We start from the raw sequence: 55844 nt of genomic DNA on the forward strand, positions 1-55844 counted from the left end.
GCGCCGGGTCACACGCTTGAAAAGCGCGCTTAACAGGATTTGTTTCAAAAGCGCGCGACAGAAATTCGAATGTTAGGGGCCCGTTAGGTTTTTCCGATGAGTTTGAGGGCGCACCACTCAGGTGGCGCGGGATCACAATGTACCATTCCCGCAATCGTCAGAAAGACGTCAGAGATGCCGGAACCGGCAAATGTAACCGGCGCAAAAGCGCCTTTTGACATCAAGGACTCAAACTCATGTCAAGCATCCTGACGAACAACGGCGCCATGGTGGCGCTGCAAACCCTGAAATCAATCAACTCCAACCTTGCAGACACTCAGAACGCGATTTCGACCGGCAAGACTGTTGCCAATGCAAAAGACAACTCGGCCGTTTGGGCAATCTCCAAGGTGATGGAAGCCGACGTGAAAGGCTTCAAAGGCATTTCAGACAGTCTCAACCTGGGCCAGTCAACCGTTGCAGTTGCACGACAAGCAGCTGAAACAGTCACCGATTTGCTGACGGACATCAAAGGCAAGATCGTCGCTGCACAAGAAGAAAACGTCGACAGCGCCAAGATTCAAACGGACATTGACGCGCTTCGTGATCAAATTAGTGCGGTCGTTGGCGCGGCTCAGTTCAACGGGCTGAACCTGCTGGAAAACACAGACTCCGAAGTTGAGTCCAGCCAAGTCAATGTTCTCGCCTCTCTTGATCGTTCCGCGACCGGTGTTGCGGCCTCGAACATCAGTGTGATCAAGCAGGATCTTGGCCGCGCCGAGGCAGCAGCAGGCACAACCGGTCTGGAAGTTGGCGCCAGCGCGACCGTGGCTGATGGGACTTCCGCCACATTCGCAACGCTCGATGGCTTGGGTGCGGATGATACGATCCTCGCAGGTGCATCTTATGTGGTATCAGCCGCCGGCATGACGGAGACAACCAGCGGTGATGCCGTCGATTTCGGGGGTGACGTGGTCTACGTTGCGCGGGACGGCGACACGCTTGCGGACGTGACCCGAGGGCTCGTGGATCGTATGAATGTCGCAGCGGAAGACGCTGATCTGGGCGTGTCATTCGCAGTGGACGGAACCAACGCTGGTCAGATCAACATCACCAATGATGCCGGCCTTTCGATCGACATTGATTCCGCTCAGGTGAACCAGGCCGATATTGCCGATCTCGATACCTATGAGACAGAGGCAGACGGAACCGTCGGCGGCGGTCTGGAGTTGCTCAATGATATTGACATCACGTCGGCTGACGGCGCTGATGCTGCGCTTGTTGCAATTGAATCGCTGATCCAGACGTCAATCGATTCGGCGGCCGCATTTGGCTCTGCGCAAGGCCGGATTGAGACTCAGGCAGACTTTGTCTCTGGCCTCACAGACGCACTGAAGTCAGGGATCGGAACACTGGTCGATGCCGATATGGAAGAAGCGTCGGCCCGTCTACAGGCATTGCAGGTTCAACAGCAGCTTGGCGTTCAGGCTCTGTCCATCGCCAATCAGGCGCCGCAGTCCCTGCTGTCACTCTTCCGCTAATCGTCAGAGGCGAGGGCCTGACCGGCCCTCGCCTTTTTGAACTCTTTCCAGACCAAAGGCTCTGAAGTGAACATTCAAACGCTTGCAAAACGCGCGTACAGCCAATCCAGCGCTCCGACCCGAAATGCCCGCGCTGTCGAGTTTCAGCTCCTCGCACGCATATCACACAGGATCAAAGCATCGGCGATTGCCGGCCCCACCGCTTTTCCAAAGCTGGTTGCTGCTCTGTCAGATAACCGAAAACTCTGGACTGCTCTTGCCGTGGACGTTGCTGATGCAGACAACGACCTGCCGCAGGATCTCCGGGCGCGGATTTTTTATCTTGCTGAATTCGTTCAAGTGCATACCGGCAAGGTTTTGAACCGGTCAGCAGGCGTGCGTCCTCTGCTTGAGGTCAATGCAGCCGTACTACGTGGGTTGTCAGGTCAGGGACCAAAGTCATGAGTGGGCTTGTTCTGAAACTTGGCCCGCGTGAACGTGTTCTGATCAATGGTGCCGTTATTGAAAACGGTGACCGCAGAGGGCGCATTTCAATCATTACGCCAAACGCCAATATCCTCAGACTTCGCGACGCGATTCATCCGTCTGATGCGCAAACGCCGGTCCGGCGGGTCTGCTACACGACGCAGTTGATGCTGACAGGTGATCTGTCAGTTGATATAGCTCGCCAGCAGGTTCTTCGCCGCATTGAGGAATTGAGCCGCGTCCTGATCGACGCCGACAGTCGGACCTTGCTGGCGCAAGCAACCGAAGCTTTGCTTTCCGATCAGTTTTACAAATGTCTGAAAGCGTTGCGCGCCCTCATTCCACGAGAGGATCGGCTGCTGGCCGCTGTTGATAAATGAGCTTTCAGCCCGTTCTCATTGGATCTGGCCTCGTTGGCTGGCAGTTCCTCAAGACGACATCTGACACGCAAAAAGCCACCTTCGAAAACTCTGTCAGCATCGTCCGCGAGACAGATTACTTTGAACAAAACATTCAGAGCATAACCACCGCCGAGGAACTGGTTGCAGATCGAAGATTGCTGAGCGTCGCACTGACCGCCTTTGGGCTTCAGGACGATCTGGATAATCGGTTCTTCATCCAGACAATACTGGAAGAAGGAACAACCGCGCCCGATGCGCTGGCGAATCGTCTTGCCGATGATCGATATACTGCGCTGTCAGCCGCTTTTGGATTTGACGGGATCGTCGGACCGAATACTCAAAGAAGTGGATTTTCAGCAGAAATAGTCTCGAAATATCAAGCGCAGCAATTCGAAGTTGCGATCGGCAACCAAGACGAAACGCTACGGTTAGCTCTGAACTTTGAACGCAGCCTGCCAGAGGTCGCACAAAGCAGCGGAAGCGATGATGCGCAGTGGTTTCGGATCATGGGCACCCCGCCATTGCGTACTGTTTTTGAAACAGCGCTGAATCTTCCATCCAGTTTCGGACAGCTTGATATCGACAAACAATTGGAGGTTTTCCGCGACAAAGCGCAAAGTCGGTTTGGCGTGAAGGAAATCTCGGATCTCGCTGAAACAGAAACCATGCAGCGGGTTATCCAAACCTTCTTATTGCAGGATCAAGTCGCTCAGTTTCAGCAGGCAAATTCAGGACAAATCGCTTTGAACCTTCTGCAAGCCATTCCCCGAACATCGATCCTCGATCGCTTTTCTTGATGGTTACCAGCATCAGGCGCGTTGCTGCGCCTGAGTAACCTGGGTTCCTCCGCGGGTTGTTTGAGAACGGCGCAAAATCAAACGCAACCGTTGAAATGCACCAGACGGTCCCTGCGGCGCTGCATCGCCAAAGAACATATCCAGTTCCGGCCAGGCACGGATCGCCTGATCAAGCAACGGATCCTCGCCATCACGATATAGTCCCGCCCGGATCATGGTTTCCGACCGTTCATAGACACCTAACAGTGCTCTCGCTTGCGAAATCACCACGTTCTCATCTTCGCTCGCTGCGTCCGGCAGGCTTCTTGATACGGATCGCAGCAGGTTGACGGCAGGGAACCGGCCACGTTCTGCAATGGCCCGGTCCAATACGACGTGACCATCGAGAACGCCGCGCAAAATATCTGCAATTGGTTCTTCCATGTCCGAACCTGCCACCAGAACGCTGAACACGGCCGTTATGTCGCCCTGTCCGACCGAGCCGGGACCGGCCCTTTCGGCCAAACGCATGATCTGCTGCGGAACCGAGGCCGGAAAGCCCCGCAGGGCAGGCAATTCTCCTGCAGCGATGGCGACCTCTCGGTGCGCTTCGGCAAAGCGGGTTATCGAATCCGCGAGATAGAGAACATGCTTTCCCTGATCGCGGAAGTGTTCCGCGACGGTCATAGCAGCCAAAGCGCAGCGTCTGCGTTCAACCGGCGAACGGTCTGACGTAGCGGCCACCACAACGCTTCGGCGCATGCCTTCCTCACCCAGTATGTTTCGAACGAAATCTGATACTTCGCGCCCTCGTTCACCAATCAGGGCAAGCACGACGATGTCAGCCGATACGTCTTGTGCCAACTGGCCAAGGAGCCGCGATTTTCCCACGCCCGAACCTGCAAACAGGCCGATCCTCTGACCTTTGGCAATCGGCAAAAACGTGTCTAATACGGCCAAATTTGTTGCCAATCGCCCGCCCATTGGGCGCCGCGAGGCTGCTGGCGGCGGGCTGGCCCGAAATGGTCTGCGGTATGCACCGTCGGCCAGCGGCCTACCATCCAAAGGGCAACCATAGGCATCAACAATACGCCCAATCCAAGTGTCATCCGGTGCCAGAGTGGGCGCACCCAAAAGCGCAACACGATCCCCTTTGGCAACGCCATCGATTGCATCATCAGGCAGCATTGCAACCATCTCATCGCGGATACGCAACACTTCACCCCCGAGTTCCAAACCAGGACGAAACAACCGCAGTCGATCACCGATCGCGCAGACCTTTGAAAGGCCTTCGACCCATAGGATTGTACCATCGACAGAATGCACGCGACCAACATCGCAAACCGGCTGCAGTCGGGTCAGACGGTTTCGTAGAGAGTCTGCTGCCTTATCAATCATCGTACGCTCCATTCATGCTCTGAAAACCGTTTCTAAAGGAATCAGCGTTAAGCCTTGGTTGAAGCCAATCGAGGGAGAAGCCCCGGTGTTCCAAAATCTGGACGTATTCAAAACGGCGATGGCCATGGCGCGCCACGCTGGACACATGCAAGCGCTGAGCGCGCAAAACATCGCAAATGCTGACACACCCGGATTTCGGGCAAAGCAGATCCAGCCCTTTGCCCAGTCTCTTCAAAAGACAGAGCAGACCCTGCAGGCGAGGCGCCCCGGACATCTGCAAGGCGCAGTTGACCAAAATGTCCGACAGGTAAGCGACCGGGCGGCACAGGATCCCAATGGAAACTCGGTGTCACTCGAGCTTGAAATGATCAATGCCGTCGAGGCCAAGCGCCAGCACGATCGCGCTCTTGCGATTTATCGTAACAGCCTGTCGATTCTGCGCAGCAGCCTTGGCCGCAACTAAAGGATTCCACACATGAGTGCTTTTTCCGACGCTCTGGCTGTTACGGCCAGCGGGCTGAAAGCGCAGGCCACCCGTCTTCGTATTCTGTCTGAGAACATCGCCAATACCGACACACCTGGGTATCGCCGAAAAACTGTACCCTTCAGGCTTGAAGCAAGTGATACGGCCGTTGCGCAGGTTGCTGTTGGCAAGGTTCGTCTGGACCGGTCAGAACTGGCCCGCGTGCATGACCCTGCCCATCCGCTGGCCGATGCGACGGGCCACTATGACGGTAGCAACGTGGATCTGATCATAGAAATTGCAGACGCCCGTGAAGCGCAACGCAGCTATGAGGCCAATTTGAAGATGTTTGAGCAGACCCGGCAAATGTCGAGCGGTCTGATGGAGCTGCTGCGCCGTTAAACCCCAACCCTGTTGAAGGAGAATTCCAGAATGGATGTCCGATCACTCTTTGCCGCACAGACCTATTCGGCAACAAAACCCGCTGTACAGGCAATTCCACAAGCGGGCGGTCCCGGAAAATCGACTTTCGCCGAAATCGCACGAGAACTCGAAGCAACGATCCGCGGCGGAGAGCAAACCGCGCAGGCCGCGATGGCTGGCCGTGCGGATCCCCATGCCTTGGTCGAGGCGCTGGCCCAGTCCGAACTGGCTGTGGAAACAGTCGTTGCCGTTCGCAACAAGGTCGTTGAGGCCTATCAGGAAATTTTGCGGATGCCGGTGTAGGCAATGCTGACCAATGCCATCTTCTTTGACACCCTGCAGCAGGGGTTGTGGATCGCTACGATCACTTCTGTTCCGATCCTGAGTGCGGCTTTGCTTGCTGGTGTCGGGGTCGGTCTTTTTCAGGCTTTGACGTCAATTCAGGAAATGACCCTGACCTTTGTTCCCAAACTTCTCGCCATCGTCGCAGTGTTTTGGATGTCGATGGGTTTCATGACCACGACACTCGTGGATTTTTTCCAAGACCACCTGATCCCCATCATTACCGGAGGATAAAATGGAAACTGCTGGCTACACGGCGTTGTCTCGTCAATCCGGTTTGATGCGAGAGATGCAGATAATCGCGAACAATATCGCCAATGCAAACACCACAGGCTATCGACAAGAAGGTTTGCTGTTTTCAGAATTCGTGCAGCGGGCTGATGGTGGCGCGTCTGTTGCGATGTCGGCCGGGCGGGTTCGAAACACGTCCTTTGTTCAGGGCACGATGGAACAAACCGGAAATGCGCTGGATCTGGCAATCGAAGGTGACGGTTTCTTTCTGGTTCAGGCCCCCCAGGGTCAGCGGCTGACACGGTCCGGGGCCTTTTCTACCAATGCCGAAGCGACCCTTGTGACAGCCGACGGTTATCCGGTTCTTGATATTGGCGGTGCACCCGTTTTCGTGCCGCCGGGCTCCTCTGATCTCGCAATCGGAAGGGACGGAACCATTTCCACAGATGGACGGCCAATCGGACAAATCGGCATCGTGCGACCCACAGAGCCCGAGAATATGATCCGCGAGGGGGCTTTGCTGTTCCGCGCGGACGCGGGTTTTGACCCGGTCGATACGCCGCGTGTGATGCAGGGGTTTGTCGAATCCTCAAACGTGAACACCATTCTTCAGGTTGCCCGAATGATCGAGGTGCAGCGCGCCTACGAACTCGGCCAAAGCTTTTTGGAACGAGAAGACGAACGCATCCGGACTGCCGTGAAAACCTTTGTAAAATAACAGGAGCAGACAATGCGCGCCTTAACCATCGCCGCTACGGGCATGAGTGCCCAGCAAATGCGTGTCGAAGTGATCTCGAACAACCTCGCGAACATGAGCACCACGGGCTACAACGCCCGCCGGGCCGAGTTTGCCGACCTGCACTACCAGCAATTGGCCCGACCCGGGTCAGTGAACGCTTCTGACGGCACCGTGTTGCCGACCGGCGTTCAACTGGGGTTGGGTGTCCGGCCCGCTGCGGTATCCGTGCAATTGGCACAGGGGTCGTTGTCCGCAACGGGTGGTGATCTGGACATCGCGATCGAAGGAGCCGGGTTTTTGGAAGTCACGCTGCCTTCGGGGCAGATTGGCTACACCCGCGACGGCGCTCTCAAAAGAAGCAGTGAAGGGCTGATCGTCACCGCCGAAGGATTCCCCGTATCACCGGAAATCGTGATTCCGGATGACGCACGCAGCATTTCAATTAATGCCGACGGCGAAGTCTATGCCTATTTCGCCTTAGCCGCAGAGGCTCAGTTGCTCGGACAATTCAGCATGGCCGGATTTACCAACGCCAAAGGGCTGGAAGCGATTGGATCCAATCTGTTCATCGAAACCGAGGCGTCCGGACCTGCCCTGCAATCGACACCCGGGCAGGATGGTCTGGGAACCGTGCGACAAGGGTTCCTGGAAGACAGCTCAGTGGATGCGGTGAAGGAAATCACCGATTTGATCGAAGCCCAACGCGGCTATGAGCTGAACTCCAAGGTCATATCGGCTGCGGACCAGATGCTCGCCGCCACGAGCCAAGTCCGCTGATGCGCAGGCTCGTAGCACTGCTGGTTCTTTTGGCCGGGCAAAGTGGTGCTGAAACCGTGCTGGCGACGCGGACCATCAGACCCGCCGAGATCATCACCGCGGCTGATGTAAGGCTCGACCACTCTGTCACCGAAGGCGCATATACACGGCTCGGGGTGGTGATCGGGCAAGAAGCGCGCGTTGCGCTCTATCCGGGCAGGCCCGTGATGAAAGGCAGCATCGGTCGTCCGGCGTTAGTAGATCGCAATCAGATCGTTGAATTGGTCTTTGATACAGGAAGCTTGAGGATCGTTACCGAGGGTCGCGCACTTGGACGTGGCGGCTCGGGGGAACGCATACGCGTGATGAACGTTTCCTCCCGCACAGTGTTGTTCGGAACAATCGCGGTTGATGGCAGTGTGGAGGTAACCCGATGAAGGTTTCCATGAATGGGTTTGGTGTGGTTTTGGGCGCTGTCGTGCTCATGGCCGGATGCGCACGTCTCGATCATATCGGAAAACCACCCGAGTTTTCGGAACCGGATCAAAACCCCGAAAAGGTCGCCATGATTTCGTCGGGCATCCCCCAGATAATCGAAGCAGAGCGAGCTTCGGATTCGGCGTCATTGTGGTCAGGTGGTCAGCGGTCTTTGTTGGGTGACAGACGTGCGATAAAGCGCGGCGACATTCTAACCGTAGTGATCGAGATCGATGAACAGGCGGAAATCTCGAACAGCACAGCCCGGTCCCGTTCCGGGTCGGATGATCTGAGCATTCCGAACCTCTTTGGCATTCCCCAGCGGATCAATCAGGGCATTACGGACGGCGCCAGCCTGGACAATGCGGTTCAGATTGACGGATCAAGCCAGTCGCGGGGCGACGGGTCAGTGCGACGCGCCGAAGAACTGACACTGCGCATCGCTGCAACGGTTTTGAACACCTTGCCCAACGGAATTCTGCACATCGAGGGCAGTCAGGAAGTCCGCGTAAACTTTGAGATGCGCGAATTGTTCGTGTCCGGTTATGTGCGCCCGGAAGACATCTCTCGTCAGAATGAAATCACATATGACAAGATCGCGTCTGCCCGAATTTCCTATGGCGGACGGGGTCAGATTACAGACGTACAACAGCCCAGACTCGGAAGACAGGTGCTGGACGCTGTTCTGCCGTTTTAGAGGTCTCGATGCTGAAACTCTTTCCAATTCTCTTGGCCATACTGGGCACCGGCGCTGGCGTCGGTGCCGGTCTGTATCTCAAACCGGATAAACCGCAGGAATCCGAACAGGTCGTTGACGAAAAACCAGACGAAAAGGGCAAAGAAGAGCCGACCGACACCACTGAGTTCGTCAAACTGAACAATCAATTCGTGATCCCCGTTGTCGGCCCTGAACGGGTCAACGCGCTTGTGGTGTTGTCCCTAAGCATCGAAGTAAAGCCCGGCCAATCTCAATCCGTTTACAGTCAGGAGCCGAAGCTGCGCGACGAGTTCCTGCAAGTGTTGTTCGACCATGCGAACATCGGTGGGTTCGACGGGTCGTTTACCAAGGCGGATCGCATGGAAATTCTGCGGAATGCGCTGCAGGAAACCGCAACGGCCGTGCTGGGCGATATCGCGCGTGGTGTCCTGATTACCGAAATCGCCCGGCAGGACGGTTAGTCAAACATCCGAGTTTTACGCTGATTAGTCTCGAAACAGACTACGCTGCATCAGGACAAGTGCATCCGTTCTTACCGCCTCTTTTTGCGCCTCGCCTTTTTCTCGTTCGGTTTTTGCATCCTGGATGATTTCTTGCAGGGCAAGATCCCTCGAAAACGCCCGTTTGGCCGCATCGCGCCGATCTTCTTCCTTGGCTCGGCACAGCGCTGTCTTTTGCAAGATTTCCAATCGTCTTTGCAGCATCCAACCGTTCCATAGCGTGTCCGCGCCGATTGATTGTCGCGCATGCAAACTGGCATTTTCACGCTGGCCCAGTTTGCGCATTTCATCGATCTCGGCCAACTCGCTGTCCAACGCCGCCCGTTCCTGCAACGCTTGGCGGTATCGCCGCATTGCCTGCTCTTTCAGGACGCGCGTTGCATGTCTCAGCTGTTCCAGATCCTTCGTCATGTCCACCCTTTTCCACGGGCTTTCAAACGCATTTCCTGCGCAAAGCGGATCGCAGCCGCGACCGGTTTATAGTGTTCGGGGGCGATCTGCGCGCCGATTTCAGTCGTCGCATGCAAGGCGCGCGCCGTGGGTGGGTCAGAATGAATTGGAACACCGGCTTCTGTTGCGATTTCCCGGATTTTCAACGCGATCTCATCTTGGCCTTTTGCGACGCAAACCGGGGCTTCTCCGGGCTGCCTGCTCCAAGTCAGCGCAACGGCAAAATGCGTTGGGTTCACTATGATAACATCGGCATTCGGCACATCCTGCATCATCTGGCCCGTTGCCAATTGCTGTGCACGTGCACGGCGATGTTGTTTGAACATCGGATCCCCATCGGACTCCTTGAATTCGTCGCGCATCTCTTTCTGAGACATCCTGTTCTTGCGAAGATGTTCAGTCCGCTGCCAGAAGAAGTCGATCATGCCGATGACCAGTGCAATAATGACGACCAGGATCAAAAACCGAAGGATCATTTGCACCATGATCAAGGCACCGCCATTTGCATCGAGATAGATGCTGGCGCTGATGTCGGCCATCTGCGCGCGCAGAAACAACGCCAGACAGATCGAATAAGCCAGCAATTTGACAAAGCTCTTGGCGAACTCAAAAAGCCCCCGACGCCCAAATTTGTTCTTTGCGTTTTCAATGATGGAAATGCGTGACCGTTTGAACGCCAGCTTTGACGGGGTGAACAACAAGCCACGCGTCGCAAAAAGACAAAGCAACACCGCAAGCCCGGAGAACGCGAACAACGGAAGTGTTGGCGCCAGTATTGGCCCAACCACCGCCCAGACGATCCCTTTACGACCCTCCCCAAAAGCATGGATGGCCAACCGGTCCGGCTGTTCGATCAAGGGCATCAACCCATCCCCGATCGCGCGCAGTGACCATCCGCCAATTGCCGCGCAAGACAGAAACATCCCAAGGTAGGCGCATCCAGTCAGCAGATCAGGCGCACGCGGGATTTCACCTTTCTTTCGGGCGTCCTCCAGTTTCTTTGGTGATGCTTCATGGCTTTTTTCTGCGCTTTCGTCCTGATCCGCCATGATTGCCTACCGAACGGGCGCAGCCAAAAACACATCAACCGCCGACACCCAGACTGACAGGATGACCGGCGCGCATAGAAACAACATGAAAATGGAGCCAAACGTGATGACCGGGGCCCCGACAAAGGCGACCATTAGCTGAGGCATCGCTTTGTTGATGACCCCCAAAGTCAGGTTGTACAGGACCGAGAGGATAAAAAACGGAGCCGCGAGACTGAACGCCAGCGCAAAACTTTGCGCGACCCGATCGCGGCCCATCTGCGCAATCGCAGCAGGGTCAGGTGCTGACAAGGCTGGCAAGAATTCATAGGACAACATGATGTAGGCTGCCGCTTTAACATGAAAGCCGGTCGCCATAAGCAAGGCCAGCGCTGCAACGGTCAAAATGTGACCAATCGCTGGGAGCGGATCGGCACCTGTCTGGCCCATGAGCTGTGACAGGGAGGTGGACTGAGCAGCAATCGCGCCCGCTGTTTGCAGTGCAAAAATAAACAATCTCAGCAGCAATCCGATGAACAGCCCAGAAACCGTTTCCGTAAACAATGCCCAGACCAAATCTGGCAAGTTGGCAGTGGTCGCCGTGAACGCGGCGCTCTGGGTGGGTGCCACCACCAAGCTGAGCATCAAGGCCAGGGCTAATCGAATCCTGACGCTGAGAACCTGTTCGCCCAGCGCCGGCAGCACCGCCATTGCCGCAGCCACACGGATAAAGACCAACAGAAAAACCCAGGCGTTGTCCGTCACACCTGCAATCAATTGAGGCAGACCGGTCATGCTGCGACGGTTCCGACCAGTGTTGGTTTCGCTTCAAGTCCGATCTCTTCGAAAGACATGACAGGGTTTGAGATGCCCTTGGCCGTCATCACCGTGCGGACATAGCGTCTGCGCCGGGCTGATGTCACAACAGCTGCGAAAACACCGCGATTTCCGGCGTCGCCAACCTGCTCTGCAAGACCTGTGGTCAACAACTCAAATCGATCAGGCGGCAATGCCACATCGAGCGTGCCCGGGCCGCTTTCGATCTGGTAAGCCTCAAAGGTTTCCTCCCATTCCGGCGCAAGTTGGATCAATGGAATGGTTCCATCCTCGCGCCGCATACCGGCGACCAACTGGAAACTCAGGCGCTGGCGAACGTGCTCACAGATCGCTTCAGGCGCGGTTTGCTGTCCCCGCATTTCGGCAATGGCCTCGAGAATCAAAGGAAGGTTTCTGATCGAAACCTGTTCGTCCAGCAAAAGGCGCAAGACCCGATGCAATGTGTCGATCTGCACACGATCCGGGATCAATTCATCGAGCAGTTTGCGATTGGCCTCAGCTCTCGTATCGTTGGACAGGGAAACCAATTCGTCCAACAGACGCCGCAGAGCCTTGAGCGTCAGAAGCCGGCCGAAATTGCGGCGGATTACTTCCAGAAGATGGGTCGCAAGAACCTCGGTTGGGCTTACAATTGTAACGCCGGTCAGGGCGGCGCGATCCTGATCTTCGGGGTGAATCCAGCGGGCCGGTGCGCCGTATACCGGTTCTGTCACGTCTCGCCCCTTTGGAAGCGCCGACTTGTCATCAGGCACCAGCGCCAGAACCAGATCGGGATTCAGCTCACCGCGGGACATTTCGACGCCGTGTATTCGGATCACATAAGTGCCCGTCGGCAAAGCCGGGGCATCGGTTAGCCTGATCTCCGGCAAAATCAGCCCAAAATGGCTGGCAACATGTGTCCGCATGTTCGTAATCCGGGCATCAAGCCCGGTTCCGGGATCAAGCACCATGTTCACAAGGTCAGGTGCAAACTCCACATGGATGTCATCGAGATCCAGCACATCTCCGATTGGCTTTTCAACGGGCACGATTGGCACCGGCTGTTGGTTGGTCTCGTCAGCTTGATCAGACTTGCGTGTAATCCAAAATGCGGTCCCTCCAAGAACCATGCCACCGATCAGAAATGGGAAAAACGGCAGTCCGGGCACCAAGGCAAATAGAACCATTAGAACCGCAACAGTGGCCAAGGCTGCGGGGTGACGCCCCAGCTGAGATGCCACAGCCAGATCCGTGGCTCCGGTTGCGCCCCCACGGGCCAAGAGCAAACCAGCCGCGATAGAGATGATGACGGCCGGGATCTGCGAGACCAAACCATCGCCCACCGTCAGAATCGCATAGGTTTCCATCGCATCGCCGACCGCCATGTCGTGCATGAACACGCCCATGATGATCCCCATGACCAGATTCAATCCAGTGATGAGCAACCCTGCGACCGCGTCACCTTTTACGAATTTCGAGGCGCCATCAAGCGAACCAAAGAAAGTGGTTTCCTGCTGCTCGCGTTCACGGCGAAGCTTTGCTTCGGTATGATCGATTGCGCCGGCGGACATATCTGCATCAATGGCCAGCTGTTTTCCCGGCATCGCATCCAGCGCAAAACGCGCAGAAACTTCGGCCATTCTCGCTGCGCCTTTGGTAATGACCGCAAAGTTCACGATCATCAGCACGCCAAACACCACCAACCCGAGAAACACGCTCCCGCCCATGACAAAATTGGCAAACCCCTCAATCACCTCACCCGCTGCATGGGTGCCGGAATGACCTTCTCCGATGATCAACTTGGTCGAACTGACGTTCAGTGACAGCCGCAGCATCAACGAGGCCAGCAAAATGGTCGGAAAGGCCGAAAAGTCCAATGGGCGCTCGATAAACAAGGTGACCGTAAAGATCAGGATCGCCAAACCGAAGGAAGCTGCCAGTCCGATATCGAGAACCCACGGGGGCATGGGCAGGATCATCATGACAATGATCGCCATCAGCACCAGTGCCAGCAATATGGTCGGTTGGAAAAGAGCCTTGGCGTCAAAGTTCATTTTAGAGGTCCGCGAAAGTCTGAGGTTCGCCAAAGATCAGGCGCATACTGCGTGTCCCGATAGCTCCAAACCAAGCCATACGCTGGCGCTGGAAATGCGGCCAACCCAGTGCCTTGGCCGTAGACGACCGGTCACTTACTCTGAGTATCCGCAACCGGTTTAATTTTAGGTAACAACGATCAATCGATTTCGGTCGAAGCCAGTAGGTCGCGCAAAATTTCGCGCGCCGAGGCGCTTTCGCGTGACAGATTTTGGGCCTGTGCAAGAGTGATGGCGCTTTCATCGACCGAAACAGGCGGCTTGGATATCAAAGCTGCGGCTTGGGAAAGTTCAGTGTGCGACGCAGACAGATCTGACCATGCACCCGCCATACGGGCGATTTTTTCTTGCATCGCAGTCTCACCGATTTCCGCGAAAAGAGCGCTGGCATGGGTGTAGTCGCCCATTGCAGCACGGGCTTTGGCGCGCAGGCGCTTTGCATCGTGATCCTGTCGACCTATCAGTAGAATCTCAGCTTCGGTTGGCTGGCCCAGATCAAGCATGGCCCGCGCTTTCAAAAGAATCGTGTCTGGTGTTGCCTGCGCATTGGTCAACCGTCTCAATTCGCTCAACGCCTGATCTGCAATTCCAAGCGACAGCAACCGTTCGGCAGTGTCATGAACAATGCGCACCTGATCCGTTTCGGATGTCGGGATCAATCTCCCCAGGGCGAGTTCCAGAAAAACCGCGTCGCTGGTATCTGAGATCGCGGCGCGCGCCACTTCATCGGCTGATACACGTTTTTCCCGCTCAGCGTTTTCAGGAGGATCCAGAAAAACCTCTATCGCCTGGTTGGTCTGACCACTTGCAAGCAACGCGCGAATGTGTGCCTGCCATAACTTGGGACCTTGCTGCGCGTTTTCCAGTTCGGATGCAAAGGCCGCGGACAAATCCACCAAATCATCCGTCACTTCGGCATGTTGTTCCTGGGTGATCTCAAGTGCGGCAATCAAGGCGTCCGGCGCTTGCCGACTCGTGCTGTCCGCCAAGTTCACAAACTCCTTGTGCGCTTTTTCGTGATCTCCTTCGGCCAAGGCAATTTCCGCCTGAGCGAAAACCGTTTTGTCATTCGGCCCGCCCAGCGACCGTTCAAGCCGTCGTAGTATATCCTGTGCCGCTGAGGTTTCACCGATGTCCGAGTACCGCTTCGCCAATTGGGGACCCAGCGTTTCACGCAGGTGTAGCGGCAATTCTTCGAAACTGCGCGCAACAGCGTTTTGATCTACCTTTGTAGGGTCAAAACGTTCCCGTGTGGCTAGTATAGCCCAGAGCCCAGCCCGCCCCGCACATTCGATTTGGCGGCCAAAAAATTTCTCAGGGTCTGGTTCTCCGTCGACGATATGAGACAATGCAACCAACAGCGCAGGTGGCTCGTCTGGTGATATCGCAAGGATCGCGCGGGTTTCAGCCCCCATCCCGAAGTGCAGCATAGTTCTGGCCAGTCCAGTGATCGCCTTTGGGGAAACACGATCAAATTCCTGAAACAGATCAGCGCGTCCATTTGCCAAAGCAAGAGCCACATCTTCTTCCTCTGACCAGCCGCCTATGTTCAGCTCTTGGTCTGCGACGCAGGCCAATCCACCGATCGAAACCCGCCCATCGGTATCCATCTGCTTCTGAATATCCTGCAAGGATACTTGCGGTTGCGGCTCAGGCGGATCGAGCGTCTCAGAAGGTTTTAACACTGCGCCTTCATCAACAGCGGCGTCTTGCGCTGGTGCTATCTGCTGAACGGTTGCATTCAGCAGGCCTGAATTGGCGGCTTGTGCCACATCCCGCAAGATATCCGAGGTCAGGTGCTCAGCCCGCTCTGCTGGCTTTTCCTCGTCAGGCAAGCCGAGAACACTTTCATCCAATAGAAACTCTGTTGAGAAGGGTGCAGCTTGCGCCGCCGGTCCTATCCCTGGGCCATCCCCAAGGTTCACGGCGCTCAAGGACTTTGCGAGGTCAGTCAGCTCTGGATCGCCCGTGGCAACCGGTTCCTTGATCCGCGCTGGCTTGATATCCGCGACCAACATCACGGCGCTGGCCAGAAAAAGCTCTGCCTCGCAGGCGCAGCCAAGATCAATCAGAACACTGGACTCCGCCGCAATCGGTTTAATGTCAGCAACTCTTGTGCGTGCGATGCGCTGAAACACCTTCGAGACGTCAAAGGATAAACCGGACCGTTCAAATTCAACGGTGATCCGGTTTTGATCCGGTGCAGTTTTCGATGACCAAGCCAGTCCTGCCGGAATGTCAAATACCAGTCTGGTAAAACTGCCATGCTCGCCCGAACGAACTGTGATTTCCTGCGCCTTTGCCGCCGTTGAAAAAACCGCGATCAGGCCAATCAACAGAGCCCTTATCATGCCGCCTCCTGCTTGACGGACTTGAGCGATTCCTCAAGGTCGCCAAAGCTGGGCCGAACATGCGAGGGGGTGTTTTGTCGACCAACTTCTATGCAGATGTTCGTCGCATGATTGTGCAGGTTTGCAACCAGCACTTCCCGGATCAGGTTGTAGAAATGCATGTCTTCTTCAACAACCGACTTAACCTTGCCTGCCATGGGGCCGACCAAACCGTAGGCAAGAAAGACGCCCAGGAAAGTACCAACAAGCGCACCACCAATCAGCTTGCCCAAGACCTCGGGCGGTTGATCGATCGAGCTCATGGTTTTGATCACCCCAAGGACAGCCGCGACAATGCCAAGGGCAGGCAAGGCATCTGCCGTCGTTTGCAGCGCATGGCTGGAGTGCATGGCATGATGTTCCATAGCCTCCAGACGATTGTCCAAAACCTCTTCCACCTGATGCGGATCGTCATAGTTCATCGACATTGTACGCAGCGTGTCGCAAATAAGCTCAACGGCATATTTGTCGGCGGAAATCTTGGGATATTTCCCAAAGATCGACGACTCTTCGGGGTTTTCAATATGCTCTTCCACGGCAACCGGACTCTGCCGGGCGAGGCGAACCAGTTCAAATAGCAGACACAGCAAATCACGATAATCTTCAGGCTTCCACTTTGGACCTTTAAAAACCTTGCCGATGTCTTTCAGCGTGTGTTTGGCGCCGCTGGAGTCGTTGCCTAGAAGAAACGCGCCAGCGGCCGCGCCGCCGATCATCATAAACTCGAACGGCAGTGCCTTGAGGATGATACCCATCTTGCCACCAGCCAGAATATAGCCGCCAAAGACCATGACGAAGATAACAGCGATGCCAATGATACCAAGCATTCAAAAACTCCTGAATTTGCACTCATGAGAGTGTCTGACAGTCCTTAAGAATTCCTCAGGGCGGGAACGAAACCCCGTCACATGACAAGGAATTCTGCATGCAGAGCGCCTGCAGCTTTGATGCTTTTCAGGATATCAATCATGTCTCTCGGGCTGACGCCCAGTGCATTCAATCCTGCGATCACTTCTGACAACGAGGTGCCCCCGGGTACCTCGGCCAGACCGATACCCGGCTCTTCTTCGATTCCGGCGCCCGTACGCGGTACAATCACGGTTTCACCCTCGGCGAATGGATTGGGCTGAATGGCGAGTGGCGCTTCTTCTATGCGCAGGGTCAGATTCCCTTGCGAAACTGCGACTCGCGACAAACGAACATCCGAACCCATAACAATCGTTCCAGACCTCTGGTCTACGACAACGCGCGCACGACGTTCCGGTTCAACAGACAGGTTTTCAATTGCGACCACGGCCCGTGCGGGCGATGCAACGCCCGTGCGGCGCAAATCGACGGTTATTGTTCCGGCGTCTAGCATTGTCGCTGCCTGCCTACCCACCCGCCGGTTGATGACATCCTCAATCCGTGCGGCGGTGGTAAAGTCCGGTTCGCGCAATGCCAATCTCAGCGTAGACAATTGCGTGAAATCGAATTCCACCTCGCGTTCAATCCGAGCACCCGAAGGAATGACACCGGCAGTTGGAACACCCTGCACAACGCGTGCCCCTTCGCCTTCGGCTTCGACTCCACCCGCAATGACCGTACCTTGAGCGACCGCATAGATTTCGCCATCAGCTGCGTTGAGTGGGGTCATGATCAGTGTGCCACCCAACAGGCTTTTGGCATCACCGATTGCGGAAACCGTGACATCGATCTGACTGCCTGCGCGGGCAAATGCAGGCAACCGACCCGTCACAAACACGGCGGCAACGTTCCGCGGGCGAAATTGTTCACCGGTGACATTCACGCCCAGCCGTTCAAGAATGTTGGTCATGATTTCTTCGGTAAATGGCGCGTTGCGAAGCCCGTCTCCGGTCCCGTTCAGGCCAACAACCAGCCCATATCCAACAAGGTCGTTCGAACGCACCCCGTCGACTTCGACCAGATCTTTGATGCGAACAGATTGCGCCGAAGCGGTCGAAACGAGGCATAGTGAAATCAATGCAAAAAGGATCGTCCGAATACTGGTCATAGGAAGTCCACCAATGAGAGACGCTGAGACCGCGCTGTAACCGCGTAGAGGGTTTCGAGCTGGGAACGCGCGGATTCATATCGCGTTGCGGTTTCAAACGGGTCCGCTTCAATCAGTTCAAGTTTCGCCAGACTGATGGCGGACCGCTCTGACGCATTCCGCGTCGCGCTGTCGGCGATGCGCGCCTCAACACTGCCAACGTCTGCCCGCAGACCCACAAAGGACTGCATTTCATCGATCATGCCAAGCGAGGCCGATGTAAGCATGTCTTGCTTGATGCCCATATCGAATGCCAAGACCTCATCCCCCGCAATTGCCGCCAAGGCCAAAGGCCTGAGCAATCCGCGCAGTGCATCCCCATCGGCCCGGACGTCGATTGACACGCTTTCATTTTGGCTCAGGCCAACCGGTGCGAGACCTGTGTCAGAGCCCGAATAGATCACTGTTTCGAAGGCGCCCCCCGGTGCAAAGAAGCCGTCCAACGCGGCATTGATCGAGGCAAGGTCTGTCGTTCCGGTCAACTGAGTGCGAAGGGCATCCATCATGTCGTCGATACCGTTCACCGCAGGCTGATCCGACCGGATTCCCGAAAACAGGAACCGCCCGCCAATCGACGTGTTCAATTTGTCCAGAACGTTCCCAAGAGTTTGTCGCGCATTGTCTGAAAATGAATTGAGCGTCGTGTCGGACGGGTTCAAATCAGCCGTTATCAAAGATTGCGACAGCTGTTCTGTCTGTTCCTGAATCCCGCCAAGCGCGGTTTGCATACTGCTGGCGATCAATTGCACTTCTGACGTTGCTGTCTCGTAGGCGTTCAGCTGTGCAAGGCTCCGATCCAGAGTATTCAACAGGGTCGTGTCGCCAGCCAAATGACGGGCGGGATCGGCGACAGTGCCAGTGGTTAGTTCTGTTGCCAGTTGATCGACCTGATCACGCAACCGAAGTTGGCTACTGCGCATGACAAGCGACCGCGCAAGATCTCCAAATGCTTCCATCGCTCATCTCCTCAAATGTTCAGAAGGCGTTTGATGAGATCATCAACCACCGACATGACTTTTGCGTTTGCGGCGTAGCTCTTCTCGACTTCGAGCAAGGACTGCAGCTCTTGGTCAGTGTTTACGCCGCCTGCCAGCTCAAGCTCAGTAAGCGCTGTGTTTTGAGCCACGAAATAGGTTTGGTCGTCTTCAAAGCGGACCCGATCGCCCGCAATCGACGAGGCAAATGTGGACAAATGATCCGCCACGTTTTGCGCCATGGCAGGCAAGGATCCCGAGGCTGGCAGCCGGCTATCGCTCAGGGCCGTCGTGTATGCTTGGAGCAGCCGCGCTTCGCCAACGGGTCCTTGACTGTTTGCAGCCAAACCGTCGCGTAGTCTCCAAACTTCACCACTGCCGGGTGCAACCAAATCATTCAGGGAAATTCGGGCAGAGAGCCCAACCTCATTCACCGGGTCAAACGCTATCCCGGCGTCGGTGAACAACCCGGGATCGCCTGCGATCAGGGTTGTATCTGGCCCGCCGGGACCAAATCGCTCTGCCAAATCCCGGGCAATTGCATCCAAGTTGGCCTGTGTTTCGACAGCACGTTCGTCACGGATCTCAAATTGAGCCGCGAGGCTTCCGCCACGGAACAAGCCCTTTTGATCCGTCGAGACGTCATAACCGGCCAGAGTCAAACCAGAGAGAGCGCCGGAGGATTGGGTCATACCCGCCTCAATCGTGCTGGTTTGCGTGAATCCGATTGTGCGAACCTGACCATCCAACAGGGCAGCGCCACCTGTTGTGAAAATGGCAATTTCACCTCTGTCCCTTTCGACAACACGAAGTGGAACAATTTCAGCGATTGCATCAACCAGCTTTTGACGCTCATCCAGCAAAGCGCCCATATCCTGATTGCCACCAGCCGAACGAACCAGATCACGGTTTATGACCTGCACCCGTTCCAGTGTACGGTTTAGTGTTTCCACCTGCGTTGCAATAGATTGGTCGGCCTGTTCCCGCGATTTCTGAATTCCATTGGAAATGGCGTTCAGTTTGTCAGCCAGTCCATCTGCTTTGTAGGCCACCGTTTCCAACCGTTGGACAGCAGCCGGATTTGAAGCAGCCGAAATCAGGGCAGTTTCAAACTCTGCCAAAGCAACCGTCAAAGAACCCGGCGCCCCGCTTTCGCCCACAAGAGACTCTAAGGTGGTGGCATGGTTCAAAAGGGCGCCGCCCTGCCCCAGTTGGGCATCTGACAGCCTTCGATCCGCCAAAACCACCGGGTCCACATGTCGCTGGACGCCATCAACACGAACACCACCATACCCACCAGTAGAGTTCGCTGATAAATCCAGCGACCGTCTTCCATAGCCTTCGGTCGTCGCGTTCGAAATATTTGTCGACACGACAGCCGCGGCTCTTGCGTTGGCAGTGAGCCCGCTGAACGCGTTGAACAAGGCGCCAGAAAGTGACATGGACCAGTCTCCTCAGATGGATTGCGTCAGGGCGTTAACGTTTGATGTTGGTGGTTTCCTGCAGCATTTCATCGACCGTCTGGATGACTTTGGCGTTCGATGAATAGGCACGCTGGGTCTGGATCATATCGGTCAGTTCGCTGGCCACATCGGTTGTGCTTTCTTCACGTGCGAACGCCACGATATCACCAGTTGGCCCATCTCCAGCGTCCCAGAGGAACAGGCTGCCGCTTTCTGGCGACGGCATGTAGAGCTGGTTATCAAGCGCAACCATTCCATTTGGATTTGGCACATCAACGAGCGGAACCTGGAAAATGATCTGCGTAATTCCGGTGTCAAAAAAGGCATGAACAAACCCATTTGCATCCACCTCAACTGACGTCATGTTCCCAGCGGGTGAGCCATCTTTGGCGATATTCAACGGAGCAAAGGAATCCGATCGTTGTGTTAGCCCTCCGTTCGAGCCGGGGGTGCCAATGGTGATTTCAATGGGCCCACCGGCCACGTTTACGATCACCGAGCCAGTGCTGGCATCATAAGCCCCGCCAGAAATATCCGTAACTGCCCCGAGTGTGCCACCATCCGCCTGGGTGTCGTTGAATGTGACCGTGTATTCACCAACCACGGCGCCAGCGCTGGCAGAATCCGTGATTGTCACGTTCCATTCGTTGGACGCCCCTGTCGCCGGAACGGACGGCGTGAACGTCACAGTCAGGTTTTCAGATCGGCCAAAATTGTCAAAATATTCCACAGGCAGTGTCAGCGCATCGCCACTGGCGCTGGAATAGGTTTCTGTAGCCGGAAGGTTCACGCCCAGAGTAACAGCGGTCGTTGGTTCACTCAGGAATTGGTTCAGCGCGATCTGGACAGGTTGCAGTGAATCGGCGCTGTCCCTGGCATTCGTTGGGATCGTGCCATCTGCATTCGCTTCCCAACCCAAAAGCAGCAGGCCGGATTGCGTTCTCAGGTAGCCATCGGCATCGACCCGGAACGAACCAGTTGACGCCAGAAACATCTGCGCATCGCCGTTGCCGGCCAATACTTCGGTCGCCTGTGCAACCGGCAAAAAGCCCCTGCCCCGCACCGCAAGATCGGTTGCGCTGTTCGTGGCGACCAAGGCGCCGGACTCATCGATGAGCCGCTGCGTGGTCGTGCGCACACCGCCTGCGGTGTATGTCCCGCCAATTGACCCGATGACCATCGATTGAAAATCGGTTTCGACTCGCTTGTATCCATTGGTTGCCGAATTCGCGATATTGTCTGAAATGGTTCCCAGCCGCGTTGCGTTTGCGGCCAAGCCCGCGACACCGGCATTGAGAGAGGAAGAAATCGTCATGACACGCCTTTCTGCTGTCGAATTTAATTTCCGACAACAGATAGGCCTGTCTGTTTAACGCAGCGCTAACAGCTAAAATCCAACAGAGTTTGAGGTTATTCCCTGAGGAAGATAATCTCGAGCCGGTTGTTCCTGTAGTCCATCGGATTTCGGCGTGACGGTTCGCGATCAGCATAGGCTGTCACCCGCTGGACTCGTTTACCCTCTAGACCTTGGGCCTTCATGAGTTCGCGAAACACGACCGCTCTTTGACTAGAGACCGTCCATGCAGGATCTTCAGCCAGAACAAGCGGAAAAGCTGCCGTATGCCCTTCGATTGCGATTTGATTGGTCACAAACCCGGCTGCGTTTGTCACCACCTGCGCAATATCACGAAGCAATGCCGTTGGTTTTGTCTTGTCTTCGAACAGCTGAACATCCTCTGTTTCGAACAGCTCGATAATCAGTCCTTCGTCTGTTACCCGCGTCACGATATGCTTGAGCGTTTCGTCCGCGACCATGCTTTCGCCACCGCGGCCCATCAGGACATCTTCGACCTGTTTGAACTGTTCGTCTTCGGCCGCCCGATCTTGTTCTTCTCCTTCGGAAAAACTGCCACGTGCCGCTGAATCGGGGGATGCCCTTAGCATCGTCGCGCCTGTGCCAACCCGTGGAAGCGTGTTTTCCGCAAAGACAGAGTCTCCGCCCAACGCGCCATCCCCACCGCCTGACACACGAGTCATCGCAATTGTCGGACTGAAGTAGTCCGCGATACCCTTGCGCTGTTTTTCTGTCGTTGCGTTCAATAGCCACATCAGCAGAAAGAAAGCCATCATGGCTGTCACGAAATCCGCATATGCGACTTTCCATGCGCCACCATGGTGACCGTCCCCGGCCACGACCTTCTTTCGTTTGATGATGATCGGCGCAACATTGCTGTCGCCACTCATCTCCACCACCTTTTCTCCCACCAAGTTCGGTGTAGCCTCTGCGGTGTTACCAGCGACTTAATGATTCAAAATGTTCCGTTAATTTAGCGCCTTGGCCAAAGCGTCAGCGCAAGCGTGCCGATTTTCCCACAAGGGTGCCCTAGAGTGAGGTGGGCAATGGACAGTGTTTCCCAAAACCTCTAGCACTATTGATGGTGCAAACGTCAGATTTCCGCTAAAGGGAATGGTCCATTGAAAAAGCCGATTTTTCGAACAGCAATTTTCCGCGTCAGCGCTGCAATGGCGCTCTGTACAGCCGCGGTCGCTGCCCAAGCCCAAAGTGGTCGTGATGCGCCAAGCCTGAACTTGTATGGCGTTCCGGGTCTGATCGATATGCCGACGGCGGATGCACTGCCAGACGGAACGATTGCTGCGACACTCGCCTTGTTGGGCGACAGCCGCCGAACCACGCTGACATTCCAGATTTCACCGCGCCTGTCCGGTAGCTTCCGCTACACCGCTATCAGCAATTTCAACCACCCACGCAGCAAGAACGGCGTCTACTATGACCGCAGTTTTGATCTGCGGTACCAGATCCTGACCGAAACAGATTTGCGCCCAGCCGTAACAATCGGCCTTCAGGATTTCATCGGCACTGGCCTCTACGGTGGCGAATATCTCGTTGCATCCAAGCGTCTTGCGCCCGGTCTTCAGGTCACTGGTGGCCTCGGCTGGGGCAGATTGGGCAGCTACAATCCAATCGGAACCACCGGTGTTCGGCCGAATGTGATCCTTGGTGAAGGCGGCTTGCCAACATACGACCGTTGGTTCCGCGGCGACATGTCTGCATTTGGCGGCATCAGCTATGCGCCCAATGATCGGCTTCGGTTCAGTGCAGAATACAGTTCAGACGACTATGCGTTTGAGACCGGTCGCGGGCGGATGAAGCGTGAAAGCCCTTGGAACTTTGGCGTCGATTACCGTTTCAAGAGCGGTACGCAAATGTCGCTTTATTATGCCTATGGCAATGAAATCGGCGCTCAATTCTCGCTTGTGACGAACCCGAAAACGCTCGGCATCCCGGGCGGCATTGAATCGTCACCGCTGCCGGTTCAGCCACGTGTTGCAGGCTCGGCCAGCGATTTGGGGTGGACCACTGACCCGACGCGCAAAGCATCTGCGCAAACCGGGCTCACGCAGCTGGCGGCCAAAGACGACCTGATCATCGAAGCGCTGCAGCTGGAACCGACCCGCGCGACCGTACGGCTGCGCAACCCACGTTACGGTGCCCCGGCACAAGCGATCGGGCGCACGGCACGCGCCATGACGCGTTCGTTGCCCGCGTCAGTCGAAGAATTTGTCATCGTCCCTGTTGTCAACGGCATGCCGATGTCCGCTGTCGTGCTCAAGCGTAGTGACGTCGAAGCACTGGAGCACGAAGCCGCGACAGAGATTCTGGCGCGCACGTCAATCGTCGATGCCTTTGGGATCGCACCCAAGGCCGATCCGGGCGTTTATCCGAAATTCACCTGGTCTGTTGCGCCCTATGTGAACTTGTCTTTCTTTGATCCGGACAATCCAATTTCGGGCGATGCAGGCGTGCGGGCCAAGGGCAAGTTTGAAATCACGCCAAATATCATTCTGTCGGGCTCGGTTACGAAGAAACTGACCGGGAACCTCGATCAGGTTGTGCGTGGAGACAAATCCAATCTGCCGCGCGTTCGGACAGACCGGGGTCTCTACTCGGCACAGGGTGATCCTGCAATCGAGCACCTGACATTGGCCATGTACGGTCGGCCAGGCAAAAACCTCTATGGCCGTCTGACACTTGGCTATCTTGAAACAATGTATGCTGGCGCCTCGGCCGAACTGCTGTGGAAGCCAACAAACAGCCGTTTGGCATTTGGGGCTGAGGTGAACTACATCCTGCGCCGCGATTTTGATCAGTTGTTCGGCGTGCAGGATATGATCACAACAGACCCTGTCACCGGTGCCCGCCGCGAAATTCCCAACGTCAACGGCCACCTGTCCGCCTACTATGACTTTGGCAACGGCTATCACGGTCAGGTTGACGTCGGCCGCTATCTTGCAGGCGACTATGGCGCGACCCTTTCGCTGGATCGTGAATTTGCAAACGGCTGGCGCGTCGGGGCCTATGCAACCGTCACCAACGCTTCTTTCGAAGACTTCGGCGAGGGATCGTTCGACAAGGGTCTGCGCTTTACCATTCCGATCGCCAGCTTCCTTGGCAAACCATCCCGTCAGGCCAATACCATCACGCTGCAATCGTTGTCGCGTGACGGTGGCTCGCGTCTGAATGTGAATGGCCGCCTGTACGAACAAGTCCGCGACTACCATGAACCGGATGCAGCAAAAACTTGGGGAAGGTTCTGGCGATGAACATGACCGGCTTGATCAAAACAGCCACCGCATTCGCGGCCGTGCTTGCCCTTTCTGCCTGCGGCAATGGGAACAGAGACGCCGCCGCGATGCTCAAGGCGATCCCCGCTGCGTTTGCCGCCAAAAAGGCAGGCCCCGTCGGCGTGAGCGCCGAGCAGATGTCGCAGGTTTTGGCTTCGACACAGGCCCCCGTGAATCTGTTTGTCTGGGAATCCACCAAGGCCCAGTTCCTGATGGTCGAAATAGAACGGAACCGCGGCCACCAGAGCTTTGGCAATGCTGCACGCCAACTGATCGTTATCAAGGATGGCGTGATTACCGGATCGCGCGGTCTGGGCGGCGACTTGATGTCTTCTGATGCAGACGCCTTGATTTCACAGGTCCGGCGCAGAACGGCGGGCAATGTGCCTTACACCATGCGTTTCCTGACACCCGAAGACGTCACAACAACCATGAACCTGAACTGCGCAGTCACACCGCTGGGACAACAGGTTCCTGTGCAGGCTGGCGAAGTGAACGGGACCGGTGAAGCGGTCAATGCCGTTTGCAGCAATGCAGATGGATACACTGTCACAAACACGTTCATTGTCGATGGACACGGCCGGATCCTCACCACGCGTCAGTGGATCAGCCAGACCATCGGGTTCCTGACGGTCCAGCCACTGCGCCTGTGATCAGTGCATTTTGACCCGCTTCACAACGGTCGCAACCATCACCCGGAAATCACTGCAAACCGTTTGGCGGTTTGCGTAGATCAAGTCGAGTCTTGCCTTGCGAGGGATGCAGCGACGGCAATAAACGTCCTCGGTTTCCTCGGCCGTATTGCACGGCGCGAGCAGGCGTTCTTCGGTTCGATGAAAGATCAGTGAAGCGAGCCCGGTAATCCCCGGCTTCGCCTTAAGCACGTCCGCATAAAGATCTGGATACATCTCGACATAGCGGCGCAAGGGCGGGCGCGGGCCAACGAATGTGATGTCTCCGCGCATGATGTTGATCAGCTGTGGCAACTCATCCAATCGCTTATCCCGCAGAAAGGCCCCCAGCGGAGTGATCCGCGAAACCTTGTCTCCACCAGAGACGCCGGAATCCGTTTCAGCGACACTCATGGTGCGGAATTTCAAAAGGTTAAACGGCTTTCCTGGCGCCTTCATGCGTTCCGCGCGGTACAGGATCGGACGACCGTCCCGGACCAAAACCAAAACTGAAACCACGATTATTGGCGGCAGAAGCAATATGAAAAGACCGCCCGCACAAAGCCGGAAGAACAGATCGCGTGGCAACAGAACGCCGGCTAAAACGACGATTGGCACCAAGGCGATCATGACCGGTAGCTCGATCAAAAGCACCAGAAGGATAAAGATGCGGAACGCTTTCTGGCCTGCAGGGCTCATGGCCATACCCCTGTCGCTCTCGCGCTTTGCAAGAGATAGTCGGCTTGAGAACTTTCATCAGGAAAACGGCAAACAGACTGCAACAGCCTGGTGTCCATCTCTACATGTTTGATGGCATTGGTCGGCGCATCGCGCCATTCCAGCTGGCATCCCGCCGCGGTCACAAGATCAGCCATGGCCGTCACACCCGGCGCAGCAATGTTCACAGGTCCCGAAACGGAGTTGTCACCCGCTAAGGCCAACACAGACGCGGCCAAATCATGCGGTGCGATAAAAGACCGTACAGGTCCGGTTCCGTCCGAGAAGCGATCCAATGTGATGCTTTGACCCTTCGCAAGGTTATCAAACAGGCTTTGCGTGCCCGCGACATTTCCAATCCGCATCAGCACCTGCCGAACCTGCGTCGGATGGTTGAGAACAATGCGCTCCATCTCGAGTTTGGACTGGCCATAGGGTGACACTGGATCAAGTTCCGATTCCTCTGAGAGCGCGTCATCACCAAACGCATAGACAGCAACACTTGATGCGTGCAGCAGGGTTTGGGCGCCTGTTTTTTCGGCAACCTCGATGGCTTTTTCGGCAAGTACAACATTCTGTTTTAAAACCGGCGGATCGCCGCGGATTACACCCCACAATGCAAGCACCACGTCGACCTGTGGAAAGACACCTGAATCGTCGCCCGGATTCCAAGCGAACCCACGGCCATCGACATCACCCAAACGAGAAACCGGAATAACTTCAATCTCTTGAAATCGTGGATTTGACCAGACCGCGCGCACCATACGCCCCAAGCGCCCGTTTGCGCCCAATACCAAAATCTTGTGGGTATGAGGTGTGCCTGCCACGATATTCATTCAAAATACTTTCTTTCGTGCGCCAGACTGTCTATCAGCAATAGAAAGCGCTAAAAAGCTGCAATGTCATACAATGCGTCGGGGGGCATTTTGAAACCGATCCTCAGAGTCACGGCACTCCTGCTCACTTTGCTTGCTGTATCCGCCTGTAGTCTGCCACGCGGTGCTGCTCTTCAATCCGAAGTTTTGAAAGAGCAACAAGCCGATAATCCGACATTCGAAGTTATCGCGGTGACCCGTGAAAACATCCCCGGTATCATGAGCTGGCCCAAGACCGGCTGGCATGGGCATTTCCATTGGCCCGGCACTTCATCGGGCAGCAATTCGTCTGTCATTCGAACCGGTGATCGGTTGAATGTGACGATCTGGGATAGCCAGGAAAACTCTCTGCTTTCCAGCCCAGGCGAACGATCCACCGAGATCAAGGATGTCGAGGTCGACGCCAACGGTTCGATCTTCCTTCCCTACGTGAACAAGGTTGGCGTTCGTGGTCTGACCACATCCGGAGCGCGCTCCAAAATTCAGTCGCGTCTTGAACCAATCGTTCCTTCGGCTCAGGTACAGGTTAGCCTGCAGCAAGGCCGCGATCATGCCGTTGACGCCGTGACTGGCGTGGCTAAGCCGGGCGCCTACCCGATGCCGTCGCGCAACTACAAAATTCTGAGCCTTCTTGCGGACGCTGGCGGTATCCCTTCGTCTTTGCGTAACCCAAGGGTCAAACTGCTGCGCGGGTCCAAGACCTATATGATTTCTGCGTCAGAGCTCTACAAAAACGGCTCAAAGAACGCGCTGCTGCACCCGCGGGACAGTGTAATCGTCGAACAGGACGAACGCAGCTTTACCGCTTTGGGCGCCTCTGGCACCGAAGATCTGATCTACTTCCCAAAGGATACCCTGACCGCCCTCGAAGCGATGTCACTGATGGGCGGCCTGTCTGACGATCGCGCCGATCCAAAGGGTGTTCTGGTGCTGCGCGAGTATTCGGCCAAGCAGATCAGCGGCGGTGGCTATGGCCCGACCAAACAGCAGGTCGTTTTCACATTTGATCTGACCAGTGCAGACGGCCTCTTTGCCGCACGTAAGTTTGAGATCAACCCCGACGACACTGTTCTTGCAACAGAGTCGCCAGTGACAAACGCCCGTACGATTTTCAGCCTCATCGGTTCGATCGTCGGATTGTCCGGACAAGTCGCAAACGTGGTCAACTGACCCGGGTAAATCGCAAATTTCCATAGAAAAAGGCGTGCCCCTCAGCACGCCTTTTTTATTTTCGTCTAACTGACGGTTATCAGTTGGTCGCTTCAGCCTCTTCCGCCATTTCGGCGGCCGCTGGGCTGACCGACACGAGATACGCGGTCAGGTCTTCGATGTTCTTGACGCGCTGCTTGGCCATTTTCGAACGCGCCTTGGAGTCATCAAGGTAGTCCTTCAGGAACGCGGTAGGATCCGGAATGTATGCAGCCAGAGTTTCGGCATCCCAGACAAGGCCTGCTTCGCCCGCGGCGACAGTGGACTTGCCATACCGGAAACCATCAACGGAACCGGCAGCGCGGCCCACAACGTTGTAAAGGTTCGGACCTGTCTTACCGCCCTTGACGATAACCTCGCCAGCGTCGTCAACGATCATGTGGCACGATTTGCATTTGTTGAACGCCTTGGCACCTGCCTCTGCATCGCCTTCGGCAAAGCCCGAAGTCGCAAATGTGGCGGCAGTACAGGCAATGATAACTTTGAGCTTCATAACACTCTCCCTTTCACGTCTCTGGGCGCAACCTAGCGCAGCTTGACCAAAGTCAACAGTCGCAAGCTGTTCAAAAACATGCGACCTTCCGCCTATTCGGGTCAGGCAACCGCGTGCGCGATGGCACACTGCTTCCACAGTGTGGTCAGCGCCATAACCAGATGTTCGATATCTTCATCGCTGTGAAGCGGGCCGGGGGTAAAGCGCAGGCGCTCCGTGCCCTTTGGAACAGTCGGATAATTGATAGGCTGTACGTAAATCCCGTAGTCCTGCATCAGAATGTCAGCCAGCTGCCGACATTTGACCGGATCCTTGATCATCACCGGAATGATGTGGCTGGGGTTGTCCAGATGTGGAATGCCCAGTTGATCCAGACGCATCCGAAGTTTGGCCACCTGCTGCTTTTGTCGTGCGCGTTCAACATCACTGGTTTTTAGATGCGCGATGGACGTCCGTGCAGCACTGGCAACCGCTGGCGGCAGGGCCGTTGTAAAAATGAAGCCACTGGCAAAAGACCGAATGAAATCGCACAGCGCTTCAGATCCAGTCACGTAGCCACCGACAACGCCAAAGGCCTTACCCAAAGTACCTTCGATCAATGTGATCCGATCCTGCAGCCCCAATTGCTCCGAAAGACCGCCACCGCGCGGGCCATACATGCCAACAGCGTGCACTTCGTCCAGGTAGGTCATGGCTCCATGCTTTTCGGCAACCTCGACAATTTCCTGCATCGGACAAATGTCACCATCCATCGAATAGACCGACTCAAAGGCAACAATCTTGGTCGCATTGCTGGGCAGGGACGCCAGTTTTCGATCCAGATCCTCGGGATCATTGTGCTTCCAGATCATCTTCTGGCACCGTGCATGGCGAATACCCTCGATCATGCTGGCGTGGTTCAGCTCATCCGACAGGATCACCGCATCCGGCAGACGCGACCCAAGCGTGCTCAGCGCTGCCCAGTTCGACACGTAGCCACTGGTGAACAGAAGAGCGCTTTCCTTGCCATGCAGATCGGCCAGCTCAGCCTCCAGAAGCTTGTGCTGGTGATTTGTACCGCTGATGTTGCGCGTACCGCCCGCACCACACCCACAGGCGGCGACAGCATCCTGCATCGCCTTGACGACCTTCGGGTGCTGACCCATTCCAAGGTAGTCATTCGAGCACCAGACCGTCACTTCATCCGGACAATCGGCATCATGACTCTTGGCTTTCGGAAAGGCCCCGACCTTGCGTTCCAGCTCGGCGAAAATTCGATAATTTCCTTCGTCTTTCAGGGTATCAAGCTGGGCATTGAACAAGCTGTCAAAGTCCATGGGCGTCCTCCGTCGTCGTATTTTGTCGTTCAGTTTTGGGCGCCGGCAACATCCAGCGCCAGAGTTTCTCGTCCGGCAAAGGCAGGACCATGAACCAATGTTCAAGCAAGGCCAAAGCCGTCATCGCGGACAGCAAGGCAAAGCCGATGTCATCGGCAATTGAGGGGCTGGCAGCCATGCGCTCCAGCCAACACGCCACTGCAAAGGTCAAAGCAGTGACGGAAATAGGAAACAGCCAATTCATGCTGGCGTGCCGAAAATGGCTGGGCAGATGCGACAATGCGCTGGGCAGAAATTCGGTGTTGATCTTGGGAACCCCCAAGAACAAGTTCAGCTTGGCAGAAATGCGCGCCACGAAGAGCAGCGCAAAAGTCCAGAACCCAAATGGGTTTTCAGCGCTCCACGCATAGAGGCCCATGGTGATCACTGTGCCTGCCAGCAACATCTCGTGGTAGGCTATCGTGCCCCACGCCCGGATGAACCTTTCCCAAGGGGCCACGCTCTGGGGTAGAACGTGCCGGTTCGGGCCAGTGACCGTACCTGTAAGGAACGCCATTTCGATCCAACCCCAAATGGCCAAAGCTGACAAAAACGCGTGATAAACCGACCCGGCGCTCGCACTCTGAGCCGTTAGAACAAAACCCCAGATTCCGACGCCCAGAAGCGGCAAGCTCGCCAGAGTCGCAATCAAACCTGCTCGTGTCCCATGCCGGTCAGCATATTTGACCGCCATCAAGATAACCCCGGTGGAAAACCACCAGAGAAACAGGGCCACAAAGGCAGCGATCCATGGATCCGTCAGCACGCAGGTTTGTTCCTTCTTCTCTGTTCAAATACTCAAAATGGGGGTCTGGCGGCTTGCCCCCAGCAGGTCGGCGCGCATCGCGCGCCGAAACCACTCAGTATGCCGGCTCCAATCGTGTGCTCTGCGGCACCTGATGTTTCTTGGCCGGGATCGTGTAGAGCGACACAAAGCACATGGCCGCTTTGGCGCTTCCGATTAGCTGGTTCAACTTGCCACCGAACCCGCCTGCCTCTTTGGCTTTTGCGATCTGAACATTGGCACGATGAAGGCGTTCCAGCGTGGGCTGCCAACGGGGGTGCTCAATGTCCAGGGTGATCGGGAAAATCTGTTCGGACAGCTTGCTCGTCTTGGTAAAGACTTCATGCGCATACCAGTCCGGGTCAACGCCCAGCGCCTTGTGGAATGCCGGTCTTTGGTGATCTCGGACGTACATGGTTGCATAGACCGCCGTCAGGAAGAACTTGATCCAGAGCAAGTTTTTGCCGCTGGTCAGCTTCGGGTCCGTCTTCATCAGCAGCGCAAAGGCTTCACCGTGGCTGAACTCATCGTTGCACCACTCTTCGAACCATTTGAAAATCGGATGGAAACGCAGTTCCGGATTAGCCTCGAGGTGGCGGAAGATCGTGATGTAGCGCGCGTAGCCAATCTTTTCCGACAGATACGTGGCGTAGTAGATAAACTTGGGCCTGAAATAGGTGTACTTCTTGGACTGGGTCAGGAACCCCAGATTTACCCGCAAACCCGCCTCGCGCAGAGCGTCGTTGATAAAGCCGGCGTGCCGGGCTTCATCCCGCGCCATGAGTTGAAACAACTGGGTGATGTCCTTGTTGTTCCCGCGGCGCTTCATCTCTTTGTACAGAACACAGCCCGAAAACTCGGCAGTACATGAACTGATCAGGAAATCGATGAATTCCTTTTTTAACTGAGGTTCCATCCCGTCCCAATCGACGTGATCCCACGCTTCATTCTTCTTGAAGTGACCCTTGTTCGGGTCCGAAACCATCTGTTCGATCAGTTTGTCCCAATCTTCACGCACGCCGGATACGTCGATCGCGTCCAGTTCGTCAAAATCAGTTGTGTAGAACCGCGGCGTAAGCAGTGTGTTCATCATCGCCGTGTTCGTGGCGAAATCGTCGTCGTATTTGGCCTGTTCCTCCTGGATGGCCAAACCCTCTTCGACGGTGGTTGCGTCAGCGGTATGCTTGCCTTCATAGGCATTCTGGTTCTGGACGTTCATAGCGTCACCTCCTCCGAGAAGGAAAATTCACACAGCTCCATGACCTCCAGATCCCCTGTCAGGCGGGTCCAGAGCTGTTCCAGTTTGCTTGCCCGCACGATGATTGCTTCGCGGTCTTCGCGTACAATCTCGCCAAAGGGGGCCATTATCTCGGGCCCTTGCACTTTGACTTCGTCGCCGGGATAGATCACCGCACCGTTGTTAAAACGGACATGCGCGTGCAGGCTTTCGAATTTGTGGCTGATCTCGACGGTGCAGGGTGCACGTTCGATTTCTCTTGTCAGAAGTCCCATTCCGGTTCCCTTTCTTTAATCGATCAGCAACTTGGCGAAAGCGGCTGCATTATCCTGACCAAAGCCCATCAGGTCCGCAGACCAGCCTGTGCTTGGATCGGTGATGGCCATGCGGCCATTGTCAAAGGCCTGTACAATGACCGGCCCATCGAGTGCGGTTCTTGCCTTGGTTCGTTCGCGCTGAAGCACCCGCCAAACCCCGGAAAGGAACCCGCCCTGTTCAGGTGAAAGATCCGCGATGACGCTGCCATTGGCATCAAGAACTCGGGCGGCGCCAGACATCTCACCCTGAAGAAATAGAGTCTTTTCAACCTTGATTGCGCTGTCTGGTGGTGCCGAAACAACAGGTTGGCCGGTCCAGACATGTGCCGAAACCATCAACAGGCACAGCATGACGAGGCCAAACATCAGCCGAACCATTGCGCGTGGGACAAGCTCTTTGTCTGGCGCGTGAATGCGTGTGGATTCTGCCATAGTGCCCCCCTATTCCGCGGCGACGGGGGCAGCACCCACGTCATTTCGTTCGACCTGCGGCATGGAAACACGTGCCTCGGCAGAGTCTGCGATCATGCGGGCTACTTTTTCCGCTTCAGGAATGCACCGCAGCGCAGGCTGGGTGTTACGAATGTACCAGGGGCGCACATGCGGCCAGCACATTGCGTATCCCAGTGGCATCTCTGACGAGGGTTCAATCGCGATCGTCCCAGTACCATTTTTCCGCAGGGATAGAGACGCATTTTTGACCTGCGTGTAAGGCAGATTGAGCGTCACTGTCAGCGCCGCGCCGATGCGCATTGCGATCCGCTTGTTGGTCACGGTGTACATGGTCGAACGCGCCTGCACGAAGCCGACAATCATCAGACCAGCGATGACCAGCGCACCAAGGATCAGGAAGGGTACAGAGGCACCGACCGCTTGCCCGAACGGCATCAGATCGAATACTGCGCCAAATCGCCAAAGGGCGAGAAATACAAAATATCCGGCAATCCACGGCACGCTGAGGCTTTCCCAAGTCAGCTGCCACCATGCGGGACGACCCTGCCACAGAATCCGTTCACCCTCGGGCGGCAGTTCTGGCAGACCTTCAACAGGCTCGGTTGCAAAATCATCGTGGCTCATAGCGGATACCCCCCGATTGGCCGTAATGGACTGGGACGGGCCGCCGCCAAAGCGGCCCGCCAGTGGTTATCAGATCTGAGGCTCTTGCCGCTTTGCGTCGGCATACAGCTTGCCGCCGCCGTAGTAGGCGCAGATCTTTTCTTCCTCGAGCTTGGTCACCTGACCGGTCGCCTTAATCGTTGGCACACCGGCAAAGTGCTCACCGTAGATGGAATGAACCTTGACCTGATTGCGCAGAATCCGAGCCAAAGTCAGCGGAACCAGTCGTGATCCACCACCAAATTCGCCATCAAGATCGATCTCGAGATAACGTACCAACTGCTCAGGTTCGTCGATCCACATGTCCGAAATCTTGCCGACGATCTTGCCGTCTCCAGCAACCACTGGCAGACCTCTTGGGTCGCGTCCGGCGGCCACGCGGAATGCGTCTAGGCCAGCCATTGGAACGATCTTGGGATGCCCCTTTGCATCCAGCTCAGGCTCATCGCGACGGTTGGCCCAAGCAGCAGGTCCGACGCCATCAGCCAGCGGATTGCCTGCCGGGTCAAAGGGAAAGCCGCCACTGTCAAAGTCGCGCGTCAGCAAAGCATCAATACCTTCGCGTTCGGGTGGCTGCTGGGATGGAACGGTGTATTCGCCCCGGCCATGCGGCAAGATAAAGGTCTTGTCTTCAGGAAGCGGGAAAACGCCACCGGCATCTGCCTGTGTTCCGTCTTCATCCATCAGCGGATAGCCTTCACGCTGATTTTCGCGCTGGATCCAGATAACCAGACCCACGAAAAACGCGAAAAACAGCCAGAGCGCGATGCTGGCGAGGTCTAGGTTCCCAAGAATATAGTCTTCAGTCATAGGATGGTCCTCCTTGATGGGCCTTGGTCACGTTGGGAAATCGGCAAGGCCCAGCCCTGACGGTTTCTCTTCGAATTGGGATTTACGAGAGCGGGAAAGCAGCGGGCCGAGTGCCACGAGCGTGACAAACAACAAACCGATCTCCAGGTGATAAACGACAGAATAGCCGGTGGCAGGGTCATTCAGGGCTTCGCCCCAAGCCCCCGAAAGCGCGATTTGATTGACGCCATCACGCAGCGCGCCACCAATCAATGTACTAAAGCCAGCAGCGGTTGCCTGCGCAGCGCCCCAAGCGCCGAGGGCCAGACCGCGCCCAGCTGCATTGTGCGCAGGCATGGTCATGGCGGCGGTCAGGGTCGAAACGGCGAAGAGCCCGCCGCCGAAACCAATCATCGTCGCACCGGCAAAGAACAGTGATGTCGAATCCATCGGGCTGGCAAAAATAACTGCGCTAAAGGCGACAAGCCCGGCCAGAACGCCACGCCCGGCCATCCGATAAGGGCTAAGCCCCCGTCCCAGCCATTTTGCGGCTAATGCAAAACCAACAAGCGCCCCAGCAGCCCAACCAGCGGTCAACAAGGTGGTCGTCGAAACCGACAATCCAAGAATTTCACCACCGTATGGTTCCAACAGCACGTCCTGCATGTTGAAAGCCATGGTGCCCAAGAAAACGACCGCCAAAAGCCTGCCGGCCGTTCCGCCCTTAAGCAAGTCATCCCATGCCTGACGGAAACTTGGAGAAGGCGCTTCCCGTTCTTCACGGGTCATGGGCTTAACCCGTTCCTGTCTCCAAAGTGCGATTACGTTCAGCACGATCGTGACAACGGCCGTGGCCTGAATAACCTGAATCAACCGGATGCCGCTGAAGTCACGCAGCAACCAGCCGATTATCACGGCCGAAACGCCCATACCGATCAGGTACATCACATAGAGCAGAGCCACGACGCGCGGTCGCGTCTCTTCCGTGGCGCGATCGGCAGCCAAGGCCAGACCGGCGGTTTGGGTCATATGCATCCCAAGGCCAGTCATCAAAAATGCGAGGGCCGCAAGCACTTCGCCGGCAAACGGCACATCGTGGGTAACATCACCGCCCAGAACCAAAAGGCAGCTTGGCATGACAGCAAGCCCGCCCATTTGCCACAGCGATCCGAACCACAAATAGGGAATGCGCTTCCAACCGATGGCACTGCGGTAATTGTCCGACTTGTGGCCCAGCAAAGCACGAAACGGCGCAATCAGCACCGGCAAGGCAACCATCATGGCGACCAACGTAGCCGCAACACCCAGCTCAACGATCATGACCCGGTTCAGTGTGCCCAGCAGCATGACACTGGCCATGCCTACAGAGATCTGGAACAAGGATAGCCGCAACAGCTGGCCCATCGGCAGCGCATCGCTGGCTGCATCCGAAAACGGAAGCAACCGCGCGCTGACATTGGCCATCTGTTTGCGGGTTATGATCATGCGCGGAACTCCAGCGCCTGCGAGATATAAAACCCACTGTTGACGCGACCCAAATCACGCAGAGCGCCGATGTCGGCCACGGTTTTGCGCAGTTTCGCTGGCGCGTGCGGGATCATGGTCGGCGAGCGATCGGATCTTGGGAACGCCTTACCGGCGTACCACATACCCATCAAAAGCGGTGTGCGCGGGGCAACGGTGAACACGATCGATCCAGAAGTACGTGCCCCGAGGTTTTCCAGAGCAGCGCGAATGTCCGTGCCTGTGTAGTAAATCAGGCTGTCCATCGCGATGACGTGGTCGAAGCGGCCCAGATGTGCCGACAACATGTCGCCACTCGCAAAAGTCACACGGTTCTGGAGCGCTTTTGGCAAACGCTTTTGAGCAATCTCAACCAAAGATGGCGATATATCGACGGCCACCACCTCTGCGCCGCGCTGCGCCATTTCGATCGTGGTCGGTCCTGCTCCGCAACCCGCGTCCAGAATTCGCAAGCCTGTCAAATCCGCCGGAAGCGCAGACAGCATCTTGGACCGCATATCGTCACGGCCCCGGCGCACCGTTTCGCGGATTCGCGATACGGGCGCATCTGATGTCAGACGCTCCCAAACCCGCGTTGCCGTTCGGTCAAAGTAGTCCTCCACCCGGGCACGGGTGTCCGCATAGCTGCGCGTTTCCGCGGCCACCGTCCCGATTTCGGATGTGCTGTCTTTCGGCATCAATCAAACCCCAGCAATTCAAAAATGTCCCGGTCTTCGAGCGGTTGCGGTGCAAGCGGATCAGTTCCAGCCCAAAGCGTTTCCGCCAGCCGGATGTATTCCTTGCGCGCCATCACGATGTCGTCTTCGTCCGGCATCTCGAACAACGTCTTTTTCTTCAGCCGTGACCGGCGGATCGCGTCAAAGTCGGGCATATGCGCGATACGCTTGAAGCCAACCGTTTCGCAAAAACGATCCACTTCATCAGTTTCGCGGCTACGGTTGGCGACACAGCCTGCCAGTCGAACCTTGTAGTTCGAAGATTTGGCCTGAACGGCGGCGATAATCCGGTTCATGGCGTAGATGCTGTCAAAGTCGTTTGCGGTGACAATCACAGCACGATCCGCATGCTGAAGTGGCGCGGCGAAACCACCGCAAACCACATCGCCCAACACGTCAAAGATAACCACATCCGTGTCATCCAACAGATGATGCTGCTTTAGCAGTTTCACAGTCTGACCCACGACATATCCGCCGCAGCCTGTCCCAGCCGGAGGGCCACCTGCTTCGATGCATTGAACACCGTTGAACCCTTCGGTCACGAAATCCTCAGGGCGCAATTCTTCGGCATGGAAATCGACGCTTTTCAGAATGTCGATCACGGTTGGCTGCAACTGACCCGTCAGGGTAAAGGTGCTGTCGTGTTTCGGATCACACCCGATCTGCAGCACCCGTTTGCCCAGCTTGGAAAACGCTGCGGACAGATTGGAGGACGTGGTCGATTTGCCAATCCCGCCTTTGCCATAGACTGAAAAAACCTTGGCCCCCTCGATCTTCATCGCATCGTCCTGATGCACCTGAACGGAACCTTCGCCGTCCTGGCCTTTCAGAACCGGCGGTCTCGCCAGCCCTCTCGCCTCGAGACCGGCTGCTTCCCGCATTGCGGCTTTGGCCGCTGGCGGGTTCTTTGCGTCAAGTGGGCTCATGAGGGCCTCCGCTGATCGAGGGCGCAGGCCCTCTGCTTTTTTGAATCAAAAATACCGTGGGGCACATAAGGGGCTGGCCCAGTGTTCCCGAACAGGACGTATGTGATCGACTTGGTCATTCCGCAGCGATCCCTTCCAACCGGTCTTCCAGCGCATCAGCCGCGTCTTGCAGGGCGGCCAATGTTTCGGCATCCGGTTGCCAGTAGTTACGGTCGTGCGCTTCGAGAAGACGATTTGCCATCCGGCTTGAAGCAGTCGGATTCAACTCGGCCAATCGCGCGCGCATTTCGTCGTCCAGAACGAACGTTTCAGAAAGCCGCTGATAAACCCAAGGCTCAACTTCACCTGTGGTCGCAGACCATCCCAACGTGTTGGTGACCTGTGCTTCGATCTGGCGCACACCTTCGGCGCCATGCTTCAGCATGCCTTCAAACCACTTGGGGTTCAGGCTGCGCGACCGGGTCTCCAACGCGACCTGATCAGACAGCGTGCGCATCTTGCCTGCGCCGCGCGTGGTGTCGGAAATATAGATCGCCGCATCCTCGCCGCCGCGGGCGCGTTTGACGGCGCGGGCAATGCCACCCAGCGTGTCAAAATAATGATCCACAGTGGTGACACCCAGCTCAACCGACTCAAGGTTTTGATAGGCCACCTCGACTGTTTTCAACTGGCTCTGCAAAAGTCCGGCATTGGCGCTTGCCTTGCCATTCACGCCATAGGCAAAGGATTTGCGCGCCTCATAGGCATCGGCCAATTCATCCTCTTCGCCAAACGCGCTGCTGTCCACGAGCGCATTGACGTTGGATCCATAAGCACCCTCAGCATTGGAAAAGACACGCAACGCAGCCGTTTCCAGATCGCAGCCATGCTCTTCCATGTAGGCCAGTGCATGCGCGCGAATGAAATTCATCTCTAGTGGTTCATCAGCCTCGGCCGCACGCAGCGATGCTTCGGCCAGCATCCGGGTCTGCAGTGGCAGCAGATCGCGGAAAATTCCCGACAGAGTCATGACCACATCAATCCGCGGACGACCCAGCTCTTCCAGCGGGATCAGATCGGCCCCGGAGATTCTGCCAAAGCTGTCAAAACGTGGCTTGGCTCCGATAAGAGCCATCGCTTGGGCCAAGGGCGCGCCGTCACTTTTGATGTTGTCGCTGCCCCAAAGAACCAGTGCCACGGTGCGCGGCAGTGTGTCATGGGTTTGCAACAACAGATCGGCCTGCTTGGCTCCATCCCGGCAGGCAAATTCCGTGGGCATACGGAACGGATCAAATGCATGTATGTTGCGCCCGGTTGGCAGCACCTCGGTCGACCGGATCAGATCACCACCCGGGACCGGTTCGATGTACTGGCCGTTCAGGGCACGCATCAGGGCCGGAATTTCGGTTTGCTCTTGTAGCAGCGCATCCACTTTGGCGCGCGTGTCGTCGTCTGCGTCTTCGATCAGGCTCAGATACTCGGCGCGGGCATCATCGCTAAAACCCTTGCCCAGCACATGCAGTCCATCCGGGATCAGTGCGTCTTCGGTCTCAAGCAGCTTGAGCCACAGCTTTTCAGGCTCTGTTCCACCCATATCTACGCTGTCCGCCTGTTCGGCGATCAAGGCTTCCAACTCTGCGCGGTTGGGGTCATCGCCCTCCATCGCGCGCCACCGGGTCAGGCTGTCCTTCAGCTCTTGCAAGCCTTTGTAGAGCCCGGACTGCGCCAAAGGCGGCGTCAGATGGGTGATAGTGACCGCACCTGATCGACGCTTGGCCAATGAGGCCTCTGACGGATTGTTAGAGGCATACAAATAGACATTTGGCATTTCGCCGATCAGACGATCCGGCCAGTCCCGAGCACCCAATCCGGCCTGCTTGCCCGGCATGAATTCGAGCGCGCCATGCATCCCGAAATGCAGAACGACATCCGCATCGTATCTGTTACGCAGCCAAAGATAGAACTGCACAAAGGCGTGGGTCGGCGCAAAGCCCTTTTCAAAGAGCAGCCGCATCGGATCGCCTTCGTAACCGAAGGTCGGCTGAACACCGATAAAGACGTTCCCCAAGTCCTTGCCAAGAATGAAGACGCCGCGCCCATCGCTCTGGATCTTTCCGGGCGCAGGGCCCCAAACGGATTCGATGACCTTCAACGGGGGCGTGTCACGGACAATGTCATCAGCGCTCACATGGGCGGCAACATTGGCCTCTTGGCCGTATTGCTTGGCGTTGCCTTCCAGAACGGCTGCACGCAATGCCTCAACACTATCGGGGACCTCCAGCGTGTAGCCTTCGGCTTTCATCGCTTTTAGGGTGTTATAGAGACTTTCAAAAACGCTTAGATATGCGGCGGTTCCGACAGCCCCGGCATTTGGTGGGAAGCCAAAGAGCACAATGGCCACTTTCTTGCCGGCGTTCTTTGAGCGGCGCAACCGCGCGGCGCGCAGCGTCTTCTCAGCAAGTGAATCGATCCGTTCATTACACGGCGCCATGGACTTGTGATCGGATTGGTTGGCACAGGCATACTGGCATCCCTGACAACCTTCGGGCCCATGCCGTCCACCGAACACCGTTGGGCTGGTCGCACCATCCAATTCGGGCAAAGCGATCAACATCGTCGTTTCGATAGGACCAAGTCCCTGATCCGATGCAGACCACTGGCCCAGTGTTTGGAACTCTAGCGGATGTGCCGCCAGATAGGGGACATCCAGCCCCTTGAGCACCTCAACCGCGGCGTCACTGTCGTTATAGGCTGGCCCACCAATCAGGCTGAACCCGGTGAGCGAAACCATCGCGTCGATTTTGACGCCGTGTTCATCCCGGAAATAGGCGCTGATCGCAGGGCGGCCATCCAGCCCCCCGGCAAAGGCGGGAAGGACACGCAACCCTTTGGCTTCGAACTTGCGAATAACCGCGTCGTAATGCGCGGTATCATTGGCCAGAACGTAGGATCGCATCATCAGCAACCCAACCGTGGCCACTGGCTGTGCCGGGCCGGGAATGTCTGCGGGGTTCTCGGTGATGCGTTGCGGCAGATCAGGGTGATACAGAGCCACATCGGGATAGTCGATTGGTGCGGCGCCTTCGGCACCAAGCCATTCATCACGAGACGTGGCGTATTTGCCCAGCAGATAGCGGACCATCTGTTCGACGTTGTCGTCAGAACCGCCAAGCCAGTACTGCATAACAAGGAACCATGAGCGCAAATCCTGCGCTTTGCCCGGAATAAGCTTTAGGATCTTGGGCAGGCGGCGCAGCTGCTTCATACGCTTCTCGCCCTTGTCCACGTCATTGTCTTCGGACTTGGGCTTGAGCTTTTTCAACAGCTTCATCAGACCCGACGTGGGCTTGGACATGTCCAATTTGCCCAGCTTCGTCAGCTTGATGATTTCACCATCAGCAATTACGCCAATCATACCATCAACCCGATCCCGCACGGCGCGCAAATCGTCGATGATTGGCTTAATGTGTTCTTCCAGAAACAAGAGGTTGGCGACAACCATATGGGCTTCGGAAATGGCACGTTTGGTTTCGATCAGTGCTTCGGGATTTTCCGCCCACTCGGCCGCGGCGTGGACCGTGATGTTCAAACCCGGAAAGTCCTGCACCAATTTCACACCAGCTCGAGCCACGGGCCCAGCCGCATGGCTGTCCAGTGTGATGATGGCGATGTTGTACGCCATGGGTGTGTCGAAACTATCGCGCATAGTGGGCCTTTGCCTCATAGAGCGTATCGACAGAGATTTCGGCTACACCGCGTTCGGTGGCGTAGGTTTCCGTATTGCGCTTGGCCTTGCCACGCACAAAAAACGGGATTTTTTTCAGTTCTTTTTCAGCGGCTGGCAGCCACACGATTTCAACAGGGCCAGACGTTGTCATATCGACGCTTTCAGCGGGCGTTTCAGGCTCTGTTATGCCCATTTCCCGAAGTTTAGCCTTGCCGCCGTGATGGCTTGCACCCGCGTCATCATGGAATTCGAAATCCTCACGGAACATGGTCAGCAGATGTTCTTCGAGACCCATCACCAGAGGGTGGACCCATGTGTCAAAGATCACATTGGCGCCTTCGATGCCCATCTGTGGCGAATAGCGGGCCGGAAAATCCTGAACGTGGACCGGCGCTGAAATCACCGCGCAGGGAATCCCCAAACGCTTGCCGATATGGCGCTCCATCTGGGTGCCGAGGATCATCTCGGGTGCCAGTTCCTCGATCCGGCGCTCTACCTCAAGGTAGTCGTCTGTGATCAGGGGATCGACACCGAATTCTTTTGCCAGCCCGCGGATCAGCCGCGCCTGTTCACGGTTGTAGCAACCCATGCCGACGACTTCGAAACCCATTTCATCACGGGCAACCCGGGCACAGGCAGCAACATGCGTTCCATCACCAAATAGGAATACGCGCTTACCCGTCAGATAAGTGGAATCGACTGACGCGGAATACCAGGGCATCCGAAGGCGCGCTTCCTCCAGAGCCGCGTTGCGACCAGTAATTTTGGCGATTTCGCTGACGAAATCCCGTGTGGCACCCACTCCAATCGGGATTGTTTTGGTATAGGGCTGACCAAATTCCCGTTCGAGATACCGGGCCGCCGTTTCGGCAGTTTCCGGATACATCAAAACATTGAAATGCGCCGCGCCCAGTCGTGCGATATCCCGCGGCGTAGCGTCATAGGGCGCAACCACATTCACGCCGATACCCATGTCGGACAGCAGCGCGGTCAATTCGGTGATGTCGTCCCGGTGCCGAAACCCAAGTGCCGTCGGACCAATTAGATTGGCCGTAACATGGGAGGTTTTTTCGACAGGGCGCGCCAGCGTTTTGACGATCTGAAAGAATGCTTCGTCAGCGCCAAAGTTTTCCTTGCGCTGGTAACTGGGCAATTCAAGCGGGATTGCAGGCACTGGCAAACCCAGTGTCTCGGACATGCCGCCCGGATCATCCTGTATCAATTCAGCGGTGCAAGAGGCCCCAACGAGGATGGCCTCGGGCTTGAAACGTTCATAGGCCTCTAGACACGCACTCTTGAACAGATGCGCTGTGTCTGAACCCAAATCGCGGGCCTGAAAGGTTGTGTAAGTTACAGGCGGGCGATGATTGCGCCGCTCGATCATCGTGAACAAAAGATCAGCGTAGGTATCGCCTTGCGGCGCGTGCAGGACGTAGTGCAGACCCTTCATAGCCGTAGCAACGCGCATCGCGCCAACATGGGGCGGGCCTTCATATGTCCACACTGTCAGTTTCATTCCGCGGCCTCCAACTTCAGAAGATCGCGGCGGCGGACCGGACGGCTGAAAAGCCCCGCCAGATCACCGGCCTGCTCGTAAAAATGGACCGGCGTGAAGACCAGTTCGATGGCCCACTTGGTCGTGAGCCCTTCGGCTTCCAACGGATTGGCCAGCCCCAGTCCACAAACTGTCAGATCGGGACGCGCAGTACGGCATCGATCCAACTGCTTATCGACATCCTGCCCTTCGGCAATGACAGGCCCTTCGGCCAACAAATCCATGTCCGGAGACATGACCGCGCGATGGATAAAGGGCGCACCAACCTCGACAGCCTGCATTCCGCATTCGCGTGTCAGGAATCGCGCCAGCGGAATTTCGAGCTGACTGTCCGGGAAGAAGAAGACGGATCGTCCATTCAACGCTTCGGAAGCCTGCGACACGGCTTTGCGGGCGCGGGCGCGCGGTGCGTCAGTGACTTCGGCGAACTTTTCCGCTGATACGCCAAACTCGCGTGCGATTGTCCAAAGCCACTGCGTCGTACCTTCTTCACCAAAAGGAAACGGCGCGGCCAGATGTCTTGCACCACGACGCTGCAGGGCCTCGTGGGTGTCGGTCAAAAATGGTTGGGTCAGCGCATAGACAGTGTTCGGACCAATGCCATATTCGCTATCGCGCCCAGGCGCTGGCAGAACGCGGATCGGACCAATGCCCATCGCCTCCAAGAGACCGACAGCCTGTTCTTCCACCACATCCGGAAGCGCACCAACCAAAAGCAACTCACGCGCGTCGGTCTTAGGAAGGACTGGAACCATAGCGGCAAGGCAGGCGTCTTCGCCTTGGGTAAATGTCGTTTCGATCCCGGAACCGGAATAGCTGAGAACCCTAACGCTCGGTGCGAACTGCGCGCTCAGACGCTCAGCGGCGGTCGCAAGATCCAGTTTGATCACTTCGGACGGGCATGACCCAACGAGGAACAGCTGCTTGATGTCGGGCCGGCGCTCCAGCAGCTCGGTCACCACTCGATCGATTTCGACCTGCGCATCGGCAAGCCCAGCAAGATCAGTCTCTTCCAGGATTGCCGTAGCAAACCGGGGTTCCGCAAAAATCATGACGCCCGCGGCCGATTGCAACAGATGCGCGCAGGTGCGACTGCCGACCACCAAAAAGAACGCGTCCTGCATTTTCCGGTGAAGCCAGATAATTCCGGTGAGTCCGCAAAAGACCTCGTGCTGGCCGCGTTCCTTCAGAACCGGTGTGGCTGAACAGCCTTTGGAAGGTGGCGGTGCGAAACGATCGGTCATGCTGCGACCTCCTTTGAGAGGTCAGTGCCGGCCTGCTGCAACCGCGCCATGCGAAGCTTCCAGATGAATTGGCCGGCATTGATGACGTAGGCGCCATAGGCGGCCAGGGCCAACCACATTTCCTGTGTGGGCGTCAGCGCCTGCGTGAACAAAGCCCAGACATAGGCAGTGTGCAGGGCGATCACGACAAAGCTGAAGACGTCTTCCCAAAAGAAGGCATGGGCAAACAGGTATTGGCCAAAGACCACCTTTTCCCAAATGGCTCCGGTGATCATGATCACATAGAGAAATCCTGTCTTGATCAGGATCGAGTAAGTCGCGGCCCAGTAGCCGGTGTCATAGGCAAGATACCGAAGGACCAAAACCAGCGACACAAGGAACGCCACAAACTGCAACGGGGCGAGAATCCCCTGAATCAACGTCCAAACAGTCGCGTCCCGACGCGCCCTTTGTTCAGGCGTGTACAGGAAAACTTCGCTAGATTCCCGTGGGTTGCTGGATGACATCTTCGATTCCATTGCTTCCTTAAAACGAGGATATCGTCGCGCTGCTAAAAGTGTCAATTAAAACTTACACTCGTTTGGTTGACACTTAGACAGCTACAGCGATTCGCCAAAAACAGTGGGAAATAGGGAAAAATTCACGTTTTTATTGGCACTTAAACGAACTTTTCCGCCTGAAACCCCGTGGCTTAGCATGGCCAGTGTCAATTTCTTTTGACATTCAGCACGCCGTCTTGGACAATGAAGGTGCTTTTATCTGTGCACTGGCCGCGCCGATGTGCCAGATAAGGCGCGCGAGGGTATAGAAATGACGACAGACAACAACACGGATGATCGTGGTCTGGACGACGAAACGCGTCCCGATGTGTCGGCGTTAGCAACGGCGGTTATCTCTGTCTTGAACGACAAGCCTGATAGTGCGGCGCAGTCACTGCGCGGCTCGGTCGTGCGCAAACTCGTCAAGTCGACCCTACGCGATGGCGCCTTTAACGCCGAGATGCTTCTGAACGACCTGGAAGACAATCGGCTCGCTCCCGATCAAATCGTGGATATCTACATCCCTGCCGCCGCGCGCGAGCTTGGTGTGATGTGGTGTGATGACATGATTGGGTTCGCAAAGGTAACGATCGCGACCGCTCGGTTGCAGGGGCTTTTGACCCTGCTTGCGCCACCGTGGTCGGCTAAACCGGCTGTATCGAATGAGGCGGTCAACACCCTTCTCGTTTTGCAAGCCAACGACAGCCACACGTTGGGTCCACATGTCGCGACAGCGCAGCTCAGACGCTTAGGCGCGTCAGTTCGGCTTCTTTTTGGGCCGGATGAGGGAACTTTGGCCAGAGTGTTGGAAGATGAACACTACGATTTGGTCATGTTCTCCTGCTCTCGGACAGATGCTCTTGCAACAATCGCCAAGATGGTTAAACGGATTAGAGCGGAAAGGGAAAAAAGCCCCCCGATTGCTCTAGGCGGATTGGTTCTTGAGCTCACGGATCGCATTAAAGAAAAAACCGGCGTAGACTTGGTAACGGCCGATGTGAAAGTGGCATTTAAGCTCTGCGATAAGAAGAGACTAAAGCAAAGGTCTGTGGCGCGATAAATGAACAGCAATGGGTCCAGTTTTTGGAGAAGTGGCTCTGCGCCCGTGATTGAACCGGAATCGCTTTCCAGTTTGATATCGGTTGCCTCGGACCTTTCGCTCGTCGTGTCAAAGGAAGGGATCATCCTTTCCGTTCTGATCAATCCGACTGAATCGTCATTTGGCAATCTGGCTCATTGGGAAGGCTCTCCTGTCACGGATTTCCTGACGACAGAATGCGTTCCCAAATTCCAAACCATTCTTGATAGCTTCAACAACGGTGAGATTTCATCGCGTGCGATGGAATTGAACCACACCGATCACACGGCGTGGGAATTTCCAGTTCGGTATTCCTTCCATGCCTTTGCCAACGGTGACGCGCTAATCATGTTGGGTCGGGATTTGCGACCCGTAGCCGAAACTCAACAGCAACTTGTCCAGGCACAGATGTCGCTTGAGCAGGGCTATGAAGCCCGCCGCGAATTTGACGCCCGCTACCGCTTGCTGCTCCGCACAGTGCGGGACCCCGTTGTTTTCGTTTCGGTCAATGAAGGTCGGATCAAGGATTTGAATGAACCGGCCGCGGCGCTTTTGGGCTCCACGCGCGAAGATCTGGTCGGTTCGTCATTTGCTGCCGAATTCCGCGATCGCCGCAAGGACGAGTTTGTGGAAAGTCTGGTTAATACCGCCATTTCCGAAAATACGTCCGATTTTAACGTCCAGACCAAGCGTAATCGTCAGCGCGTCATAATTACGCCGAATGTATTCCGCGCTGCGGGCGAACGTGTTTTGATTTGTCGTCTGGATACAGAAAGCACCGGCTCGGGGCATTTGGACGAACTGGGTCTGAACCTCAGCGTTCTTTACGAAAAGGGATCAGACGCGATCGCGTTTACGTCGATTACGGGCACGATCCAAACCTGTAACGACGCATTCCTCGATCTGGTCGATGCCGCGCACTTGGTGGATGTGAAGGGCCGTAGTCTGGCTGACTATCTTGGTCGCGGTCAGATCGATATGTCCGTTCTCATCGAGAACGCGCGCCGCACCGGACAGATGCGGATGTATTCCACCAAAATCATGAACGAATATGGATCTAAAACTGCCGTTGAGATGTCGGTAACCTATCTCAATGACCGTTCTGATCCGGAACTGGGTTTCGTGATCCGGGATGCCAGTCGCGTTGATGCGATCCGCAAATCTCCGATGCAAACCTCGGAGGAAAGCAGCCGCAATGTGATGGAGCTGGTGGGATCTGCCACGCTCAAGGAAATCGTTTCGGAAACGACAGATGTCGTCGAAAAGATGTGCATCGAAACTGCGGTTAATCTGACCCGAAACAACCGCGTGGCCGCGGCTGAAATGCTCGGGCTGTCCCGCCAATCGCTCTATGTGAAGCTCCGCAAATATGGGCTTTTGAACAAAGAGACGGACAACGAATAAACTTCGTCCAATTGGGCCATGTGCCTGCCACCTGTAAGCTTCGTTTAACTTGCGCCGACTCGTTATGTTGTGTTTAGTTGACACATGACTGTCAGCGTTAGTTTACACGAAGAGCGCAAAACGCCAGAACCCGCCGCGATGCTCCAGCTGATAAAGCCGGTAACGTGGTTCCCGCCGATGTGGGCCTATCTGTGCGGCCTGGTTTCAACCGGGGCCAGTTTTTCAGAACACTGGGCGCTTGCCTTGCTTGGGGTGATCCTCGCCGGCCCAATTGTCTGCGGCATGAGCCAGGCGGCCAACGATTGGTGCGACCGCCACGTTGACGCAATCAATGAACCAGATCGGCCGATCCCGTCGGGCCGCATTCCCGGACGCTGGGGGCTTTGGATTGCGCTTGCAATGTCCGTGCTTTCCCTGCTGGTCGGTTCACTGCTTGGTCTGTGGGGTTTTGTGGCCACTTGCGTCGGCGTTTTGGCGGCATGGGTCTATTCGGTTGAGCCCATTCGAATGAAACGGTCTGGCTGGTGGGGGCCCGGGCTGGTTGGTCTCAGCTATGAATCCCTGCCGTGGTTCACCGGTGCAGCGGTTCTCGCACAGTCTCTCCCAAGGCCTGAAATCATCACGATTGCGCTTCTCTATGGGATCGGCGCGCATGGCATTATGACACTGAACGATTTCAAAGCTCTCGAAGGCGATCGGCAGATGGGTGTAAATTCTCTGCCTGTAACGCTAGGCCCGGAAATGGCCGCGAAAGTTGCCTGCTTTGTCATGATCGTTCCACAGGCCATCGTTGTTCTGCTTCTTTCCAGCTGGGACCGGCCTGTGCATGCCACGTTGGTCATGGCGCTTGGTCTGGGTCAGATTTGGGCCATGACCGTGATGATGCGTGACCCCAAGGCCAAGGCGCCATGGTACAACGGAACAGGTGTCCTGATGTATATCATTGGTATGATGGTCGCCGCTTTTGCACTCAGAGGGTTGGCAGCATGACTTTGGGTTGGGGTGGAATCGCGCGTTTGTGTCTGACGAACGCTGCAATTGGCGGTCTGGCCGCTCTTCCGGTCAACCTGTTCAATCGTTTGATGACCGTCGAGCTGGCGCTTCCAGCGCTCTTGCCCGGTTTGTTGGTTGCTTTGCACTACGGTGTTCAGCTGACTCGTCCGGTCTGGGGGCACCGCTCTGACGCCAAAGGCGGGCGAACGCCGTTTATCCTTTTTGGTATTGCATTGGTCGCCGCGGGGATCATCGCGACGGCTTGGGGCATCAAAATAGGCTCTAATTCGCCCGGAATGGCTCTGATTGTCTGGATTGCCGCCTATGCCGCAATCGGTATGGGTATCGGTGCAGCTGGCACGTCCTTTCTGGCCCTTTTGGCAACCGCAGCGCCAGACACACGCAAAGGCGCAGCCGCAACACTTGCTTGGTTGATGCTGATCGCGGGCGCGATTGCCGCGTCGATCGGGACGGGCATTGCACTTGATCCCTATTCTCCGGAACGGCTGATTTCAGTGGTCAGCGCGGTCTGTGCGATCGCCTTTGTGCTGTGCGTTATCTCGACGCTGGGCGTAGAGCGAAAACTGGATCACGTCCCGCCACCCGCTTCTCCGAATTTGCGCGCCGCCTTGCGGGCCACGATGGATGATCCATCTGCGCGGGCCTTCACCGGGTTCGTCTTTCTATCAATCCTCGCATTCTATCTGTCGGAGCTGGTGCTCGAACCATTTGCTGGCCATGTACACGGCCTTTCACCAGATGAATCCACCAAACTGTCCGGAGGGAAAGACGGGGCGGCATTGCTGGGTATGATCGGCGCTGGCGTCTTGTCCACATTGAACATCGGCACACTGAGGGGTTGGGCAGTGATCGGCTGCATCCTGTCCGCGCTTGGTTTGATCGGGCTTGGGTTTGGCTTGCCCCTGATCCCCTCAACAGTCGTGCTGGGGCTTGGCAATGGTTTGTTCGTTGTGGGCGCAATCGGTTCAATGATGCGCCTTGCCGCTGAAGCGCCCGGTGCCACCGGAACCCGCATGGGTGTCTTTGGCGCGGCGCAGGCCATTGCGGCAGGTCTGGCCGGTTTGATCGCGACGGGAATTCTCGACATTGCGCGAACGGTTTTGCCGGATCAGGCCGCCTATGGAACAGTCTTCATCATCGAAGCCGTTCTGTTTCTTGCTGCCGCTGTTGTCGCGTCACGTTTGCTTCGAACAGCGCCCAACCATCACAATTCACTGCTGCAACCGGGAGAATAGAAAATGTATGATGTCGTTGTTGTGGGTGGTGGCCCGTCCGGTGCAACCGCAGCCGAAGATCTTGCCCGGTCCGGCCACAAGGTCGCAATGATTGATCGCGAAGGTCGTATCAAGCCGTGCGGCGGCGCGATTCCACCGCGCCTGATCCAGGACTTCCAAATTCCCGACGAGCAACTGATCGCCAAGGTTACAACCGCACGCATGATTTCGCCCACTGGGCGGCATGTGGATATACCGATCGATAACGGCTTTGTCGGCATGGTCGACCGCAAGGATTTTGATCCTTTCCTGCGCGACCGCGCCGAACACGCGGGCGCCGAACGCTATACCGGGACGTATCTTCGGATCGAACGGGACGGCAAGGAAAAGCACGTCATTTACCGAGACAAGCAAAGCGGCGAAGAGCGCAGCCTGCAAACTCGGCTTATCATCGGTGCGGATGGCGCTAAATCACGGGTCGCCGCACAGGAAATTCCCGGCGGTACTAAGACACCCTTGGTTTTCGCATACCACGAAATCATCGCCGCTCCACGGGAAGCCACAGACGTATACGATCCTATGCGCTGCGATGTGATCTATGACGGGGCTATATCACCCGATTTTTACGGATGGGTTTTCCCCCACGGAAACACCGCTTCTGTCGGTATGGGCACCTACATCACCTCTGTGGATCTAAAGCAGGCCACGGCCGCGCTGCGCGAGGCCTCCGGTTTGGCTGATTGTGAAACGATCCGGCGCGAAGGCGCGCCCATTCCGCTGAAACCACTCAAGTTCTGGGACAATGCGCGCGATGTGGTTGTGGCCGGGGATGCAGCAGGCGTCGTTGCCCCCAGTTCCGGTGAAGGCATTTTCTACGCAATGCTGGGCGGCCGCGTTGCAGCAACAGCAGCAAGCGCAACACTGGCCTCTGGTCGGATCACAGACCTGTCTCTGGCCCGAAAGCTTTTCATGAAAGAGCACAAGAGTGTCTTCAAGGTTCTTGGTGCGATGCAAAATGCCTACTATCGCTCTGACAGCCGCCGCGAACGGTTTGTGAGCCTGTGTCATGATGAAGACGTGCAAAAGCTGACATTCGAAGCTTATATGAACAAAAGGCTGGTCAAGGCGCGTCCGATGGCGCATCTCAAAATCGGTCTGAAGAACCTCAGCCACCTTGCTGGCCTCGTGCGGGAGACACACGTATGACAATCCATATTCCTGCGTGGGTCGATGGAACACTCACACCGGTCGAAAAGCTGGACGCACACAAACGTGGGCTCAAGCACAAGGCTGTTTCAGTGTTCGTCACGCGCGGCGAAATGGTTTTGATACAAAGGCGCGCGCTGGGCAAATATCACACGCCCGGGCTTTGGGCGAACACCTGCTGCACTCACCCTGATTGGGACGAAGACAGCCTAACCTGCGCAAATCGCCGTCTCGAGGAAGAACTGGGCATAACCGGTCTGGCTCCGGACTATCGCGACCGTGTTGAGTATCGGGCAGATGTGGGTGGCGGTTTGATCGAACACGAGGTGGTCGATATCTTCGTTGCAGAAGCGGATGACGACATGCCCCTGAATCCAAACCCCGACGAAGTAATGGAGACCGAGTGGCTCACTTATGGTGACCTGTTACACCGGGTGACGAAAAAGCCGTCGGATTTCACACCCTGGCTGCGCATCTATCTGGACACATATGCCGAACGCATTTTTGGCGATCAGATGCAAGCGCCCGCCTGACCAGAGGCAGACGCTTTTGCCCTAAGCAAAACGCATTGAGACAAGAGCACGCTGGCTCAAAAAGCCTGTTGATCACGCGCGGCTTAGCGTGACCACATTGCTTTCCATGCCCATGGCTTGTTTTGCGGTTTTCGCAATATCGTGCCGTGTTAGACCCGCATCTGCGTACATGTCATCCGGGCTCGCCTGATCTATGAACCGATCTGGCAAGGTCATAGTACGAATGGCAAGGCCCTGATCAAATGCGCCTTCTGCCGCCAAAGCATGCAATACCATGGCCCCAAAACCACCCACGGATCCCTGTTCGATCGTGATCAAAGCTTTGTGGTGACGCGCAAGCTGACGGATAAGATCCATATCGAGCGGCTTGGCGAAACGTGCGTCTGCGATCGTGCTGGTGACACCGTCAGCTTCAAGCAACCTGGCCGCCGCCTCCACTTCGGACAGATGTGCACCAAAGCTCAGGAAGGCAACATCGCTGCCTTCTTTCACAACACGGCCTTTCCCGATTTCCAGTAGTTGGCCGCGTTCCGGCATTTCAACGCCAGTCCCAGAGCCGCGCGGATAGCGGAAAGCAATCGGTCCACTTTCGTGTGCAGCTGCGGTGGCTACCATGTGCATCAATTCGGCCTCGTCCGCGGCCGCCATAACCGTCATCCCCGGCAAATTGGCAAGATAGGCCACATCAAAAGCCCCGGCATGTGTCGCGCCATCGGCGCCAACCAACCCAGCGCGATCGATAGCAAAGCGTACGGGCAGTCCTTGCAAGGCGACGTCATGCACCACCTGGTCGTAACCACGCTGCAAAAAGGTCGAATAGATCGCGCAGAATGGTTTCAAGCCACTGGCAGCCATTGCTGCGGCGAATGTAACACCGTGTTGCTCTGCGATGCCCACGTCAAACACCCGCGCCGGGAACCGGTCGGCCATGATGTCAACGCCCGTACCAGAAGGCATCGCGGCGGTGACCGCAACGACATTTGGATCGCGGGCCGCTTCATCTGTCAGCGCCTTGCCAAAGACGGATGTATAGCTGGGGGCGTTTGGCTTTGATTTGGCTTGTTGCCCTGTAACAGGGTCGAATTTGCTGACGCCGTGACCGCGATCTGCGCTGCCTTCGGCAGGGGCAAAACCCTTGCCTTTGACAGTACAGACATGAATCAGAACCGGGCCTGTTGCGCGGGCACGAGCCGCACGCAGAACTGGCAAAAGTTGGTCCATGTCGTGTCCGTTGATCGGGCCCACGTACTCGAACCCAAGCTCTTCGAACAAAGTTCCCGAACCTTGGACCGCACCGGTCACCAATTGACGCGCGCGCTTGGCACCGTCCCGCATTGGCGGCGGCAAGGCAGCTTCGAACCCTTCGGCAAGGCTACGCATCTTGGCCAGCGGCTCATTTGCGTAAAGGCGGGACAGGTAGGACGACATCGCGCCAACGGGCGGTGCGATGCTCATCTCGTTGTCATTCAGGATCACGAACATACGGCGCCCTTCGTGACCGGCGTTGTTCATCGCCTCATAGGCCATGCCGGCACTGATGGAACCATCGCCGATAACTGCAATGGAATCCCCCGTCGGGCGCCCCATGTCACGACCAACAGCAAAGCCCAGCGCGGCCGAAATCGATGTTGAACTATGCGCCGCACCGAATGGATCGTATTCGCTTTCAGAGCGTTTGGTGAAACCGGAAAGGCCATCTTTCTGGCGCAGTGTCCGAATGCGATCCCTGCGGCCCGTCAGGATCTTGTGAGGATAGCATTGATGGCCCACGTCCCAGACCAGTTTGTCCATCGGCGTATTGAAAACAGCATGAATGGCGACTGCCAATTCAACCACACCCAGCGACGAACCAAGATGCCCGCCCGTTTCCGAAACCGCCGAGACCACCTCTGATCTTACTTCGTCAGCCAATCGCGACAAAGATCGATCATCGAGCTGCCTCAGATCTGCGGGGCCAGCGATGCGATCCAGTGTTGGGGTATCAGGGCGAGTCATGGCAGCGTCCTCCAGGGGAAGAGAGGGAATTTAAAAAGGCGTCACGATCACACGGGGGGTGCCGATGAACGTGACGCCAGTTTCCTGTAGCCAACAGGAAGGGAACCGGGGTGTTGAGGCCCCGACATCCGAGCTCCAGATGGGAAATGCAGGAGGCCGGATCTGGCGCCAACGAGGGCGGACACCAGATGTGCCCGCCCCTGTCGGTTACTCGTAGACAGGAGCGCCGGTTGTGGCCAGTTCTGGCCAATCAGCGATCATGTTCATACCTTGCAACGGTTGCTGATAACCCTTGTGGCAAGTCTTGCAGGCCGCTTTGGGTGCATCCGCGAAAACTGGGCCAAGCCTGTTTTCGGGATAGACATCCTCAAGGGGAACCAACCAATCAGCATTGATTTCCTGAACCATGGAAATACCCAACTGTTCCGTGCTCCACTGCGGTGTCACCTGTTCCGGGTCATAGAAGGCCCGGCTGTTGTGACAGAAGTTGCAGTTCACACCGAGGCTGTTGGACACGTAGTTCATCAAGCTGAACGTCCGTTCCGCGTCTTGCCAGGTGCGTACACCATCTTCGGCAGGGGATTCGGCCACATGTGCTTCCAGATCATGAACAGAAATCTGTTCGTAATCGAGGAAGTACTTTTCGAGCGCATCAGAAGGCAGTGATGTGTACTGCGACAGTGACGTTGCCCGGTTCTGAACCGCAGCCCAGCCCGCCGTTGCCTCTGTCACGTTGCCAACCTTGAACCAGATGTCAGACGGAACGTTCTGTCCACGGTGACACGTGTAGCAATTCACACCGACCTCACCATTGGCATTCACGTGACCATCCCAGCCCTCGTTGATGCTTTGAGTCATCTGGATCATGCTTCGGGCGACAACCTTGGTATAGAGGTCGTCCTTACCATACTCCTCGATGTCCACATCGCCGTGGCAATAGGCGCAGCCTTCTTCCGGTGCGACCCAGCTGGTAATCGCATTCATCACCCGGTTGAAGTTGTCCTCGGTCAGATCACCAAGCACCTGCACGTTCTGGTACACGTCCTTGGCAAGAGCTTCGCCGCCTTCAGGAACATACACTTCTTCTGTGTAGTATTCCTCAAGTGTCGGATCGGCCTTTTTGACCTCGACAACGAACTCTGGAACCGACATGCCCGTGCCGCGTGGGCCAGTCTGCATGCTTTCAGTCTTGAAGGGTTGGCCAAAGTTCACGAGTGCGATTGCCACGATCACCGCGGCGCCCAGACCACCCACCAGGATTGCCGGACCGTAGATGTCGGTCGGGCGCTCCCTGTTCCAGTCATTGAACCACTTGGGTAGCATGATCAGTTCTCCTTGCCGATGAAGGCGTCATAAGAGCCGTATGCTTCGTAGCCGTAGCTGCCGTCATACATCGGAGCGAAGTGATGCTCCTGAGCCCAGATGAACCAGTTGTCCACAACCGTGCCGGTCAGAAGAATGCCGATGCCGCCCGTAATCGGGGTCAGTACCGCAAACCACCATGCCCAGCGGTGAATGCCTTCCATCGTAGCGTTGAAGCCCATGGTCCAGCGCCAGAACAAAGCCGCGCGTTCCGAGGCCGTGCCGCGGTCGACGATCTGTTCCAATTCGCGGTCGCCACCATAACGTGTCACCGCAAGGATCGTCGCGCCATGCATGGCGAACAGAAGAACGGAGCCATAGAGGAAGACGATCGAGAGAGCGTGGAAGGGGTTATAGTAAAGATTGCCGTAGCGGATTGAGAACGCCGTGGTCCAATCAAGGTGAGGGAAGATCCCGTAGGGTACCGCTTCTGACCACGATCCCATCAGGATCGGGCGGAAGAGACCCAGCACAAGGAACAACCAGATCGCAGCGCCAAACGCCCAGAAGACGTGTTTGCCCATCTTGTGTTCCATGGCCAAGAGATAGGTCCTTGCCCACCAACTCATCACCGAAACCAGAAGGAAGAAGCTGGCAATGATATACCAACCACCATCGTTCAAAGGCGGAAAGCTCAGGCCATATTCCGGGCTTGGCGGCTCAAGCGCCAGCCAGAACAGTTGGCGGATGAATTCCGGAATGGACCAGTCCACCTGCGCCAGCATGTTGATGCCAATGATGTTGAATGCAAGCAAACCCGCAGCGACCGACACCATGCCCGTCCAGCCAAGATAAACCGGGCCCAACTGTGCATTTCCAAGCCAACCCACCAGGGTCGAGAACGAAGCACTGGTGCCGCGTTCCGTGGCTGCAGCTTCGGTCTCGGTGCCCATTTCCGGGGGCCCCTGAACCTGCACCTGCGTGAAGATGTTTTGATACTCAGGATATATCATTGGTCATAGCCCCACGTTGGAGCCCCAGATGGGGAGCTCAAGCCACCAGTTCCACCATTCCGGCCAGCCTTTGGTCCAAACGGGCCCGGAGATGATGATACAGACAGCGCTGAAGAAAACGGCATTGATGGCCAGCAGGAATCCGACCCGGTGAATGCCGAGTGTGCCGACCGAATAGCCAATGAAATCGCG

The 55844-nt window shown here is 56.3% G+C and carries 56 protein-coding genes (2 of these 56 only partly in view); 23 read left to right on the forward strand and 33 right to left on the reverse strand.

Features of this window, described 5'->3' with window-relative positions:
* From PFY00_RS01135 to PFY00_RS01155, 5 genes are all read left to right on the forward strand, one after another.
* Window positions 1-33 carry the final stretch of a flagellar protein FlgN gene (locus tag PFY00_RS01135; protein WP_271430680.1) on the forward strand. It extends 315 nt beyond the left edge of the window, so only the last 33 of its 348 coding nucleotides appear in the window; the start codon falls outside the window, past its left edge; its stop codon occupies window positions 31-33.
* Window positions 34-236: 203 nt separating this feature from the next.
* On the forward strand, window positions 237-1520 hold the full coding sequence (locus PFY00_RS01140) for a flagellin N-terminal helical domain-containing protein (RefSeq protein WP_271430681.1): 1284 nt from the start codon (window positions 237-239) through the stop codon (window positions 1518-1520).
* A 66-nt stretch (window positions 1521-1586) separates the two neighbouring features.
* The gene (flaF, locus tag PFY00_RS01145) at window positions 1587-1964 is read left to right on the forward strand and encodes a flagellar biosynthesis regulator FlaF (protein WP_271430682.1); all 378 of its coding nucleotides are present in this window, start codon (window positions 1587-1589) and stop codon (window positions 1962-1964) included.
* A complete protein-coding gene (gene flbT, locus PFY00_RS01150) occupies window positions 1961-2365 on the forward strand; it encodes a flagellar biosynthesis repressor FlbT (protein ID WP_271430683.1) in 405 nt (134 codons plus the stop codon). The genes flaF and flbT overlap by 4 nt, the downstream gene beginning before the upstream one ends.
* On the forward strand, window positions 2362-3183 hold the full coding sequence (locus PFY00_RS01155) for a DUF1217 domain-containing protein (RefSeq protein ID WP_271430684.1): 822 nt from the start codon (window positions 2362-2364) through the stop codon (window positions 3181-3183). The genes flbT and PFY00_RS01155 overlap by 4 nt, the downstream gene beginning before the upstream one ends.
* Window positions 3184-3195: 12 nt before the next feature.
* On the opposite strand, the gene PFY00_RS01160 is transcribed toward PFY00_RS01155, so the two are convergent.
* Window positions 3196-4560, reverse strand: coding sequence for a FliI/YscN family ATPase (locus tag PFY00_RS01160; RefSeq protein ID WP_271430685.1), 1365 nt, complete (start codon window positions 4558-4560; stop codon window positions 3196-3198).
* An 85-nt stretch (window positions 4561-4645) separates the two neighbouring features.
* On the opposite strand from PFY00_RS01160, the gene PFY00_RS01165 reads away from it, so the two are divergent.
* From PFY00_RS01165 to PFY00_RS01205, 9 genes are read left to right on the forward strand one after another with little or no spacing between them, the layout of a single operon-like run.
* Window positions 4646-5023, forward strand: a complete 378-nt coding sequence (locus PFY00_RS01165) for a FlgB family protein (RefSeq protein ID WP_271430686.1) — start codon at window positions 4646-4648, stop codon at window positions 5021-5023.
* 12 nt (window positions 5024-5035) lie between these two features.
* Window positions 5036-5425, forward strand: a complete 390-nt coding sequence (flgC, locus tag PFY00_RS01170; protein WP_271430687.1) for a flagellar basal body rod protein FlgC — start codon at window positions 5036-5038, stop codon at window positions 5423-5425.
* A 30-nt stretch (window positions 5426-5455) separates the two neighbouring features.
* Complete coding sequence (fliE, locus tag PFY00_RS01175) at window positions 5456-5749, forward strand: flagellar hook-basal body complex protein FliE (RefSeq protein WP_271430688.1); 294 nt, start codon at window positions 5456-5458, stop codon at window positions 5747-5749.
* Between the two features lie 3 nt (window positions 5750-5752).
* The gene (locus PFY00_RS01180) at window positions 5753-6022 is read left to right on the forward strand and encodes a flagellar biosynthetic protein FliQ (RefSeq protein ID WP_271430689.1); all 270 of its coding nucleotides are present in this window, start codon (window positions 5753-5755) and stop codon (window positions 6020-6022) included.
* 1 nt (window position 6023) lies between these two features.
* A complete protein-coding gene (locus PFY00_RS01185) occupies window positions 6024-6737 on the forward strand; it encodes a flagellar hook-basal body complex protein (protein ID WP_271430690.1) in 714 nt (237 codons plus the stop codon).
* A 12-nt stretch (window positions 6738-6749) separates the two neighbouring features.
* Entirely contained in the window at window positions 6750-7535 is a 786-nt protein-coding gene (gene flgG / locus PFY00_RS01190) for a flagellar basal-body rod protein FlgG (protein WP_271430691.1), read from the forward strand.
* Complete coding sequence (gene flgA / locus PFY00_RS01195) at window positions 7535-7951, forward strand: flagellar basal body P-ring formation chaperone FlgA (RefSeq protein ID WP_271430692.1); 417 nt, start codon at window positions 7535-7537, stop codon at window positions 7949-7951. The genes flgG and flgA overlap by 1 nt, the downstream gene beginning before the upstream one ends.
* Window positions 7948-8688, forward strand: a complete 741-nt coding sequence (gene flgH / locus PFY00_RS01200) for a flagellar basal body L-ring protein FlgH (RefSeq protein ID WP_271430693.1) — start codon at window positions 7948-7950, stop codon at window positions 8686-8688. The genes flgA and flgH overlap by 4 nt, the downstream gene beginning before the upstream one ends.
* An 8-nt stretch (window positions 8689-8696) precedes the next feature.
* Window positions 8697-9170, forward strand: coding sequence for a flagellar basal body-associated protein FliL (locus tag PFY00_RS01205; RefSeq protein ID WP_271430694.1), 474 nt, complete (start codon window positions 8697-8699; stop codon window positions 9168-9170).
* Between the two features lie 24 nt (window positions 9171-9194).
* Here PFY00_RS01205 and PFY00_RS01210 read toward each other — a convergent pair whose 3' ends face one another.
* From PFY00_RS01210 to PFY00_RS01260, 11 genes are all read right to left on the reverse strand, one after another.
* Window positions 9195-9620, reverse strand: a complete 426-nt coding sequence (locus tag PFY00_RS01210) for a hypothetical protein (RefSeq protein WP_271430695.1) — start codon at window positions 9618-9620, stop codon at window positions 9195-9197.
* Window positions 9617-10708, reverse strand: coding sequence for an EscU/YscU/HrcU family type III secretion system export apparatus switch protein (locus tag PFY00_RS01215; RefSeq protein ID WP_271430696.1), 1092 nt, complete (start codon window positions 10706-10708; stop codon window positions 9617-9619). The genes PFY00_RS01210 and PFY00_RS01215 overlap by 4 nt, the downstream gene beginning before the upstream one ends.
* Before the next feature lie 6 nt (window positions 10709-10714).
* Window positions 10715-11482: a flagellar biosynthetic protein FliR gene (locus PFY00_RS01220; RefSeq protein ID WP_271430697.1), complete on the reverse strand. Its 768-nt coding sequence runs from the start codon at window positions 11480-11482 to the stop codon at window positions 10715-10717.
* The gene (gene flhA / locus PFY00_RS01225; RefSeq protein ID WP_271430698.1) at window positions 11479-13557 is read right to left on the reverse strand and encodes a flagellar biosynthesis protein FlhA; all 2079 of its coding nucleotides are present in this window, start codon (window positions 13555-13557) and stop codon (window positions 11479-11481) included. The genes PFY00_RS01220 and flhA overlap by 4 nt, the downstream gene beginning before the upstream one ends.
* A 179-nt stretch (window positions 13558-13736) precedes the next feature.
* Window positions 13737-15947, reverse strand: a complete 2211-nt coding sequence (locus tag PFY00_RS01230; RefSeq protein ID WP_271430699.1) for a hypothetical protein — start codon at window positions 15945-15947, stop codon at window positions 13737-13739.
* Window positions 15944-16813, reverse strand: coding sequence for a flagellar motor stator protein MotA (motA, locus tag PFY00_RS01235; protein ID WP_271430700.1), 870 nt, complete (start codon window positions 16811-16813; stop codon window positions 15944-15946). Before motA ends, PFY00_RS01230 begins: the two co-directional genes overlap by 4 nt.
* 77 nt (window positions 16814-16890) lie before the next feature.
* Window positions 16891-18000, reverse strand: coding sequence for a flagellar basal body P-ring protein FlgI (locus tag PFY00_RS01240; RefSeq protein ID WP_271430701.1), 1110 nt, complete (start codon window positions 17998-18000; stop codon window positions 16891-16893).
* Complete coding sequence (locus PFY00_RS01245) at window positions 17997-18995, reverse strand: flagellin N-terminal helical domain-containing protein (RefSeq protein WP_271430702.1); 999 nt, start codon at window positions 18993-18995, stop codon at window positions 17997-17999. The genes PFY00_RS01240 and PFY00_RS01245 overlap by 4 nt, the downstream gene beginning before the upstream one ends.
* Before the next feature lie 11 nt (window positions 18996-19006).
* The gene (gene flgK / locus PFY00_RS01250) at window positions 19007-20455 is read right to left on the reverse strand and encodes a flagellar hook-associated protein FlgK (protein WP_271430703.1); all 1449 of its coding nucleotides are present in this window, start codon (window positions 20453-20455) and stop codon (window positions 19007-19009) included.
* A gap of 34 nt (window positions 20456-20489) precedes the next feature.
* A complete protein-coding gene (locus tag PFY00_RS01255; protein ID WP_271430704.1) occupies window positions 20490-21791 on the reverse strand; it encodes a flagellar hook protein FlgE in 1302 nt (433 codons plus the stop codon).
* 95 nt (window positions 21792-21886) lie between these two features.
* On the reverse strand, window positions 21887-22720 hold the full coding sequence (locus PFY00_RS01260; protein ID WP_271430705.1) for a flagellar motor protein MotB: 834 nt from the start codon (window positions 22718-22720) through the stop codon (window positions 21887-21889).
* A 279-nt stretch (window positions 22721-22999) separates the two neighbouring features.
* Here PFY00_RS01260 and PFY00_RS01265 point away from each other — a divergent pair, with 279 nt between their 5' ends.
* Both PFY00_RS01265 and PFY00_RS01270 read left to right on the forward strand, forming a co-directional pair.
* On the forward strand, window positions 23000-25099 hold the full coding sequence (locus PFY00_RS01265; protein ID WP_271431430.1) for a YjbH domain-containing protein: 2100 nt from the start codon (window positions 23000-23002) through the stop codon (window positions 25097-25099).
* A 2-nt stretch (window positions 25100-25101) separates the two neighbouring features.
* Window positions 25102-25773, forward strand: a complete 672-nt coding sequence (locus PFY00_RS01270) for a YjbF family lipoprotein (protein WP_271430706.1) — start codon at window positions 25102-25104, stop codon at window positions 25771-25773.
* Here PFY00_RS01270 and PFY00_RS01275 read toward each other — a convergent pair whose 3' ends face one another.
* Window positions 25774-26490 (reverse strand): sugar transferase, encoded by a 717-nt coding sequence (locus PFY00_RS01275; protein WP_271430707.1) that lies wholly within the window; start codon window positions 26488-26490, stop codon window positions 25774-25776.
* Window positions 26487-27344, reverse strand: coding sequence for an NAD-dependent epimerase/dehydratase family protein (locus PFY00_RS01280; protein ID WP_271430708.1), 858 nt, complete (start codon window positions 27342-27344; stop codon window positions 26487-26489). Before PFY00_RS01280 ends, PFY00_RS01275 begins: the two co-directional genes overlap by 4 nt.
* 63 nt (window positions 27345-27407) lie before the next feature.
* On the opposite strand from PFY00_RS01280, the gene PFY00_RS01285 reads away from it, so the two are divergent.
* Window positions 27408-28553 carry a polysaccharide biosynthesis/export family protein gene (locus PFY00_RS01285; protein WP_271430709.1) on the forward strand — a complete coding sequence of 382 codons (1146 nt, stop codon included), beginning with the start codon at window positions 27408-27410 and terminating at the stop codon, window positions 28551-28553.
* Window positions 28554-28632: 79 nt separating this feature from the next.
* Here PFY00_RS01285 and PFY00_RS01290 read toward each other — a convergent pair whose 3' ends face one another.
* The 15 genes from PFY00_RS01290 to bchF all read right to left on the reverse strand — a co-directional run bounded on the left by PFY00_RS01290 (window position 28633) and on the right by bchF (window position 44860).
* Entirely contained in the window at window positions 28633-29085 is a 453-nt protein-coding gene (locus PFY00_RS01290; protein WP_271430710.1) for a c-type cytochrome, read from the reverse strand.
* A gap of 101 nt (window positions 29086-29186) precedes the next feature.
* Entirely contained in the window at window positions 29187-30401 is a 1215-nt protein-coding gene (gene hemA, locus PFY00_RS01295; protein WP_271430711.1) for a 5-aminolevulinate synthase, read from the reverse strand.
* A complete protein-coding gene (gene puhE / locus PFY00_RS01300; protein WP_271431431.1) occupies window positions 30391-31203 on the reverse strand; it encodes a putative photosynthetic complex assembly protein PuhE in 813 nt (270 codons plus the stop codon). The genes hemA and puhE overlap by 11 nt, the downstream gene beginning before the upstream one ends.
* Before the next feature lie 97 nt (window positions 31204-31300).
* Window positions 31301-32443 (reverse strand): magnesium-protoporphyrin IX monomethyl ester (oxidative) cyclase, encoded by a 1143-nt coding sequence (gene acsF, locus PFY00_RS01305; protein WP_271430712.1) that lies wholly within the window; start codon window positions 32441-32443, stop codon window positions 31301-31303.
* On the reverse strand, window positions 32440-32736 hold the full coding sequence (locus tag PFY00_RS01310) for a hypothetical protein (RefSeq protein ID WP_271430713.1): 297 nt from the start codon (window positions 32734-32736) through the stop codon (window positions 32440-32442). Before PFY00_RS01310 ends, acsF begins: the two co-directional genes overlap by 4 nt.
* Before the next feature lie 15 nt (window positions 32737-32751).
* The gene (puhC, locus tag PFY00_RS01315) at window positions 32752-33210 is read right to left on the reverse strand and encodes a photosynthetic complex assembly protein PuhC (protein ID WP_271430714.1); all 459 of its coding nucleotides are present in this window, start codon (window positions 33208-33210) and stop codon (window positions 32752-32754) included.
* Window positions 33211-33219: 9 nt separating this feature from the next.
* Window positions 33220-33855 carry a photosynthetic complex putative assembly protein PuhB gene (gene puhB / locus PFY00_RS01320; RefSeq protein WP_271430715.1) on the reverse strand — a complete coding sequence of 212 codons (636 nt, stop codon included), beginning with the start codon at window positions 33853-33855 and terminating at the stop codon, window positions 33220-33222.
* 69 nt (window positions 33856-33924) lie between these two features.
* A complete protein-coding gene (gene puhA, locus PFY00_RS01325) occupies window positions 33925-34704 on the reverse strand; it encodes a photosynthetic reaction center subunit H (RefSeq protein ID WP_271430716.1) in 780 nt (259 codons plus the stop codon).
* Between the two features lie 27 nt (window positions 34705-34731).
* Entirely contained in the window at window positions 34732-36168 is a 1437-nt protein-coding gene (locus PFY00_RS01330) for a PucC family protein (RefSeq protein ID WP_271430717.1), read from the reverse strand.
* Window positions 36165-36884, reverse strand: coding sequence for a magnesium protoporphyrin IX methyltransferase (gene bchM, locus PFY00_RS01335; RefSeq protein WP_271430718.1), 720 nt, complete (start codon window positions 36882-36884; stop codon window positions 36165-36167). Before bchM ends, PFY00_RS01330 begins: the two co-directional genes overlap by 4 nt.
* Window positions 36884-37804, reverse strand: a complete 921-nt coding sequence (bchL, locus tag PFY00_RS01340) for a ferredoxin:protochlorophyllide reductase (ATP-dependent) iron-sulfur ATP-binding protein (protein ID WP_408648440.1) — start codon at window positions 37802-37804, stop codon at window positions 36884-36886. The genes bchM and bchL overlap by 1 nt, the downstream gene beginning before the upstream one ends.
* A gap of 160 nt (window positions 37805-37964) precedes the next feature.
* Window positions 37965-41534 (reverse strand): magnesium chelatase subunit H, encoded by a 3570-nt coding sequence (locus PFY00_RS01345; RefSeq protein ID WP_271430719.1) that lies wholly within the window; start codon window positions 41532-41534, stop codon window positions 37965-37967.
* Complete coding sequence (bchB, locus tag PFY00_RS01350) at window positions 41524-43071, reverse strand: ferredoxin:protochlorophyllide reductase (ATP-dependent) subunit B (RefSeq protein ID WP_271430720.1); 1548 nt, start codon at window positions 43069-43071, stop codon at window positions 41524-41526. Before bchB ends, PFY00_RS01345 begins: the two co-directional genes overlap by 11 nt.
* A complete protein-coding gene (locus PFY00_RS01355; RefSeq protein WP_271430721.1) occupies window positions 43068-44354 on the reverse strand; it encodes a ferredoxin:protochlorophyllide reductase (ATP-dependent) subunit N in 1287 nt (428 codons plus the stop codon). Before PFY00_RS01355 ends, bchB begins: the two co-directional genes overlap by 4 nt.
* Window positions 44351-44860 (reverse strand): 2-vinyl bacteriochlorophyllide hydratase, encoded by a 510-nt coding sequence (bchF, locus tag PFY00_RS01360; RefSeq protein ID WP_271430722.1) that lies wholly within the window; start codon window positions 44858-44860, stop codon window positions 44351-44353. Before bchF ends, PFY00_RS01355 begins: the two co-directional genes overlap by 4 nt.
* Window positions 44861-45164: 304 nt before the next feature.
* Between bchF and PFY00_RS01365 the strand changes: the two genes are divergently transcribed.
* The 6 genes from PFY00_RS01365 to idi all read left to right on the forward strand — a co-directional run bounded on the left by PFY00_RS01365 (window position 45165) and on the right by idi (window position 51342).
* Window positions 45165-45953 carry a cobalamin B12-binding domain-containing protein gene (locus PFY00_RS01365; RefSeq protein ID WP_271430723.1) on the forward strand — a complete coding sequence of 263 codons (789 nt, stop codon included), beginning with the start codon at window positions 45165-45167 and terminating at the stop codon, window positions 45951-45953.
* A 45-nt stretch (window positions 45954-45998) separates the two neighbouring features.
* Window positions 45999-47375 (forward strand): transcriptional regulator PpsR, encoded by a 1377-nt coding sequence (gene ppsR / locus PFY00_RS01370; protein WP_271430724.1) that lies wholly within the window; start codon window positions 45999-46001, stop codon window positions 47373-47375.
* A gap of 84 nt (window positions 47376-47459) precedes the next feature.
* Window positions 47460-48365, forward strand: a complete 906-nt coding sequence (gene chlG, locus PFY00_RS01375) for a chlorophyll synthase ChlG (RefSeq protein ID WP_271430725.1) — start codon at window positions 47460-47462, stop codon at window positions 48363-48365.
* Complete coding sequence (locus PFY00_RS01380) at window positions 48362-49624, forward strand: BCD family MFS transporter (RefSeq protein WP_271430726.1); 1263 nt, start codon at window positions 48362-48364, stop codon at window positions 49622-49624. The genes chlG and PFY00_RS01380 overlap by 4 nt, the downstream gene beginning before the upstream one ends.
* Window positions 49625-49627: 3 nt before the next feature.
* On the forward strand, window positions 49628-50809 hold the full coding sequence (locus PFY00_RS01385; RefSeq protein ID WP_271430727.1) for a geranylgeranyl diphosphate reductase: 1182 nt from the start codon (window positions 49628-49630) through the stop codon (window positions 50807-50809).
* Window positions 50806-51342 (forward strand): isopentenyl-diphosphate Delta-isomerase, encoded by a 537-nt coding sequence (gene idi, locus PFY00_RS01390; protein WP_271430728.1) that lies wholly within the window; start codon window positions 50806-50808, stop codon window positions 51340-51342. Before PFY00_RS01385 ends, idi begins: the two co-directional genes overlap by 4 nt.
* 72 nt (window positions 51343-51414) lie before the next feature.
* Here the strand turns inward: idi and dxs are convergent, their stop codons facing one another.
* The 4 genes from dxs to pufL form a co-directional block, all read right to left on the reverse strand.
* Complete coding sequence (gene dxs / locus PFY00_RS01395; protein WP_271430729.1) at window positions 51415-53337, reverse strand: 1-deoxy-D-xylulose-5-phosphate synthase; 1923 nt, start codon at window positions 53335-53337, stop codon at window positions 51415-51417.
* A gap of 207 nt (window positions 53338-53544) precedes the next feature.
* Window positions 53545-54660: a photosynthetic reaction center cytochrome PufC gene (gene pufC, locus PFY00_RS01400; RefSeq protein WP_271430730.1), complete on the reverse strand. Its 1116-nt coding sequence runs from the start codon at window positions 54658-54660 to the stop codon at window positions 53545-53547.
* Window positions 54661-54662: 2 nt separating this feature from the next.
* Entirely contained in the window at window positions 54663-55652 is a 990-nt protein-coding gene (gene pufM, locus PFY00_RS01405) for a photosynthetic reaction center subunit M (RefSeq protein ID WP_271430731.1), read from the reverse strand.
* A gap of 3 nt (window positions 55653-55655) precedes the next feature.
* On the reverse strand, window positions 55656-55844 hold the end of the coding sequence (gene pufL, locus PFY00_RS01410) for a photosynthetic reaction center subunit L (protein ID WP_271430732.1). Its footprint extends 651 nt past the window's final position; only the last 189 of its 840 coding nucleotides appear in the window; the start codon falls outside the window, past its right edge; the stop codon is at window positions 55656-55658.

Origin of the sequence: Thalassococcus lentus (assembly GCF_028023555.1) — a bacterium.
Classification (GTDB): domain Bacteria; phylum Pseudomonadota; class Alphaproteobacteria; order Rhodobacterales; family Rhodobacteraceae; genus Thalassococcus_A; species Thalassococcus_A lentus.

What these genes read in the sequence shown, in the direction of transcription:
- PFY00_RS01140 (WP_271430681.1), top strand. Translation starts at nt 237, where the DNA reads ATGTCAAGCATCCTGACGAACAACGGCGCCATGGTGGCGCTGCAAACC.
- flbT (WP_271430683.1), top strand. Translation starts at nt 1,961, where the DNA reads ATGAGTGGGCTTGTTCTGAAACTTGGCCCGCGTGAACGTGTTCTGATC.
- PFY00_RS01155 (WP_271430684.1), top strand. Translation starts at nt 2,362, where the DNA reads ATGAGCTTTCAGCCCGTTCTCATTGGATCTGGCCTCGTTGGCTGGCAG.
- PFY00_RS01160 (WP_271430685.1), bottom strand. Translation starts at nt 4,560, where the DNA reads ATGATTGATAAGGCAGCAGACTCTCTACGAAACCGTCTGACCCGACTG.
- flgC (WP_271430687.1), top strand. Translation starts at nt 5,036, where the DNA reads ATGAGTGCTTTTTCCGACGCTCTGGCTGTTACGGCCAGCGGGCTGAAA.
- fliE (WP_271430688.1), top strand. Translation starts at nt 5,456, where the DNA reads ATGGATGTCCGATCACTCTTTGCCGCACAGACCTATTCGGCAACAAAA.
- PFY00_RS01180 (WP_271430689.1), top strand. Translation starts at nt 5,753, where the DNA reads ATGCTGACCAATGCCATCTTCTTTGACACCCTGCAGCAGGGGTTGTGG.
- PFY00_RS01185 (WP_271430690.1), top strand. Translation starts at nt 6,024, where the DNA reads ATGGAAACTGCTGGCTACACGGCGTTGTCTCGTCAATCCGGTTTGATG.
- flgG (WP_271430691.1), top strand. Translation starts at nt 6,750, where the DNA reads ATGCGCGCCTTAACCATCGCCGCTACGGGCATGAGTGCCCAGCAAATG.
- flgA (WP_271430692.1), top strand. Translation starts at nt 7,535, where the DNA reads ATGCGCAGGCTCGTAGCACTGCTGGTTCTTTTGGCCGGGCAAAGTGGT.
- flgH (WP_271430693.1), top strand. Translation starts at nt 7,948, where the DNA reads ATGAAGGTTTCCATGAATGGGTTTGGTGTGGTTTTGGGCGCTGTCGTG.
- PFY00_RS01205 (WP_271430694.1), top strand. Translation starts at nt 8,697, where the DNA reads ATGCTGAAACTCTTTCCAATTCTCTTGGCCATACTGGGCACCGGCGCT.
- PFY00_RS01210 (WP_271430695.1), bottom strand. Translation starts at nt 9,620, where the DNA reads ATGACGAAGGATCTGGAACAGCTGAGACATGCAACGCGCGTCCTGAAA.
- PFY00_RS01215 (WP_271430696.1), bottom strand. Translation starts at nt 10,708, where the DNA reads ATGGCGGATCAGGACGAAAGCGCAGAAAAAAGCCATGAAGCATCACCA.
- PFY00_RS01220 (WP_271430697.1), bottom strand. Translation starts at nt 11,482, where the DNA reads ATGACCGGTCTGCCTCAATTGATTGCAGGTGTGACGGACAACGCCTGG.
- flhA (WP_271430698.1), bottom strand. Translation starts at nt 13,557, where the DNA reads ATGAACTTTGACGCCAAGGCTCTTTTCCAACCGACCATATTGCTGGCA.
- PFY00_RS01230 (WP_271430699.1), bottom strand. Translation starts at nt 15,947, where the DNA reads ATGATAAGGGCTCTGTTGATTGGCCTGATCGCGGTTTTTTCAACGGCG.
- motA (WP_271430700.1), bottom strand. Translation starts at nt 16,813, where the DNA reads ATGCTTGGTATCATTGGCATCGCTGTTATCTTCGTCATGGTCTTTGGC.
- PFY00_RS01240 (WP_271430701.1), bottom strand. Translation starts at nt 18,000, where the DNA reads ATGACCAGTATTCGGACGATCCTTTTTGCATTGATTTCACTATGCCTC.
- PFY00_RS01245 (WP_271430702.1), bottom strand. Translation starts at nt 18,995, where the DNA reads ATGGAAGCATTTGGAGATCTTGCGCGGTCGCTTGTCATGCGCAGTAGC.
- flgK (WP_271430703.1), bottom strand. Translation starts at nt 20,455, where the DNA reads ATGTCACTTTCTGGCGCCTTGTTCAACGCGTTCAGCGGGCTCACTGCC.
- PFY00_RS01255 (WP_271430704.1), bottom strand. Translation starts at nt 21,791, where the DNA reads ATGACGATTTCTTCCTCTCTCAATGCCGGTGTCGCGGGCTTGGCCGCA.
- PFY00_RS01260 (WP_271430705.1), bottom strand. Translation starts at nt 22,720, where the DNA reads ATGAGTGGCGACAGCAATGTTGCGCCGATCATCATCAAACGAAAGAAG.
- PFY00_RS01265 (WP_271431430.1), top strand. Translation starts at nt 23,000, where the DNA reads ATGGCGCTCTGTACAGCCGCGGTCGCTGCCCAAGCCCAAAGTGGTCGT.
- PFY00_RS01270 (WP_271430706.1), top strand. Translation starts at nt 25,102, where the DNA reads ATGACCGGCTTGATCAAAACAGCCACCGCATTCGCGGCCGTGCTTGCC.
- PFY00_RS01275 (WP_271430707.1), bottom strand. Translation starts at nt 26,490, where the DNA reads ATGAGCCCTGCAGGCCAGAAAGCGTTCCGCATCTTTATCCTTCTGGTG.
- PFY00_RS01280 (WP_271430708.1), bottom strand. Translation starts at nt 27,344, where the DNA reads ATGAATATCGTGGCAGGCACACCTCATACCCACAAGATTTTGGTATTG.
- PFY00_RS01285 (WP_271430709.1), top strand. Translation starts at nt 27,408, where the DNA reads ATGTCATACAATGCGTCGGGGGGCATTTTGAAACCGATCCTCAGAGTC.
- PFY00_RS01290 (WP_271430710.1), bottom strand. Translation starts at nt 29,085, where the DNA reads ATGAAGCTCAAAGTTATCATTGCCTGTACTGCCGCCACATTTGCGACT.
- hemA (WP_271430711.1), bottom strand. Translation starts at nt 30,401, where the DNA reads ATGGACTTTGACAGCTTGTTCAATGCCCAGCTTGATACCCTGAAAGAC.
- acsF (WP_271430712.1), bottom strand. Translation starts at nt 32,443, where the DNA reads ATGAACGTCCAGAACCAGAATGCCTATGAAGGCAAGCATACCGCTGAC.
- PFY00_RS01310 (WP_271430713.1), bottom strand. Translation starts at nt 32,736, where the DNA reads ATGGGACTTCTGACAAGAGAAATCGAACGTGCACCCTGCACCGTCGAG.
- puhC (WP_271430714.1), bottom strand. Translation starts at nt 33,210, where the DNA reads ATGGCAGAATCCACACGCATTCACGCGCCAGACAAAGAGCTTGTCCCA.
- puhB (WP_271430715.1), bottom strand. Translation starts at nt 33,855, where the DNA reads ATGAGCCACGATGATTTTGCAACCGAGCCTGTTGAAGGTCTGCCAGAA.
- puhA (WP_271430716.1), bottom strand. Translation starts at nt 34,704, where the DNA reads ATGACTGAAGACTATATTCTTGGGAACCTAGACCTCGCCAGCATCGCG.
- PFY00_RS01330 (WP_271430717.1), bottom strand. Translation starts at nt 36,168, where the DNA reads ATGATCATAACCCGCAAACAGATGGCCAATGTCAGCGCGCGGTTGCTT.
- bchM (WP_271430718.1), bottom strand. Translation starts at nt 36,884, where the DNA reads ATGCCGAAAGACAGCACATCCGAAATCGGGACGGTGGCCGCGGAAACG.
- bchL (WP_408648440.1), bottom strand. Translation starts at nt 37,804, where the DNA reads ATGCGGGAAGCAGCCGGTCTCGAGGCGAGAGGGCTGGCGAGACCGCCG.
- PFY00_RS01345 (WP_271430719.1), bottom strand. Translation starts at nt 41,534, where the DNA reads ATGCGCGATAGTTTCGACACACCCATGGCGTACAACATCGCCATCATC.
- bchB (WP_271430720.1), bottom strand. Translation starts at nt 43,071, where the DNA reads ATGAAACTGACAGTGTGGACATATGAAGGCCCGCCCCATGTTGGCGCG.
- PFY00_RS01355 (WP_271430721.1), bottom strand. Translation starts at nt 44,354, where the DNA reads ATGACCGATCGTTTCGCACCGCCACCTTCCAAAGGCTGTTCAGCCACA.
- bchF (WP_271430722.1), bottom strand. Translation starts at nt 44,860, where the DNA reads ATGTCATCCAGCAACCCACGGGAATCTAGCGAAGTTTTCCTGTACACG.
- PFY00_RS01365 (WP_271430723.1), top strand. Translation starts at nt 45,165, where the DNA reads ATGACGACAGACAACAACACGGATGATCGTGGTCTGGACGACGAAACG.
- chlG (WP_271430725.1), top strand. Translation starts at nt 47,460, where the DNA reads ATGACTGTCAGCGTTAGTTTACACGAAGAGCGCAAAACGCCAGAACCC.
- PFY00_RS01380 (WP_271430726.1), top strand. Translation starts at nt 48,362, where the DNA reads ATGACTTTGGGTTGGGGTGGAATCGCGCGTTTGTGTCTGACGAACGCT.
- PFY00_RS01385 (WP_271430727.1), top strand. Translation starts at nt 49,628, where the DNA reads ATGTATGATGTCGTTGTTGTGGGTGGTGGCCCGTCCGGTGCAACCGCA.
- idi (WP_271430728.1), top strand. Translation starts at nt 50,806, where the DNA reads ATGACAATCCATATTCCTGCGTGGGTCGATGGAACACTCACACCGGTC.
- dxs (WP_271430729.1), bottom strand. Translation starts at nt 53,337, where the DNA reads ATGACTCGCCCTGATACCCCAACACTGGATCGCATCGCTGGCCCCGCA.
- pufC (WP_271430730.1), bottom strand. Translation starts at nt 54,660, where the DNA reads ATGCTACCCAAGTGGTTCAATGACTGGAACAGGGAGCGCCCGACCGAC.
- pufM (WP_271430731.1), bottom strand. Translation starts at nt 55,652, where the DNA reads ATGATATATCCTGAGTATCAAAACATCTTCACGCAGGTGCAGGTTCAG.